Below are 57,671 nucleotides of genomic sequence, written 5' to 3' on the forward strand. Positions count from 1 at the left end.
AAAAAGTGTCTATTTATGGGCTTTATAAAGCTTTTATACATAAGAAATTGATGATTTTTTTATGTGCGAAAGTTGAGATTATAAAATAATAATTTGATATTCAAAGTAAAAGGAACAAAATGTTTGGCGCTATTTCAAATAAAGATTTAGAAAATATAAATAATTATTTTTCTCAATTTATTAAATTCATCTCTTATGATAAAAGTGAATTTGATTATACAGAATCGACAGGTAATTCAAAAGTTGATGCTTTATTCAAACAATGGAATGAAGAAATAAGAATGATTGATAAAAGAAACAAAGACGATATGAAAGTTTTAGGAGAAATTGTTTTAACTGCTGATAAAGTTGAACAAGGTATCTATAAAAATAGAATAAAATCATCAAGTGATAATCCAACTATTTCAACACTTAAAAGTACTTTGAATAAAATGTTAGATAGTGTACAAGATTCTAATGCAAGAATTCTTAGAGTTGTTAGTAGTTATACAAATGATGATTTTACAGATAGTATAAAAGTTGCCGATCACTATAAAGATGACATGAAACTGTTAATGGAAAGTATTAATGTATTGGGTAATGCATTATCAAAAAATGCAAAAACAAATTTTTCAAATGGTGAAACTTTAGAAAAAAACGCAAATATTATGACTTCGTCTATGAATAGTTTATCATCAAAAGCAAATAACCAAGCTGCTTCTTTAGAAGAAACAGCTGCTGCATTAGAAGAAATTACAAGTATCACAAGAAATAATGCTCAAAATGCGGCAAAAATGGCAGAATTAGGACAAACTGTAAAAAGATCTGTTTTTACAGGTGAAGAGTTAGCTTCAAGAACTGCCAGTTCAATGGATGAAATAAATCAAAAAGTAAATTCTATAAATGAAGCAATTACTGTAATTGATCAAATTGCATTCCAAACAAATATTCTTTCACTAAATGCAGCTGTTGAAGCAGCAACTGCTGGTGAGGCTGGAAAAGGATTTGCAGTAGTTGCAGCAGAAGTAAGAAATCTAGCATCAAGAAGTGCTGAAGCTGCACGTGAGATAAAACATCTTGTACAAGAAGCAACAGTAAAAGCAAATGATGGAAAAACTGTTTCATCAGATATGATAGATGGTTATAAAGAATTAAATAAAAATATTTCAGAAACAATTCATATAATCGAAGATGTTTCAAAAGCTTCTAAAGAGCAAATGACGGGTATAGAGCAAATAAATGATTCTGTTAACATGTTAGATAGAGTTACTCAAGAAAATGCTTCTGAAGCTAATAATGTAAAATCAATTGCAAACAATATTTCTTTATTAGCAAATGATTTATTGAATGATGCTAAAAGTAAAAAATTTAACTAAGGAGAATTAAAAATGTCAAGAGAAACAGTATTAGATAAAAATGCCTTCTTGGTTAGTGAAACTGATTCAAAAGGTATAATAAAATTTGCAAATGAAGATTTCTGTAAAGTTGCAGGATATTCATTGGAAGAATTAGTAGGTAAACCTCATAATGTTGTTAGACACCATGATATGCCTAAAAAAGCATTTAAAAGTTTATGGGAGACAGTTCAAAGAGATGAAATTTGGACAGGTTATGTTAAAAATGCAACAAAAGATGGTGGATATTATTGGGTATTTGCAACAGTATATCCATTTGAAAGTTCAGATGGTTCAAAAGGGTTTCTTTCATGTAGAAGAAAACCGACTAATGATGAGATAATGAATGCTGAAAGACTTTATGAACAATGGAATAAAGAAAGATATTAAGAGATAAAAACCAACAAATTCAGATTAATGATAAATATTTAGAATTCGAAGATGGTATAATTTTTTATTATTCTCCAGATTTAGAAAAAATTACAACATATGATAAAGATGATGAAAAATCTTTTATAATTGCATTAATGCAAATAATTAACTTGATTGAAGTTAGGAAATAATATCACTTATGGTAATATTATTTCTCAAATTTTTATTTATAATTTTATATTAATATAACATTTTGTTATAAAAAATATTTTTTATTTAACTAATTCCTTGTAACTAAGCATATTCGATTGTTTTTTGATGTATAATTGTTATACATAAATATAAGATTTAGTTCTAAAAGGATAAAAAAACAATATTCGGAAACAAGAAAAAAGACGAAGAGATAGAAAGACTTAAAAGAAGGATAGAAGAACTTGAAAGTCAGCAAAACAATGATAATTTACTATTAAATGAACTAAATGAAGTTGTACAAAAATTTGAAAAAGGTTTCTATGGAATTACAATAGAAAACAAATCTTCAAATCAAAAATTAAATGAAATAAAAGATAATTTTAACAAAGCGTTAGCAAACAACTCAAGACTTGCCGAAGCAGGTATTAAAACTTTAATTGAATATGGAAATGCAAAATTTGATTATGCTTTAGAAGCAGAGAATCTTTCAGGGAAAATGGGTTCTATACTTTTAGGTATTAGAGCATTGGGAAATACTATTTCTGAAATATTAGGATTGTTAGATAATTCATCTATTGAGTTACATCAACAAGTTGTAGAGTTATCTTCAGCTGCAAATAGTCTTGCAAGTGCTTCAAACCAACAAGCAGCTTCACTAGAAGAAACAGCTGCTGCAATTGAAGAAGTATCAAGTACAATAGCAAACACAAGTGAACACACTTTAAAAATGGCACAGCTTTCAAAAGAGGTAAATGAATCTGCTAAAAATGGTCAAAAACTTGCAAATGATACAGTTGAATCTATGACTAAAATAAATGATGAAGTTACTTCAATTCAAGAAGCAACAGCAATAATTGACCAAATTGCGTTTCAAACAAATATTCTTTCTTTAAATGCAGCTGTTGAAGCAGCAACTGCTGGTGAAGCTGGAAAAGGATTTGCAGTTGTTGCACAAGAGGTAAGAAATTTAGCATCTCGTTCAGCAGAAGCAGCTAAAGAGATAAATAGTATTGTTCAAAAAGCTAGACAACGAGCAATAGAAGGTAAAGAAATAGCTGGACATATGATTGATGGATATGAAACATTAAATAAAAATATAGAGAATCAATTAAATATAATAAATGAAGTTTCAAATGCAACAAAAGAACAACATGATGCAATGGAACAAATTAATGACGCAGTAAATGAATTGGATAAAACAACTCAACAAAATGCAGCAATGGCTTCTCAAATTAGTTCACAAGCTCATGCAATAGAACAATTATCAAATAAACTTGTTGATGTTGTAAAACATACTACTTATAAAAAAGATGCAAAAAGTAGAGTATGTGATATAGATATGATGTTTGTAATAAATAGATTAAAACTAGACCATATTAACTTTAAAAATAATAACTATAACCAATTAGATTCTAAAAAAGTTTGGACAGTAACAAAAGAAACAGAGTGTAATCTTGGAAAATGGATTATTCAACAAGAACAAGAAAATAAGAACTATACAAAAACTTCAAATTGGAAAAATTTAAAAGATGCTCATGAAAGAGTACATAAAGGTGTTCAAAGTGTAATTCATGATAATGCTAATGGAAATTTAAATGGTATGTTAGATACTACTATGCAAATAGATTTAGCTATTTATGAAGTATTTAAAACTATGCAAACAACAAAAGAGGAGAATTGTGGTAATTAAAAATTATCAATTTCTTTAGATGATAAACTATGACCTGTAAAAGCTATATTAATAGAGTTCAAAATGAACCACAAACCTTAGGTAATCTTTTTAGAGATTTAGAATGCCAGCTTGAAACTCTAGCAATTTCAATGGAACTATTTCTAAAAATCCTAGAACAAATAATAGAATCTCAAGAAATTGTCAAGAGAAATAAAGATTTAGAACAAATCATTCATATGCTCAGAGTTTACACTAAAAAACAATTAGGTTTTATGTGCGAAAGTTGAGTAAAAATATTTAATAAAATAATTATTAATCCTGCAATAAGCAAAAATAATTTCATAAAACTTATTGTTTCTTCAATTTCTAAAGATTTATCACTATTTTCTTTAAAATATACTTCTATCCAAGTTTCAAGTTTTTCTGTTAATTTTTCAGCATAAGGGTCAAGTTCTAACATTAATTTATTACCCTCTTCTGGACCAAACTCAACATATTTATTTGCCATTTTAAAACCAATGTTATAAAAGTTTTTGAAATCTTCTTTAAAATCTTCTAAATCTTTTACTAGTTTTTCTTCATTTTTACTTTTGTGAGATGAAATCATATTATCAAGCAAAGTATTCCCTGCATTAAAATACTCTTTTGCAATATCAAATCCATCATCAAAACCTTCATATGCCCTTGTTGCTGAAACATCTGTTAACCACTGTTGAACTTGAATAACATCTTTTTGTAACTCAAGAAAATTAAGAGCAGTAGGTAAGGTATTACGCTCTTTCTGTTTTATTTTTGTTTCAATTGAAGATAAACTAATACTAGTAATTGCAAAATTAATAGATGCAATTAATACGATAACAATACCTGAAAGAATAAGAATTTTCTTAATAGAAATATTTTTAAACATTTTTTTCCTTGAAATAAAACTAAATTTCAACAATTATATAATAAATTATTTAAAATTAGGTTTTTTATAAAATGATTATATTATCTAGGATATGAACAATTATTTATATCTAAACAGATTCCATTTATATACTCTGGACAATCAGTTGCTAACCAAACTATAGCTTTAGCAACTTCTTCAGCTTGAGCAAATCTTCCTGTTGCTACTGTTTTTTTAAATTCTGCTTTTCTTTCTTCTGAATTATCTTTTTGCATATCAGTTTCAGTTGGACTTGGAGCAACACAATTAACTGTAATTCCATGTGCACCTAAAAGTTTTCCATAAATTTTTGTAGCATTTATAAGACCTGCTTTAGCAATTCCATACCAAACATCAGGATGACCTATTTGCCCCGCTATTGATGCTGTATTTACAATTCTTCCATATCCTCTTTTTTTCATACCAACACAAAAAATATTCATTAGTTCAATAGGAGTGTATAAATCCACATTCATAATATGATCTCTTGCTTCTACTGGATAATTATCATAAGTGTATTTAGGTTGCATATAACCTGCATTATTTATTAGAATATCTATTTCACCAACCTCTTTTGCTAGAGCTAGTAAATCTTGTGTATTTGATAAATCATATTCAATTGCAGTTACATTTGCAACTCCAACTAAAGTACATGTATCAAAGTTTCTTGCTACAATTATTACTTCAAAACCAAGCTCTAACATTGCCCTTGAAACTGCCAGTCCAATTCCTTTATTTCCACCTGTAATTAATACTCTTTTTGACATATTGATTCTCCGTATTTATCTTTGAACCATTATATTAATTCATATATTTTAATCATCTTAATTCTTGCATTGAGATATTATTTATGTTAAAATGAAGAATATAACTAGATATAGGAATCTTATGATTTATAAAAATGACCAACAATTAATAAATATTATTAAATTTTCACCACCTATATTTATAATCATTATTTCTATAATTATTACTTTCTTTTTATATTTGGAAAAACAAATTAATCTCTCAAAAGAAATATATACAACTAAAAATGAATTTATTAAAAAAAATAAAGAATCAACAAAAAATGATGTTGATAATATCTATGATTTTATTATAAAAACTCAAAAAGATACAGAAAAAAAATTAAAAGAAAGTATAAAATCTAGAGTTTATGAAGCACATGATATTGCTTTAAAAATTTATACTGAAAATAAGAATATAAAAAATAAAAATGAAATAAAAAAAATGATTAAAGATGCATTAGTTAACATAAGGTTTAATAATGGAAGAGGATACTTCTTTATAACATCTTTAGATTATGAATGTATATTACTACCAACAGCAAGAGAATTAGAAGGAACAAGTTTTTATAATCTTAAAGATAGTGAAGGCGTTTACATAGCTAGAAAAATTGTATCTCTAATAAAAAAAGATAAAGAAGGATTTTTATCTTGGTCTTTTTCTAAACCTAATAATTTAGAAAATCAATATAAAAAAATCGGCTTTAATATGTATTTTGAGCCTTATGATTGGTATATTGGGACTGGGGAATATATTGAAGAATTTGAAGAAGATGTTAAAAAAGAAGTTTTAGAGTATATTTCAAGAATTATTCCTAATGATGATAAAGAATTTTTTATATTAGATCATAATCAAAAAACTCTATTTAATACATTAGAATCAAATATTTTAACTTTTGATAGTGAAAGAGTATTTGAAGATATGTTATTTATAGCCCAAAATACTGAAGCATTTCTTACATATAAAGAAAAAGATAAAAGCGATTTATTAACAAAAAGTAGTTATATAAGAGGTATACCAAAATGGAATTGGATTTTAGAAAAAAGTTTTTATCAAGATGATGTTAAAGATATTATAGAAGAAAAGACAGAAAAATTAAACAATGATTTTCATAAAAATATTATGAATATTATTTCAATAGCCATTGTTTTTACCATTATTTTACTTCTATGTTCTTTTTATCTTGCAAAAATAATAGATAAAAAATTTAAAAAACATAAAATACAAATACAAGAATATATTAATGAAAATACACAACAACAACATATTCTTTTTCAACAATCAAAAATGGCAGCAATGGGTGAAATGCTTGGTAATATTGCTCATCAATGGAGACAACCTCTTTCAGTTATTACAACAGCAGCAACCGGAATGAAATTACAAAAAGAACTAGAAATACTTGATGATGAATCATTTGGACAATCAATTACTAATATCACTGATTCAGCTTTATATTTATCAAAAACAATTGATGATTTTAGAAATTTCTTTAAAACGGATAAAATAGAAACTAACTTTGATATTGTAAATACATTTGAAAAAGTATTTAAACTAACAGATGGACAATTTACACATAATGACATTCTTTTTATCAAAAATATAGAGGATACAAAATTATATGGTTTAGAAAATGAACTTATTCAAGCATTAATAAATATATTAAATAATTCAAAAGATGCATTAATAGAGTTAGAAAAACCTATACCTAGAGTTATTTTTATAGATGCATATAAACAGAATGAAAAAGTAATTATTAAAATAAAAGATAATGCAGGAGGAGTTGATAAAAAAATTATCGATAAAGTTTGTGAACCTTATTTTACAACTAAACATCAATCAAAAGGTACAGGAATTGGTCTTTATATGACATCTGAAATTATCAAAAAACATATGAATGGAACTTTAAAGATTGCAAACGTGGAATTTAAATATGAAAATAAAATATATAAAGGTCTTGAAACTACAATAGAAGTAAGTTTCTAATACCTCTTCTTTTAATACTTAAATACTTAATTTAAAAGTAGTTAAGTATTAATTCTCTTTAATAACTAAATCTATACATATAATATAAGATTTATTTTCTAATTCAAACCTTTTTGCAAATGTTTTACAAATATTTCCAGTTGCATAAGAGACATAATTAGGACTCAAAAATATCCCTTGTTTAGACTCTAAAGTAATATAAAAATACTCTTTTAAATAGTGTTCATCACCATTCTTTGATGGAATAAATCTTTCGTTTTTATTATCAATAATTGTATCATGAATTTGTTTTGAAGAATCTACATCTATCAAATAAAATGCTTCTAAATCTTTATGGTTATTTAATTCTGTTTTTAAAACTTGCTCTGAATCATTTATATTAACAATTTGTTCAATGATTTTATTAGAAAGCAAATTATAATTATCTACTAAATCTCTTTTTTTACTTATAGAATCTAAAGTCATTCGTCTAAAGATACTTCCAATTTCATTCATACTTAAAATTATCTTATCAATTAAAAATGTATCTAATTCAAAAACTGGTTTAGAAAAATAATATCCTTGAAATAAGTTTACATTTGATTTTAAAGCAAGACAAATGGCATCTTCATCTTCAACACCTTCAGCTAATACCCTTATTCCTAAGTTATGTCCCATTCTAGCTATTGACTTTACAATTTCCCTATTAATATGATTATTTTTAGTGTTTTGAAATAAAGATTTATCAATTTTTATCAAGTCTGGTTTTATTACATTTATTCTATCAAAAGTAGAATTTCCCGTTCCAAAATCATCTAATGCAATTGAAAAACCCAATTCTTTATAATATGAACAAAACTCTTTAAGTGCATTAGTATTTGATATTTCATCCTCTTTAATTTCAAGAATAAAATTCTTATATGGAATTTCTACCTTATCAATAGCTTCTGTAAAACAGTAGTTTTGCTCTTTTGCATGAAAGTTATTTATTAAAGATGGTTCAAAGTTTAAAAACAATAATAATTCATTATTTTCTAAATAATACTTCTTGAATTTTTCAATTGATTTATTTCTTGTTAAAACATCTAATTCTAAATTTAAATTTGCATCAATAGCCATTTTAAATAGCTCATAAGGAGGAATAACCTCCTCTTTATATGTACATCTTGTTAATGCTTCAAATGCATATATTTTTTTTGATCTTATTGAAACTATTGGTTGAAAATGAATTTCAATTAGTTCTTTTTCTATTATTTCTTCTATCACTTTTACCTACAATTTTCATTATTAATGTATATTATAGACAAATTTTTCTATTTTACTCATCATCTTTTGCAAATTTCTTATACAAGAAGTCTAAAATTGCTTCTCTACATCTAATATACTCAGGATCACTTTGAAGCTCTACCCTATTTCTTGGTCTTGGAAGATTAACTTCTAAAATTTCTCCAATAGTAGCTTCTGGACCATTTGTCATCATAATTACTCTATCGCTCAATAAAACAGCTTCATCAATATCATGAGTAATAATAATTACAGTATTTTTTACACTCTCTTGTATTCTCATTAAGTGTTCTTGTAAGTTTGCACGAGTAAGTGAATCAAGTGCTCCAAAAGGCTCATCCATTAATAAAACATCAGGTTTAATAGATAAAGCTCTTGCAATTCCAACTCTTTGTTTCATTCCACCACTTATTCCAGCAGGAAATTTATCTTTTGCATGATCAAGATTTACCATAGAAATAAACTTTTCAACCCTTTGTCTTAGTTCAGAAGAGCTTAATTCTGGCATTACTTTTTTAACTGCCATTTCAATGTTTTGATAAACACTAAGCCAAGGTAAAAGAGAATGATTTTGAAAAACAACAGCTCTTTCTGGACCTGGTCCTGTGATTTCTTTATTATTTAAAATAATATTACCTTGTGTTTGAGAATCAAGTCCTGCAATCAAATTTAATAGAGTTGATTTACCACAACCACTATGTCCAATAATTGAAACAATTTCATCTTTTTTAATATTTACATTTATATCAACCACTGCCTTATACTCTTTTCCACCAGCAATTGGAAAAGATTTATGAATATTCTCTAGTTGTAAAAATTTATCTGTACTCATTTATTAACCTTTATTATATTTTTTTTCTATAATCAAAATAATCAGCTATTTTTCCCATTAAAATATCTAATATAAAACCGACAAGACCTACAATAATAATACCTATAATAATATTGTGATATGCAAGATTGTTATACTCATCCCAAATCCAAAATCCAATACCAACACCGCCTGTTAACATTTCAGCTGCAACAATTACAAGCCATGCAATACCTAATGATAATCTCATCCCCGTAAAAATATAAGGAACTGCAACAGGAAGAATGATTTGAAATACTTTTTCTAAAGCTGTAAATCTTAAAACTTTTGCAACATTTAAATAATCTTCACTAACGCTTTTTACACCTAAAGAAGTATTTATAATGATTGGCCAAATAGATGTTATAAAAATCGTTGACATAGCAGTATTATCAATATCTTTAAATGCAAATAACAATAAAGGTAACCAAGCAAGTGGAGAAACTGGCTTTAATATTTGAATAAAAGGATCAAGTGCATACTGAATATTTTTACTCATTCCAATCATTAAACCAACAGGAATACCTACAATAACTGCAAGAGCAAAACCACCAAATACTCTTTTTAATGACTCAAGAACTTGCCAAAAAAGACCTTTGCTATCTTGATTATATACATAAAAAGGATCACTTAAAACTCCTGTTAATTCTTCACCACTACTTGTTGTTCCTCCAAATGCATATACATAAGTATCACTAGGTGTTGGAAAACCATTTATATATGCAGCAATTCCTGACCAAATCTGAATTATTATTACCAATACAATAAGAGGTAAAAATATCTTTTTTAATGTTTCTTTATTCATCATTTTTCCTTTTTTTATTTTGCCTTTTCAAGTAATCATTTTTAAAGTAAATACTCAAAAAGGCAAAGGCTCATATCTAGAGCCTATTGCTTTTTTTTCAAATTTTAATATTTACTATTTTTTAGTAACAAATTTTGGATCTGCACAACCAGCTGGTCCATAAGGACAAACATATGAAGGTTGTTTTGTTTCAACTTTCCAGTTATTAACTTTCATTAACTCTTCTTTTGTAACAGCAGGTGTTGTAATATTAAATGTATCATAGATATATTCAACTGCTTTATTTGGGTCCCAAACTTTTCCATCAATAAATTTATTATATTCATCAACACCATCTTTTTTCCAAGGACTCTCAGGTAAAGAGTATCCTACTTCTTTTGCAACAGTTTCAAATAAATCAGGTCTATAAACTTTTTCAATAGTTGCTTTCATATCAACAGGAGTTGTTAATTGTCCCCATCTATACATCTGTGTTATAAACCACATACCATGAGAATAGAATGGATATGCTGCATAATAGTTAGCAAATGTATTAAACATAGGATTTGTAGAGTCTATACCTGGATTATAAAGAAATGTCCCAGACATTGATTTTCTTAAAACATCAACAGGTGCTTTCACATAGTTATCTTGTGCAAGAAATTTAATAGCTTCTTCTCTATTTTCCCAAGATTCATCTAACCACATTTGAGCTTTTAAAACAGCTCGCATAACTGCTTTTGTAGTTTCTGGATTTTTTTCTATAAAATCAGCTCTTGCTTGTAGAACTTTTTCTGGATTATTATTCCAAATATCGTAGTTAGTAACCAATGCACTTCCTGCATTTTTTTCAACAATTCTTGTATTCCATGGCTCACCAACACAATACCCATCAATATTTCCAGCAATTAAATTTTGAGGCATCGTTGGAGGTGGGAATGGTTTAATTGTAGTATCTTCATCTGGTTTAATTCCAGACCCAGCCATCCAATATCTTAATTCATAATTGTGAGTAGAAACAGGATGAACCATACCAAAATTTAATGGTTGATAAGAACTACCTTCAGCTGCATGTTTTGCATCAATATATTTTTTTAAACTTTCAGCAGAAACTGGTCTTTCATCTTTTTTAAGACCATATTTTTCCATTTCACCAATAATTTTATTTCCAAATGTAATTGCATTACCATTATAATCAAGTGATAATAATGCTTGTAAATTAGTATCTCCATTAATTCCTAATGTTGCTGCAATTGGCATACCTGCAAGAGCATGAGAGAAATCATATTCTCCAGATATTACTTTTTGTTGGATTCCAGGCCATCCTCCACCTTCTTTCGCTACTTGTACATCAAGACCTTCAGCTTCAAAAAATCCTTTTTCTTTTGCTATTACTAATGGTGCACAGTCAGTTAATGCAATGAAACCTATTTTTAACTTAGTTTTTTCAGGAGCTGCTAGTAAAGAACTTGCAACTAAAGAAAGACCCAATCCAATTTTTAATACCTGTTTAAACATTTTTTCTCCTTGAATATTTATTGATGGGAAAATGATAACACACATTTTAAAGTAATATACAAATTAATTGTATATTTTACATACAATTTAAACTTAATTTTTCATTATATATATATTTAATTGTTTTATAAAATAAGCTATGCTGATTATTTGATACTTTTAGCTTATAGTTACATTAAATATGATGATTGACTATTTTATATACAATAATTTTTATATTTTATTTAATAATCATTCTATAATTTGATTAGATTACACAAGGAGATTATATGTCTTTAAAAGAATTAAAAGGACAAGGACACTGGCCAACACTACTTGCTGCGTTTTTGTATTTTGACTTTAGTTTTATGGTTTGGACTATGTTAGGACCATTAGCAACAGAAATTAGTGAGTCTTTAAAATTGACTCAAAACTTTATTATGAGTGCAGATCAGAAGGCAACATTACTTGCTATTCCTATTTTAGCAGGTGCAATACTAAGAGTTGTTTTAGGATTTTTTGTTGATAGAGTAGGAGCTAAAAAAACTGCGTTAGCTTCTCAAAGTATAGTTGTTATTGGTCTTTTCTTCGCTTATTTCAGAGGAGAAAGTATCACTTATAATGAGTTATTAATTGTGGCACTTGGTTTAGGTTTTGCAGGGGCTTCATTTGCTGTTGCTCTTCCACAAGCTGGACAATGGTATCCACCAAAACTTCAAGGTGTTGTTTTAGGACTTGCAGGAGCTGGAAATATTGGAGTTGTTATTGACTTCTTATTTGCTCCAAAAATTGCTGAAATTTGGGGATGGCAATCAGTATTTTTAGTTGGAGCTGTTTTATCTGCATTTATTTTAGTAGTTTATATGTTTATGGCAAAAGATGCACCTGAACATATTTACAAAGCTAATCCAAAAAAATTAAAAGATTATGGAAAACTATTAAAAGATAAAGATACATGGTGGTTCTGTCTATTTTATGCTATTAGTTTTGGAGGATTCGTAGGATTTGCTGGATATATGAAAGTATATTTAATGAGCACATACAAAGAAGAGATGACAGCATTTGGACTTGGAATGTTAAGTGAACCAAACGTAATGGTAACAGCTGGATACTTTGGTGCATTATGTATTTTTGCAGGAGCTGTTTTAAGACCAGTTGGTGGAGCGATTGCAGATAAAATTGGTGGAATTAGATCTTTATACTTTTTCTATGGAACAGTTTGTTTATTAGCTATAATTAATGCAACTTATAACTTACCATTTGGTGTTGCAATTTTTGTACTATTTATAATCATGGCAAATCTTGGTATGGCAAATGGAGCTGTTTTCCAATTAGTTCCTCAAAGATTTGGAAAAGATATTGGTATTATGACAGGAATCATTGGTTGTGCAGGTGGATTAGGTGGAACTGCTTTAATCAAAACTTTTGGTTGGTCAAAAGGTGCATTTGATGGATATACAGCTGGATTTATGATTTTTGCAATCGTTGTATTTGTAGCTATAATGGGTATTTCATTAGTAAAAACTAGATGGAGAACTACATGGGGAGTTCAAGCAGGAGGAAGAATATAAAAAGAGAGAAATCTCTTTTTATATTTAAATTAAAATTTTTCAAGAAGATTTTAATTTGAATATAAAAAAGGCATTAATAATATGAGCAAAAACAATATCAAAACTTCAGGTTTTTCACTAGCTAAAAGAAAAGAGTTAACAGGTGATGATTTCTATGAAATAAAACAGTTTGAAGATATGACTATTGCTGTATTATGTGATGGTGTTGGTAGTGCTCAAGAAGGAGCAATGGCTGCTAAAAAAGTAACTCAACATATAATAAATAATTTTAAAAACATTCCAAGAGTTTGGAGTATTGAAAAAGCTATTAAAGAGTTTATTAAATCAATTAATTCAATACTTTATGCACAATCCATTCATGAATATGAAAGAGCTGAATATGTAACAACTGTTACAGTATGTGTAATCAAAGGAAATAGACTTTATGGTGCAAATGCAGGAGATAGTAGAATTTATCTACTAAGAGATAATAAATTAAATCAATTATCTTACGATCATAATGAAGAAGGAATGGTAAGTGTTTTATCAAATGCTGTAGGGATAAGTCCTGAAGTTGAAGTATATTATTTTGAAAATAATATACAAAAAGATGACAAAATTCTTATGTGTAGTGATGGATTATACTCTTTAATGAGTAGTGATACACTATTAAAAAATATTCCAAATGGTGCATATCATATTGTAAAAAAAGCAAGTTCTTTAGTTGAAGAAAATCTTCCTGATGATACAACAGCTATTATTTTAGAAGTATTACAAACAGATCAAGTTGAATTAATGAAAAACCTAAAATTAGATATTCCTGAGAAACTTAAAAAAGGTGATATTATAGATGGCTATGAATTAAGATTATCTTTAATACAAAATGATAGAACTTGGGTTTGTAAAAAAAACAATCAAGAATATGTGATAAAATTTGCACCTTATGAAGCATTAGAAAATGAAGAGATTTTAGATTTATATGTAAAAGAAGCTTGGAATGCAAAAAGATTAAAAGCTGGTTTTTTCCCAAAATCATTTATTCCTAAACATAGAAGTGCAAGATATTATCTAATGACAAAATTAGATGGGATAAATCTAAAACAATACCTAAAAAAAAGAAACTTATCAGTAGATGAAGCTATAAATTTAACAAGAACCTTAATATCAATGGAAGAGTATCTTTTAAAATTTAATTTAGTTCATGGAGATATAAAACCTGAAAATATTATAGTAATTCAAAGAGATGGAAAGAAAATCTTCAAAATCATTGATTTTGGATCAATAACTGAAATTTTTTCAATTACAAATAAAGCAGGAACCCCTTCTTATTTAGCACCTGAAAGATTTACAGGTGGAACAATAAATGAAAAAACTGAAATCTTTTCTATTGGAGTTACAATATATCAATCTTTAACAGGAGCTTATCCTTATGGAGAAATTGAACCCTTTCAAAATCCTACATTTAAAATGCCTAAAAAACCTCATAAATTAAATAATGCTATTCCACAATGGTTTGAAAGTTTAATTTTAAGAGCAATAAGCACAGATGAAAATTTAAGATACTCAAACTATTCTTATATGAAATTTGAATTAGAAAATCCTCAAAAAGTAAAGCCTTATTTTGATAAGAAAACTCCTTTACTAAATAGAGATCCTTTAAAATTCTATAAATTTGGTTTTTACACACTATTACTTATAAATTTTGCACTATTTATACAGTTTTTAAAATAATTGTATAAAAAATATATAAAATAAACTTATTTCTACATTAAATTAATGATATAATCTTATAAAATATATACAATAATTTATAAAAATGAGTAAAAATGATAAAATCAGTATGTGGATATTGTGGCGTTGGCTGCGGTTTAGAATTTGAAGAAAATAAATTAATAGGCGATGTTGTTTACCCAACTAATGAAGGAAAATTATGCTCAAAAGGTGTTTCAGAATTAATAAGTATTCAAACTCCTAGTAGATTATTAAGACCTCAAATAAGAGAAAGTATAGATGATGAATTTAAAGTCTCTTCTTGGGAAAGTACTATCAATAAAATTACAACAAAAATTGCAATATCTCCAAAAGAAAAAGTAGGCTTTTATCTATCAGGTCAGCTTTTAACTGAAGATTATTATATAGCTAATAAACTAATGAAAGGTTTTTTAGGGACTAATAACGTAGATACAAATAGTAGAACTTGTATGTCAAGTGCTGTTGTTGGATATAAAAAAGCTTTAGGAATTGATTATGTACCTGTTCGAATGAATGACGTACATGATGCAAATTTACTTATTTTAGTGGGTGCAAATACAGCTGAAGCACATGTTGTTTTTCATAATAGAATCAAAGTAGCAAAAAAAGAGGGTTTAAAAATAATTGTAATAGATCCAAGATTCACTGATACTGCAAAAGTAGCTGACTTACATTTACCTATAAAACCAGGAAGCGATATTGATTTTTTTAATCTTGTATCAAAAAGAATAATTGATGAGGGATTAGTTGATGAAAAATTTGTAGAAGAAAATGTAAATAACTTTGAACTTCTAAAAAACAAATTTAAAAGAGTTCCAGTAACTAAAATGCTAAAAAGAACAGGCTTAAATGCTGAACAGTTTGAAGAGTTTTGGCAGCTTTATAAAGAGAATAAAAATATTATTACAGCTTGGACAATGGGAATAAACCAATCAGTTCAAGGTGTTGATAAAAATCTATCTATCATAAATACTCATTTATTAACAGGAAAAATATTTACAAAAGGAAATGGACCTTTTTCATTAACAGGTCAACCAAATGCAATGGGGGGAAGAGAAGTTGGTGGACTTTCAACCATGCTAGCTGTTCATTTAGGTTTTGAAAAAGAATCAATAAAAAAAGTAAATGAGTTTTGGAATACAAAAAAAGTATCAAATAAGCCAGGATTAACAGCCACACAAATGCTTGAAGCCAATCTTGATGTCTTAATTATCTGCCATACAGATCCAATTTACCATCTTCCAAATAGAAATAAAATGGAAGAATTAATAAAAAAAATTCCATTAGTAGTAGAAATAAATGCCTATGAAAACTCAGAAACTTCAAAATTTGCCCATATAAAACTACCTGCTGCTCCTTGGGGAGAAAAAGAAGGAACTCAAACAAATCTTGATAGAACAATTACAAAACAAGAAAAACTAACAAGAACATCAATTGATTGTAAAGCCGATTGGGAAATATTTCAACTTATTGCTCAAAAATTAGGATATAAAGAAGCTTTTGATTTTCAATCTTCTAAAGAGATTTTCCAAGAATATCAAGAAATGACAAAATTAAATCCACATTTAAATATTTATGAAGCATCTTATGATGATCTTTCAAAAAAACCATTTATTTGGGGAGAAAAGATAAGAGAAGATAAAGAATTCTTTACAGAAAATAAAAAAGGAAATTTATTTTTTGTTGAAAATAAACTTCTTAGTGAAAAAACAAATCTAAAGTATCCATTTACACTTCTAACAGGAAGAACAAGAGATCAATGGCATAGTGGAACAAAAACAAATCTTCCAAGAACACTACTAAAATATAAAGAATTAGATTTTTGTGAAATCAATCCAACAAATGCAAAGCAATTAAATATTGAAGATGGAGATAATATCAAAATTTCTTCAAGTAGAGGTGAAATTTATTCAAAAGCTATTGTTACGCAAAGTATAAGAATTGATACTATTTTTGTTCCTATTAGTAATAGAAATATAAATTATCTAACAAATGATTTATATGATAAAGAGTCATTACAACCTGATTATAATCAATGTGCTGTAAAAATAGAAAAAGTTTAGTTTTTCTTAGGATTACATTAATTTTTATATAATCGGTTATAATTTAATATATTTTGTATATTAAATATGCATTTTATTTTTAATTTTACCTTATAAAACTGATAAAATAACTTCATAAGATAAAAACTTGGGAGTTATTAATATGAAAGTTTTAGAAGAAGCATATCAATTAAGAAATAAAAAAATCAATAAAATTGAAAAATTAAAAGAAGAGCAAAAAGCCTTAGATTTTTGGAATGATTTTGAAAATATTTGTAATGGTAAATATGAAGATTTAAAGGAAGTTCATGAAAAACACCTATTAAAATGTTTTGGTATTTATGACAAAGGTTCAAGTGATAGTTTTACAATTAGAATTAGAATTCCTTTAGGACAATTAACTCTAGAACAAGCTTCAAAATTTTCACAAGTTGCCCATAAATATGGTAAATCTACTATTGATTTAACAACAAGAGGTCAAGTTGAATTTAGACACCTAAATTTACATGAACTCCCAACTGTATTAAAAGAGCTTGAATCAGTGGGAATTACTACTTTTCAAACTGCAGGAGATAATTTCAGAGGAGTGATTACTTCACCTTTTGATGGATATTCAAAAACATCTTTAATCACATGTGAAAGTTTAGTACAAGATATTCAAGATGTATTTTTAAAAAATGAAGAGTATATAGGAACGCTTCCTAGAAAATTTAATACAGGAATTTTAGGGGATACTGTAAATGACTGTAATATTTTTGGACAAGATTGTGCTTTTGCATTAGCTTCAAAAGATGATGAACTTGGATTTAACTTATATCTTGGCGGTAAAGTTGGAGTTCAAGCAAGACCTTTAAACTTATTTATAAAACCTACTCAAGTAAAAGAAACATTTAAAACAATTGTTGATTTATTTAAAAAATATGGATTTAGAGATAATAGAAACAAAAATAGAATAACTTACTTTTTAGATGAAATTGGCATTGAAGAGTTTGAAAAAGCTATTATAGAAACTTCTGGTATTGCTTTAAAAACAGCAGGAAAACTTCTTGTAAAAGATGAGTATAAAATAAATAAAGATGCAACAATCAAATTAAAAGATGATAAAACAGCTGTTTATTTCCCAATTCCTTCTGGAATATTCAATAGTAAAGATTTACATTGTGTAACAAAACTTATGGAAGAAACAGAATCAGTTTTAAGATTAACTCATGAACAAAGCTTTTTTTTAATAAGCGATGATAAGTATGTTCAAAGAATAAAAGAGTTTCAAATATTTAAAAAATATGATTCTTACCATAATATTTACTTCAATAACCAAATTGCATGTGCAGGGGTAAATGAATGCTCTTTTGGTGTAATTCCTAATAAATCAGATGCTATAAATATGGCTGTATATCTAAATCAATATGTGCCAATAGAAGATGCGAAAATAAGAATGTACTGGTCAGCATGTCCAAAAGGATGTGGAGTTCATGGTGTTGCTGATATCGGATTTGAAGGTGCTAAAGCAAAAGATGAAAATGGTGAATTTTGTGATGGTGTAAAAATATTCATAGGAGGGAAAGCTACAACTTCAATCCTAGAAGCTAGACAATTAAGCAAAGCAATTCCAATTCCTAAAGCTCAAGAAGTAACAAGAGAATTATTAAGTATTTATAAAACACAAAGAATAAATAATGAATCATTTGAAAGCTTCGATTCAAGAGTTTTATCACTTCTATCAATAGAAGAGATACAAGAAAAAGTTGGATTATAAAATGAGTACAAATGAACAAACACCATTAGAGAGTTTTTTAGCACATAAAGCAGACACCTCTATGCAATGTGGAAACTACTCAATAGATATACCAAAACCCAAAGAAGGAGAACAATATAGATTTCACTTTGATGCGGTTGCTTGTATTGGATGTCATTGTTGTGAAGTTGCATGTAATGAGCAAAATGGAAATGATGCAGATATAAAATGGAGAAGAGTAGGAGAAACTCAAAGTGGAATTTTTCCTAATGTAAAAAATCACTTTAACTCAATGTCATGTAATCACTGTATCGAGCCTGAGTGTTTAATAGGATGCCCAACAAACTCATATATAAAATTTGATAATGGTATTGTTTTTCATGATGATGATTCTTGTATTGGATGTCAATACTGTACTTGGAACTGTCCATATGAAGTTCCAGTATTCAATGTTGATAGAGGAATAGTAACTAAGTGTCATATGTGCCATGAAAAACTAGATGTTGGTCAAACTCCTGCTTGTGTACAAGCCTGTCCATCAGGAGCAATTGCTATTGAAATAGTAAATGTAAAAGAATGGTTAGAAAAAGATATGGCAGAATTTGGAATCGCTCCAAATCTTCCTGATATTGATATCACAAAACCAACAACAAGATATACGATAAATGAAACACAAGATATGACACCTGCTGATGCTCATATAATAAAACCAAATCATAGTGAATGGCCTTTAGTATTTATGACAGTTTTAACTCAAATCTCATTTGGTGGTTTTGCAGCTTTAGTTTTAGGAGAATTTATAAATTTTCTTGGCTTTGATTTAGCAGCTCCATCATTAGCTATGATTATTGCAGTATTTTTACCAGCTGCCATTGGATTGCCTTTATCTGCACTTCATTTAGGTCGCCCTATTTTAGCCTATACTGCTATGAAAAATATCAAAACTTCATGGCTTAGTAGAGAAGCTTTAGCTTTAGGATTATATGCAGGAGGACTAACTTTTTTAATTGCCCTATTCTTCTTTGAAGTTTCGCAAGGGTTTAGATTTTTTATAGAACTAGGTGTTTTAGCTCTTGGTATTTATGGTATTTATGCCCAATCTATGATTTATAGAATCAAAGCGCGACCATCTTGGAATAAAGAAGAGACTACAAAAATATTTTTCTATGTTTCATATATTGGATTATTACTTATCTCTTTGATTTTAGTTTTAAATGAACAGTTTACAACAGCAGGTGTTGTTCTACCATTTGCTTTATTTATTGCATATTTTCAATATGAAGAGTTAAAAAAACAAACAGATTTTTATCTGAATCTAGATGATAAAACTAAAAACTTTTATCAACTAAATAAAACAAAAATCTTATATGAAAAACATTTTGCTAAACATACAGATTTTAGAGCTAGGTCTTTATATATAGGAGCGTTAGGATTACCATTACTTGCTATGTTATTACTTGCAAGTGGGAATTATTCTACAACAATATTAGTTTTAACTCTTTCACTTATTATTTCATTTTCAAGTGAAATTGTATCAAGACTTTTATTTTATAAAACAGCAGTTGCACTGGGACTTGCTGGAAATTTCTTCGCAGGGAATCAAAGAGGTAGTCATGATAAATAAATTAAAAAATTTCAATCTAAAAGATTTTTTAGGTGTAGATATAAAAAATGAAAAATATGCACTTACTGATGATAAAAAATTTGGAAAAGTAGCTCTTGCTAAAGCTCCTGATAAATGGGTTCGTTCAACTTGTGGATATTGTGGTGTTGGATGTGGACTTTATATTGGTGTAAAAGATGGAAAGCCAGTTTATACAAAAGGAGATCCTGCTCATCCTGTAAACAAAGGAACTCTTTGCCCAAAGGGTTTAAGTGAACATGAAATGGTTTTAAGTGACAATAGATACACAAGTCCAATGGTTCGTAAAAATGGACAATTAGTGTCTTCAACTTGGGATGAAGCATTTAAAACGACAAGTGATAAATTTAAAGAGATTCAAGCTAAATATGGAAATGGTGCTGTTTCAATAGTATCAACAGGACAACTTCTAACAGAAGAGTTTTATACACTTGGAAAGTTTATTCAACTAGGGCTTAAAACAAATAACTACTGTGGAAATACTACACTTTGTATGGCAAGTGCAGTTATGGGATATAAACAAACATTTGGAAGTGATGGTCCTGTTGGTGCTTATGAAGACTTTTCCCATGCTGATGTTATAATGCTAATTGGTGCTAATATTGCAGATAATCATCCTATTTTAAAACTTCATATTGCAAAAAACAAAAAAATCACTGGTAAAAAACCAACTATAATAGTAGTTGATCCGAGATTTTCAAAACTGCAAATATGGCTGATATGTATGTTCCTATAAATCCTAGAAGTGATTTGGCTCTTATGAATACCCTTTGTTACATTATTTTAGAGCAAGGTTGGGAAAATGAAAAATTTATTGCTGAGCGCACAAGTGGATATAAAGAGTTTAGAAAACATATTTTTGAGAACTATAAACCACAAGATGTAGCAAATATTACAGGTATTGATGTAAAAGATTTATATGAATTAGCAAGAGTTTATGCAAAGGCTGATAAAGCTATGAGTGCATGGACAATGGGAGTAAATCAAAGCTCAATAGGAACTGATACAGTAAGTGCAATTTGTAATTTAGCTTTAATTACTGGAAATCTTGGAAAGCAAGGTGCAACTGCGCTATCTATTACTGGACAATGTAATGCTATGGGTACAAGGGAAACTGGTTTTACCTCATCACTACCAGGATATAGAAATTTTGCAAGCTCTTATGATAGGCAAGAGTATGCAACACTTGTAAATGTTCCAGTTGAAGATGTTCCAACAAAAAGAGGATACTCATATCCACAAATTATAGATGCTATTGAAAGTGGAGAAATAAAAGCTTTATGGTTAGTTGCTACTAATCCATTGGTATCATTTCCTGATCAAAAAAGACTTAGACGTGCGCTAAATAAACTTGAACTTCTTGTAGTACAAGATGCCTTTAAAAGTGAATCATCACTAAAAGCAGATGTGGTATTTTCTGCTGCCACTTGGAGTGAAAAAGAAGGAACTTATACAAATAGTGAAAGAAGATGTAACTATGCAAGAAAAGCTGTTGAGCCACTTGCAGATACAAAAAGTGATTTTCATATTGTATTAGAGTTTTCAAAATATTTTGAAGGTGTAAATGAAAAGCTATTCCCAAATTGGGAACAACCAATAGATGCCTTTAATGAATGGAAAAAAGTTAGTTCTGGAAGACTTTGTGATTACTCAGGTATGAGTTATAAACTAATCGAAGAACTAGGAGGAATCCAATGGCCATGTAATGAAAAGTATCCAAAAGGAAAAGCAAGACTATATGATGAAGATATGCCTTGTCCTACGGATGATGGAAAAGCAAAACTTTTAGCTCTTGATTGGTTACCATTAAGTGAGCCTTGCAATATCTCTTTTCCACTTACACTAAATACAGGAAGAACCGTAGAACAATGGCACACGAGAACAAAAACAAAAACTATCTCAATACTAAATGATCTTGCACCTGAAGCTTGGATTGAGATCAATCCTCTTGATGCAAAAAAACTAGAAGTTTCAAGTGGAGATAGAATAGATATAAGTTCTATTAGAGGAAGAATAAGTGATATTATCGTAAGAGAATCACAAAATATAAGACAAGGAAGTATCTTCGTACCATTTCACTATAACGAGCAACTAATAAATACAATCACAAAAGCAGAGTTTGACCCAAAATCCTTTGAGCCAAATTTCAAACAATGTGCTGTTCAACTTCATAGTGCTAAAGTTCCAAATGGAATAAAACTAAAAGAACAAGAAATAAGTGGAGTATTGGAGCATATTGTTATAAAAAATGAATCAATTTTAGTTCAAAAAGCTTCAGAAAGTTCAAAATTAAAGATTAAAGATTAAGCATTATTGCTTAACCTTTTTTACTTAAAAACTCTCACTTATCTAAAAGGAGGCCCCGGTTTTATTATAATAGGAGCTGGTGCTACTACAGGAGGTGGAGCTGGTAAAAACCAAAAATGACAACATCCAGATAAAAGAATAGTTATTATAATTGAAAATATTAGTAATATTAACTTTTTCATTTAAACTCCATATAATTTATTTTATAAACAAATTATTTCATATAAAATTAAATGTATTTAAAATACAAAGTTAATGAAATTAAAATTTAGGAAGAATCATTTCAAGCGATACCCAACACCTGAAATATTCACAACATAATCCTGCCCTATTTTTTTTCTTAAGTCCCTAACTACACTTCGTATGGCAGATAAACTCATAGAGTCACTTCCCCATACTTGATACTCTATCTCTTCATAGGAAAAAGTTTTATTTATATCACTACATAAAAGTTTCATTAAAAGAGTTTCTTTTTTATTTAAGTGTAGTTCTTCACCTTCAAATATAATTTGATTTTTATTTAAATCAAAATACATATTTGTTTGAAGCTCTACACTTAAAGGAAGTAACTTATCTATCTTTTGAAAATATGCATTAAAAGCTTCAAAAAGTTCATCTTCTGTTATTGGTTTTATTATGTATCTATCTATTCCACTATGTAAAGCTTTTATTAGAAATTCCGTATCTGTATGCGCTGATACTATTATTGTATATGCATTACTAGCTCTTTTTTGAACTTCTGATAATAACTCAAAACCTCCCATATTTGGCATTTTTAAATCTGTCATTACAATATCAGGTAGATAGTTTTCATACTTATCTAAACCATCATATCCATCAATAGCTACATAAACTTCTTTAAAAAAAAATTTCAACATTGAAGCTATATTTTCTCTTATTACTTTTTCATCTTCAACTAATAAAATTGTTTTGTTTTTTAATCTTTCAAGTGTTTGCATTTTCATCCTTTTTTATAGGTAGACAAATTATAAAACTTGCTCCATTTTTTAAGTTTCTAACTTCTAAACTTCCTTGCATATGTTTTTGAATAATTTCCTTTGAAATATATAGACCAATCCCTGTTCCTTGATGCTGTTTTGTTGTGAAATATGGTTCAAAAATTCTATTTATATATTTTTCTTCTACTCCTCCACCATTATCATTTATTTCACAATATATGTATTCGTCATCTTGTGAAATATGAATTTCAATTCTTGGAATTTCAACCTTTCTTTCAATTAAAACATCTTTTGCATTTGATATTAGATTTAAAACAACCTGTGAAAACTCATTTGCATAACCATAAACTGTAATCATTCTTGAGCAAAATATTTGAAGGTTTATATTATTGTAAAGCAGAGATTCTTGGGAAATTTTATACGCTTTTTTAACTTCATTTTTTAAATTAAAATACTCTTTTTCTTTATTTGGTTTAAAAAAGTTTCTAAAGTCATCAATAGTTTGAGACATATATTTAAGCTGTTCATTTGCTTCACTCATTCTTTCATCTAAAAACTTTTTATCTACACCTTGAGAAATTGCTGTCCATTTGATATTCATCATTATGGCACTTACAGCACTGATAGGTTGACGCCATTGATGAGCTATATTTCCAATCATTTCTCCAAGGGCTGCTAGTTTTGATTGCTGTATTAAAAGATTCTCTTTTTCCCTTTGTTTTTCGATTTCTTCTTTTACTTTATTATGTAATGTTTGATTAAAATCATCAAGCTCTTTTACTTTTATTTCCAATGATTCATTTAGTTTTGAGATTTTTTGCTCATTTAATCTTTTTGTATATTCATGTATAAGTAGAGTAATAATTGCTCCAATTGCAGCAATTATTAGAAAAATTATAGTTTGTTCTTTATCTTTATTTATCTCATTTAGTTGTTCAAACTCTTTTTTTACATCAAAAGTTACACTAATTCCACCTCTTATATCACCCACTTTATAACCTTGTGCAGCATGACAAAGAAGACATTCTTGCTCAGTTTTAAGTGCACCCATAAATTTAAACTCATTATCTTTTATTTCCCACCAATATGGAATACTTGGATCTTTGTCAAACTGATCTAAAATCTTTCTTTCATCTTCATCTGGAGCATTGTTTTTATTTATTAATTTATTACTTGTTATTTTTAGTTTAAAGCCATCTCGTTTGCTTGCTATATCAGATATTTGTCTTGTCATAAATGCAGGATTTACCCAAACCATTGTTTCACCATTTTCAGATTTTATTGAGTTTGGATTTAAGTATGGATTTGGTTCTAGCTTTTCAGATTTTACATAAACACCATCGTATTGGGCATTCCAATGTCTCATATCTACTATTAAATCAAAAATTGCAATAGCTTTACTTTTTAAACTATCAGTTAAAAGTTGTTCTTGAACAGTATAAGAATTTTTTATGGTGTAACCTATTATAAAAAATAGTGACAGTAAAAAAAACATAAATAAATAGATGATTGATTTTTTAATTATTTTACCTTTTTATTTTTATTATAAATAAATATAAACAATTTATATTTTCTTGATTGTCTATAATTTATACAGAAAAATCTATTTTTCACATTTTTTTCCTCACTTTTCTTGTTTTAATTCTTTATGTAAAAAATAAGACTACAAGAAACAAAAAAGGAGATTATTATGGCATATATAGAACCATCTGAATTTGCTACTAAAATGGTAGATGCTGGTGAACAGAAGATTTACATGTCTACAAAAGATACATTAATTAGAGCGTATATGGCAGGAGCTATTTTAGCACTTGCTGCAGTTTTTGCAATTACGGTTGCCACACAAACGGCTAATCCTTTATTAGGAGCATTATTATTTCCAGTTGGATTTATTATGTTATACCTAATGAAATTTGATTTATTAACAGGTGTATTTACATTAGTTCCATTAGCATGGATTGATAAAAGACCAGGAGTTACAATTGGTCAAATTCTAAGAAATTGGGGATTAGTTGCACTTGGTAATTTTGGAGGTGCATTTACAGTGGCTGTTATGATGGCATTTGTATTTACTTATGGATTTAATACAGATGGTGGAGCAATTGCTGCAAAAGTTGCAACCATTGGTGAGTCAAGAACAGTTGGTTATGCTGCACATGGATTTGATGGATGGTTAACGGTATTTATTAGAGGAATGTTATGTAACTGGATGGTTTCTATGGGTGTTGTGGGAGCTATGATTTCAACTTCTGTTTCTGGTAAATGGTTAGCAATGTGGATGCCAATTATGCTGTTCTTCTACATGGGGTTTGAACACTCTATTGTAAATATGTTTTTATTTCCTTTCTCTTTAATTATGGGTGGTAACTTCACAATCTCTGATTATTTATTATGGAATGAATTACCAGTTGCTTTAGGTAACTTAGTTGGTGGTTTAGTGTTTGTTGGTTTAGCGATTTATTATACACACGTTAAAACAGGAACGAAAAGAACTTTAAGTAAATAATACTTAACTCATGGGCAAAGCCTATGAGTTATATATAAAAACTTATTTATGGTGATTTTTCAAGCCTTTACAAATATAAAGGCTTTATAAAATTACTAAAAAGTAGTGAAATGAATAATCAATTAAAAGTATCAATAGGTCAATATTCAACGAAAGGTCGAAAAGAAATAAATCAAGACTTCCATGATGTACATATTCCAAATGAACCTCAACTTACAAGTAAAGGTGTAGCAATTGCAATTGCCGATGGAATTAGTAGTAGTGAAGTAAGCCAAGAAGCTAGTAAGATTTCTGTAGTTTCATTTTTAGAAGATTATTTCTCAACTAGTGACTCATGGACTGTAAAAAAATCTGCACAAACAGTAATGGCTGCCACAAACTCATGGTTATATTCTCAAAATAGACAAGATAAATATCACTTAGATTTAAACAAAGGTTATGTATGCACATTTAGTGCAATGATTATAAAATCAACTACTGCACATATTTTTCATATGGGTGATGCTAGAATCTATAGAATAAGAAATGAAAATATTGAAATTCTTACAACAGATCATAGAGTTTGGATTTCAAAAGAAAAAAGTTATCTAAGTCGTGCTATGGGAATGGATACAAATCTAAATGTAGATTATGAAAAAATAGATGTTGAAGTAAATGATATTTTTCTTTTAATGACAGACGGAATTTATGAATATGTATCGAATGAAACACTAATCAAAATAGTAAATGAAAATATTGAAGATTTACAAGTTGCTGCAAAGATGATTTCTGATTTAGCCTATGTAAATCAAAGTGATGATAACTTAACAATTCAAATTTTAAAGGTTGATAATCTTGCTTTAAAAAATGTAGATGAAATTCAAAAGCAAGTGAATAAAAGAATTTTACCTCCTATTTTAGAAGCTCGAATGACATTTGATGGATATGAAATTATAAGAGAATTAAGTCATAGCAGTAGAAGTCATATTTACCTTGTAAAAGATATTCAAAGTCAAGACTTACTTGCATTAAAAATTCCATCAATTGATTTAAAAGATGATTTAGCATATCTTGAAAGATTTATGTTAGAAGAGTGGATAGCACGTAGAATCAATAATGAAAATGTAGTTAAATCCTATATTTCAACTAGGGAAAGTGATTATCTTTATAATATCACTGAATATATTCAAGGTCAAACACTAAGCCAATGGATGACTGATAATCCAAAAGCAAAAATAGAAATAGTAAGAGACATAGCACAGCAAATTGCAAAAGGCTTAAATGCTTTTCATAAGCTAGAAATGATACATCAAGATTTACGACCTCATAATATAATGATTGATTCAAATAACTGTGTGAAAATAATTGATTTTGGAGCAACAAGAGTTGAAGGATTAATTGAATCAAATATCAACTTAGAACAAGAAAATCTCCAAGGAACAGCACTTTATTCTGCACCTGAGTATTTTTTACAAGAAAATGGAACTTCTAAAAGTGATTTATTTTCATTGGGAGTTATTGTTTACCAAATGTTATCAGGTGAACTTCCATATGGAGTTCAAGTTGCAAGATGCCAAAATAAAACAGCTCAAAATAGATTGGTTTACAAATCTTTATATCCTAAATTTCCAGTATGGATTGATGAAACTTTAAAAAAAGCCTTACAAGTAAATCCAAATAAAAGATACGATCAAATATCAGAATTTATATATGATTTATACCATCCAAATAAAAAATATCTAAATAAAAAGAAAGCTGCAATAATAGAAAGAAATCCTGTGATTTTTTGGCAAGGAATATCTTTTGTACTATTTCTTATCATTTTATTACTCATCATTAAATAATAAAAATTTAATGTAAAACAAAGCATAAAAAAGCATTTTAAATATCAAACAATAAAATAATGCCTAATATTTAATTTAAATTTAAGTTAATTGATTATTTTATATACATATTTTTCTACAAAAACTTCAAGTAATTTGACATAATTATCATAGAAGAAAAAAAAGGAATACTTATGAAAGAGAAATTAGTAGTTATCGGAAATGGAATGAGTGGACTTCGAACCATCGAAGACCTTTTAGAATTAAAAAAAGATAAATATGATATTACAATTTATGGTGAAGAACCATATGTAAATTACAATAGAATTATGTTGTCATACATACTTTCAGAGGAAAAAACTTTTGAAGATACAATTATAAATCATCAATCTTGGTATGAACAAAATAATATCACTTTAAACAAAGGTGATAAAGTAATTTCTATTGATAAAACTAATAAAACAATCACTAGTGCAAGTGGAAAAATTGAATCTTATGACAAACTTCTAATAGCAACTGGTTCAAATGCTTTCGTTCCTAAAACAAAAGGAAGTGAACTTGAAAATGTAATTGCTTTTAGAACAAAAGCTGATGTTGATTCTATTATGGGAACAATATCAAAAGATAAAACAGCAGTTGTGGTAGGAGGTGGACTTCTTGGACTTGAAGCTGCTTATGGTATTGCAATGCATGGAATAAAAACTGTTTTAGTTCATAGAAGCTCTTCGATTTTATCACAACAACTTGACTCAACAGGAGGAAGACTTTTACAAAAAAACCTTGAATCTTATGGAATAGAGTTTAAATTGAACACAACTATTGAAGAAATAAGCGGTGAAAAAACTGTTGAAAAAGTAAGCTTTACTGATGGAACATCTGTTGATTCAAATTTAGTAGTTTTTGCAACTGGAATTATCCCAAATAAAGCTTTAGCTTTGGATGCTTCGCTTGAATGTAATAAAGGAATTGTTGTAGATGACTTCTTAAAAACAAGTGATGATTCAATTTTTGCTATTGGAGAATGTGTTGAACATAATGGAAATACATATGGATTAGTAGCGCCACTTTATGAGCAAGCAAAAGTTTTAGCAAAAGTACTTGCAGATAAAAAAACAGAAGCTTATGAAGGCTCAACTTTATCAACAAGACTCAAAATTTCAGGTGTTGATCTGTTTAGTGCTGGTGATTATTTAGGTGATGTTACAACTGAAGATTTAATCTTACTTGATGAAAAAGTGGGTGTTTATAAAAAACTTGTAATTTATGATAACAAAATCATTGGTGTAGTTTTATACGGAGATACAGCCGATGCTTCTTGGTATTTAAAACTATTAAAAGAGCATACTGATATTTCAGATTTACGAACTAAGATATTATTTGGAAAATCAGCACTTTCAGGGGATGCAGGTCATGGAGGAAATGATATAAATGCTATGAGTGATGATGAAGAAGTTTGTGGATGTAATGGTGTTTGCAAAGGTGATATCGTAAACGCTATTAAAGAAAAAGATTTAAAATCTCTTAGTGATGTAAAATCTTGTACAAAAGCTGGAGCTTCATGTGGTTCTTGTTTAGGCCTAGTTGAACAAATTTTAGTAAATACATTAGGTGATGAGTATAATGCAAGTGAAGAGGGAATTTGCTCTTGTACAACACTTGGACATAAAGATATTAAAAAAACTATTAATGATGGCGAATTTAAAACTGTTTATGATGTTTTTAAAGAACTTGAATGGAAAACACAAGATGGTTGTTCGAAATGCCGACCTGCTGTAAACTATTACTTATTAGTTAAATATAACGATGATAAATATAAAAATGATAGAAGATCTGCTTTAGTAAATGATAGAATGTATGCAAATATCCAAAAAGATGGTACTTATTCAGTAGTTCCAAGAATTTGGGGAGGACTTACTTCACCTCAAGAATTAAAAGATATTGCGGATATTGCAGTTAAATATGATGTACCAACTGTTAAATTTACAGGTGGTCAAAGACTTGATATGCTTGGAGTTAAAAAAGAACAACTAGAGCCTATGTGGAAAGATTTAAATGATTGTGGCTTTGTATCAGGGCAAGCTTATGCAAAAGGGTTAAGAACAGTTAAAACTTGCGTTGGTAATACTTTTTGTAGATTTGGAACACAAGACTCTATGAATATGGGTATTAAACTAGAAAAATTAACTTGGGGTTCATGGACACCACATAAATATAAAATTGCAGTATCAGGATGTCCAAGAAATTGCGCTGAAGCTACTATCAAAGACTTCGGTATTATTGGTGTTGATTCTGGTTGGGAAATTCATGTTGCTGGTAATGGTGGTATCAAAGTTAGAGTTACTGATTTCTTATGTAAAGTAGAAACAGATGAAGAGTTATTTGAATATACAAAGGCTTATATGCAATTTTATAGAGAAGATGCATATTATTTAGAAAGAACTGCTCATTGGATTGAAAGAGTTGGATTACAATATGTAAAAGATGTTATGTTTGATAAAGAAAAAAGAGAATATTACGCAAAAAGATTTGAAATATCACAAAAATCAGCACAAGTAGACCCTTGGGCAAAAGCTATTGAAGATGGAACTACAAAAGAGTTTACATCAATAGTAATTAATCCAGAAGAATCTCATAGTTTTGAAGCAAAGGAAATATAAATGTCAAAATGGTACAAAATTACAGAAGTTGAGAATATACCTTTAATGGGTTCAAGAAAAGTAGAAATTGGTGATATTGAGATTGCAATTTTTAAAACAAGAGATGGTTCTATTTTTGCAATAAATAATATTTGTCCCCACAAAAAAGGAAAATTAAGTGAAGGATTAGTTCATGAAAAAATAGTAACTTGTCCTTTACATAACTGGGAAATAGACCTAGCAAGTGGTGAAGCTTTAGGAAATGATACTGGTTGTACGAATGTTTATGAAAATAAAATTGAAGAGGGATTCATTTTTCTTAACATTTAAAAAGATTATTTAATGTATAATATATCCCTTAAATTTACTTAACGGGAGGTTATTTTTGAAAAATAAATCTATTTTTTTATTTTTAATATTGTCAGTTTTGGTTTTAATTGCTTGTTTTTTAGCAAATAATATTGCTTTATGGATTGTATCAATAGTTGTTATTGGAATATGTTCTTTTTTATTATTTGATTTAAATAAAAATTTTTCAAAAATTAAAACAGAATTAGAAGAATTAGAGAAGAGATGCGAAGTAAAAGATATAAGTGCTAATGAAGACAATGAAATAAGAAATGAAATAATAGATGTTTTAGAAAAACTAAAAATAGGTTTTCTAGGTTATAAAATACAAAAAATGCCGAATGATCCTAAAGTTGCAAAAGTTGCAAAACTTATAAATGAAAGTATGGATAAATTTAATCAAGATATTGATTATTCACTTGAAATATTAACAGAATATGGAAATGCAAATTTTGCATATGAAGTAAAAACTTCTAATCTAAGTGGGAAGACAGGTTCTTTATTATTGGGGATTAGAGCATTAGGAAGTTCTGTTTCTGAGTTTATTGCATTGATTAACATAACTGCAAATGCATTAAATGAAAATGTTGAAACTCTAACAGTTGCTTCAAATAATTTATCTGTTTCTTCAAATCAACAAGCAGCATCACTTGAAGAAACAGCTGCTGCACTAGAAGAAATTACAAGTACAATAATAAACAATACAGAAAATACAAACAAAATGGCTATTTTTGCAAAAGAAGTTAACATAGCAACAAATGAAGGAAGAAAACTAGCAGATGAAACTGCATTATCAATGGAAGAGATTAATGTTCATGTAAATGAAATTAATAATGCTATTGTTTTAATCGATCAAATTGCTTTCCAAACAAATATCCTTTCATTAAATGCAGCTGTTGAAGCTGCAACTGCTGGAGAAGCTGGACGTGGATTTGCAGTTGTTGCAGGAGAAGTACGTAATCTTGCAGCAAGAAGCGCTGATGTTGCAAAAGAGATTAAAAACTTAGTTATAAATGCAACATCAAAAGCAAATCATGGAAAAGAAATAGCATCTCAAATGATTGAAGGTTATTCAAAATTAAACAATAATATAAATAATACAATTGATTTAATAAACAGTATAACAGAAGCTAGTAAAGAACAACAAGCAGGAATTGAACAAATTAATGATGCAGTAACTGAACTTGACCAAGCAACACAACAAAATGCCCAAGCAGCATCTGATATAAATATTATGGCAAAAGAGATACAATCATTGTCTTATAAACTATTAGAAACAGCAAATCATGCAAAATTTGATAAAAAAGCACTTGAACAAGTTTGTGATATGGACTTAACTATGTTTTTAAATAGATTGAAATTAAATCACGTAAATTTTAAAAATAACAATTGTGTTAAATTAGGTTCAAAAACAACGTGGACTGTTGTAAAAGAAACAGAGTGTGAACTAGGGAAATGGATTATACAATCAGAAGAAAAAAATGAAGAATTCACAAAAACACAAAATTGGCAACATTTAAAAGAAGTTCACTTAAATGTGCATAAAGGGATGCAAGATATTATTATAGAAAATGCAAATAATTCTAATAATGAAGTTTTAGCAAAACAAGCCCATGCACTTGATGAATCAATCTCAGATGTATTTTGGATGATTCAACAAGTAAAAAGAGATAACTGCGTTTAGAAGAGTAAGAACACTCTTCTAAACACTCCTACTATTCCTCACTATTTTTCCAATAAATGCTCATATTTTTTATCTGTTAAAAGTTTCATAAAAGCCACCAAAGCTTCATTTTTTCTATCACTTTGCGCTTTTGCTTTTAACTCTTTTAAAGATATTGTTTCTTTAACTTCAGGTTCATCCCAAGCTTTATTTGTTTCAGGATTAATATTTCTATCTTTATTGTTATATTTATCATAAAACTCTACTACAGTTTTTAAATCAGAAAATACACCATTATGCATATAAGGTGCTGTAACTGCTACATTCCTAAGTGTTGGAACTTTATGCTTTCCTTTTTCATTTATATCATTTACAAGGGTATTTGCAAGTAATCCATCATCTATAACTTTTACACCATTTTTAGTTCTTAAACTATTATTTGCAGGTGTTCCAATATTATGAAATTCATAGTTTGTAAATGTTTCACCCTCTTTATCTTCACCTTTTAAAACATGGCAAGTAGCGCATGAGTTATTGTTATTTGAAAAGAATATTGATTTTCCTAAGTCCTCAAGAGCTGTTAAATCATATTCACCTTTTAAATATCTATCATATTTTGAATCAAATGGTGAAAAAGTATCAGTTCTTTCAAATGAAGCTATAACTTGAGTTAAAGCATCATAGGCTTTTTCATCATCATTTAAAATATCATTTCCAAAAAGACTTTTAAATGAACTTACATAAAACTCATTTTCTTTGATTCTATCAACTACATCTTTTTTACTAGCCATTCCCATTTCAATTGGATTTAATGGTGGGCCACCTGCTTGCTCTTCTAAAGTAGAGGCTCTACCATCCCAAAACTGTCCACCTATATATTTTTGTTTCTTTTCATCAAAATGAAACTTAGGGGAAAACTTAGCATATGAAGCTGTTGGAGCTTGTCTATCACCTAGTGATTTATTATCATCTCCAAGTGATGCCATTTTTGAGATTCCATTGTCTCTATCATCTGCAAATCCTGCATTTGGATTGTGACATGTGGCACATGATTGTGTTCTATTAAATGATAAATTTTTATCAAAAAACAAGACCTCTCCCAAAGTCTCTTTTGATATATCCTCATTTGCACTTAAGCTTATACTTGTTCCTAGAAAAAATATAAACATAAATTGTTTTAAATTTTTCATTAATCCTCCTTTTTTTTATTAAATTTATAAATGGTCTTAAAATTAAATCTTTTAACGAAAGATAATCTTTCATTTGATCAACTCTTAATCCAAATTTCATAACTTTTACACTATTTGATAAACAAAGTGTTCCAAAAACTCTGTCCCAAATAGCAATATATCCACCATAATTTTTATTAAAATGTTTTTTACTGTGGTGTATTTGATGCTGTTTTGGTGAAATAAACCACTTTTCTATAAATCTTCCATAAGAAATAGGAACATGTGAATGTCTCAAGTTTGAACCTATTAATGAAAAGAAAAACAAAAAAGCATTAACACCTAAAACCATGTAAATATCAATCAATGCACCAAATAAATAGATAAAGATCCCTGTAACTATTCCAATACTAAAAGAATATCTCAATCCAAAAAGAAAGTTTTCAACAGGATGAACCCTATAAAAAGTAATAGGAGTTAGAACTTTTGCACTGTGATGAACTTTGTGAAATTCCCATAAAAATGGAATCGTATGTAAAAATCGGTGAAGCCAATATCTTGTAAAATCGCTTACTAAAAAAAGTGTTATGGTATATAATAATATTATTTCTCCATAAGAAAAAAAGCTATTTTCAAAATAATCAAACTGTTTATACAAAAATCTATTTACCTCTAAGGCGATTGTTTTTGCACTTATAATAAAAGGTATCAATAAAAACAGATTTATAAAATAAGATAAGAAAAAATAGTAATAATCTAGCTTTGCACTTGGATGTAACCAAAGTTTTGAAGATGTGATTAATCTATTATTTTTTTTCGTAATATAAAAATAAATTATTGCTATAAGTATTGAACTTAATAAATACCCCCAATACAGTCTTTTATCAGGATTTATTAAATATTCAAATGCAAAAAAATCAACAGTTGTAAAGTTCAATTTTTAATCTCCATCAGCGTCTAAAATTTTTCCAACAATACTTAATTGTTCAATCAAAGATACATAATATGCGTTATGTAAATCTTTTGCCATAGTAAATAATTTATTTGCTTTTGTGAAATCATCTTTCGGAAGAATTTTTAACTCTGCTTTCATCTCAGCAATTTTATCAATAACAAATAATAATTGAATTGCAGCACCTTTATCCATAGCAAATCCTGCAAAATCATCATACTTATGTTTTAAAACAACTTCATTGTGTGCATCTAAAATAGCATCAATAGCAGCAAAAGAGTTTTGACTTAAAAAGTACTCTGCTCTATCATTTTTTGCATCATTTTTATACTTACTTGAATTTCCACTTGCATTTCCAATTCTCCACTCTTTCAATCTATAAGAACTTGCAATTAATGAATTAAGAATTAAAGCATTTTCCCATTTTTCATCTTTTGGTTTTACTGTTAAATAGTTTTTATAAACTTCATTTATATTTTCTAAATGAGAAATAATAGAATCTAAAATCACAACACTAATCTCTTTTTGTCTTTGTGAAATTTCTTTATTAGAAAAAAGTACATATTCTAAAGCATTTATAGTTTTAAATGAGTTTTTAAATAAAGCTGTTTTTGGCTCATCTTTTGATTCTATTACCCTTTGCATTTGAGAACTCAAATCTTCCTTTAGATTATTGAAAACATCAATATATCTTGGAGTATCAAGATAATCTTCATCTAAATCACCTGCTAAATATAAGGCTTCTACTTTTTTCCATGATTTTAGAAAATTTGTAAAATTCTTTTCATTTAATTCATTTTTCAAAATATTTGCATCATCTATTGTTTTTTGAACATTTGGGATTGATACATTATTTATCACATTTATCAGTACTCTTTCATTTGCAAAAACCATACTTGTAAGTGCTACAAGTAAAAACAGTACTCTTTTTATTAATCTATTCATTATAATTCCTCTAAAAATTTAATTAATTTTTCTCTTTTTTCTTTTGGTAAATTCATATAGTTTTCTTTACTATTAGAGGCTTCACCACCATGCCATAAGATAGCTTCCTGAAAAGTTCTAGCTCTTCCATCATGTAAAAGTCTAGGCTTTTCTTTATTTATTTTTTCATGTAAAGCCAAGCCCCATAAAGGTGCTGTTCGCCATTCATTTTTATCTGCTTTAAACTCAACTCTTCCATCTGCTAATTCTTCACCCATATTATGTAATAAAAAATCTGAAAAAGGAGAGATTTTAAAACCTTTGTTTGTATCAAAACTACTTATATGACACTTTGCACAAGAAATTTGCTCAAATATTTCTAAACCTTCATTATACTCTTTTGTCTTTTTTGCATCATATGTTTTAATATTTTTTAAATAATATGTAACTGCATCTAATCTTTCATCAGGTAAATCAATTGCATCTTTTGCCTTATCAGCTTCATTACATGCTTTCTGGAATTCAGTACAATTTTCATTTGGAAAAATTGAAGTTGTTAAGCCCATATCATTTGAAGCTGCACCTGCAACTTGCTCTTTTAGAAAAGCAACACTAGCTTTCCAAGTATATTTTCCTAATTCTTCTTTTTTCGTAATATTTGAATATACATAATTTGCACGTCCAGATATTCCATCAGCATCTTTATCATTTTCATCTACATTTGCCAAAATATCTTTTTGCGAAATTAATTCGATTAAACCAATGCCATTTAGAGTTGGTGCAATTCTATATGAGACATTTGCATTGTTATTTAAAGGACCATAGTTTAAATTTTCTAAACTATATTTTGGTTTTAATAAAATTTGTTTTTCTCCATCAGGAAAATGCACATTTACTTCTTCAAAATCAATTCTTATTTTTCCTTCAAAATCAACACCATGTATACCATTCATTGCTAATTGATTCCCATAAGTAGGTTCAGGAATAAAACCTTTTTTTTCTAATAAGCTTTTATGTAAATCGCTCTTAATTAAACTATCTGAATCAATAGATAATCTTGCAATTAAAGATCTAGAAGTCAAACCATCATTTAAAAGTGTTCCTCTTCCATTTGCTGGATGACAAGAAACACAAGTATTTGCGTTAAATAGTGGTCCTAATCCATCTCTTGCAGTCGTAATACTTGGAGCTTCAACCCATGGAATTACAAAAAAACTTCTTCCCAAAATAAACTCATCATACTGTTCATCATTTAAACTAGGAAAAGGTTTTAATAATAAAGAACTATCTTTATCACTTGATAAAAATTTACTATGACTATCAACTGCAAAAAGCCCTGTAGCAAAAAATGCTACAAGGCTTTTTAGAAAAATAGTTTTTATAAATAAATTAAATTTTTGTTTCTTCAGGGTCAGTAACATCATCAGTACTTAAATCAATTTTATTAGCTTTAGCAACATGAACCATTTCATCACCTAATTTTCTAAGCTCATTTTTAAGTTTTACAATCACTTTTGATTGAGCACTTTCAGGTCTTATTTGATAATCAAAATGCTCTTTAGTACGTGCAACTTCATCAATACTTGTAATTTTTGCTTCAATTGAAGCCATTAACTTCTCAATTCTAGCTTTTGATTCTTTATCAAGTGAATCTAAAAGTGATTTACCAAATTTCTCTCCGTTGTAAGAAGCTGTTAAAATATTTTTAAATCCTAAATAATTATTTGCAATATCTCTGTGTGTATTATCAGAAAAACAAGAATGTTCATCTTCTTCACTTGGAGTTAAAACAGCAACTGCAATTCTTTCATTTGCAAGTTCAGATTTAACAAATACACCCATTCCTGCAATGATTTGTTTTAAAGCATCATTTGAATTTATATTTTTTGAAGCATCATCACCTTTTAGTTGACCTTTTAAAGCTGCTTGATATAAACCTGCATTTCCTTTAATCTCTTTTTGCCAAGCACTTGCGATTACTTCTAAATCATTTACAACTTTTTGACTTGCTGCTTGTAAATAAGCTAATCTTCTATCTGCATTTTTTTCACTTGTAAAATCACTTAAAGCTCTATTTCCAGCACTCATAGCTCCAGGAGTTACACTATCTTTTAAGAAGTTAGAATAATCTTGATCTTGTCCCCATAATAAAAACTCAATAGCATGATAACCAGATGCAACATTCGCATCTCCACCATTTTCATTTAATGCAGCTATAGCATCAGGAGTAATAGTACTTACATCAATAGCACTTGCACCCTCTCCTCCTGGATTAAATACACCAACAGTATCAATAATATTTCCAGATGTTTTAGCACCATTTGCATCAATTGTATAATCAATCATATTTTCATCAAGTGGCCAAGCATTTAATTGCCCTTCTAAAGCACCATAAGATTCAGCAACCCATCCTTCTTCTGCATCAACAGGACCATTTGCAAGTCTAAAAATCTCTGTTTGACCATAAGATTCTCTTGAAGTTAACCAAGCTTTTTTTGCATTATCAAGATTTGCTTGTGTTGGACTTTTTGCAAAAGTATCAATAGCCATTTTTAAAGATTTTGCATCTTTTAATGCATCATTATAATTTGCTAATGCAATATTTGAATATGCATCTAAAATAGAAGCAGTTTTTGAAGTCTTTTCATTTGAAGCTGCGTTAGAACCTATTGCAAGAGCAGTTACAATAGAAAAAGAAACTAAAGCCTTTTTAGTAAAATTTATCATATATTTCCTTTTTGTTTTTATATTAATACTAATATTAATTATCATTAAAGTATTAAACCGAAATTAAACTTTTATTTTTCTTAAAATGATAATAATTATCATAACAATATTTAAATTTGTAAATTAATCTCATTTTTAAGCTTTTATTTCTATACTTACTTATTAAACATAAGGAAATCAAAATGAAAAAACTACTACTTTTAATTTTTATTATTATTTATGCAAATGCAGCGAATCCTATCTCATTACAATATATGGATATTGATGTTGAACATATATATTTAAATGGAGAAAAAGAAAAGTTTAAAATACAAAGAGTTGTAGATAAAAACTGCATAAATATACCTATGAGTCCAGAAAGTTTTAATGATGAAAATATAGAAAAAAATATTGCAAAAGAGTGTAAAAGAACTTTTATAACAACAAAAGGAGTTATACAGCCACTTTATATAAATGATAAAATCAAAACTCTAGCAGAAATAGAAGTATTAGACTTCATTCATAATAAGTCTTCAAAAGAACCTAAAAAATATGCTTTAATAGATACAAGAAAATCTGCATGGTTTAAAGATGAAACTATTCCATCAGCACTAAATGTTCCATTTGAAGACTTAGCTTATGATGAGGATTTTAAAGAAGAATTTAATAAAGCATATTCAAATTTAGGAATAAAAGTAGTAGATTTAGAAAAAAATATATTTGATTTTACAAATGCAAAAACTGTGGTATTTTTTTGTAATGGCCCATGGTGCCCTATTTCTGGAAAAACTATTAATTACCTTTTAGAGTTAGGTTATCCAGCTGATAAAATAATGTGGTATAGAGGGGGAATGTTAGATTGGAGTGCTATGTCTTTAAGTACTACAAAAAAATGAAATAGAGAGAAACTCTATTTCATAATATAAAATATATCTAAAATATTGATTTTAGATTTTTAAAAAGCTCTTTTGCTTTACCCTCTTCTAATTTCCCACCTAAAGCTTTATTTATTTTTTCTTCAATTTTATCTTGATTTTTCTCTAATTGTTTATCAATTTCATTTTTTAATAAATCTTTTGTATCAAATGAGATTTTAGGATTTGAAGTATTTCCATTTATATTAACATTAAATACAATATCTTTTATATTAGCTTCTAGTTTTGCATCAATTGTATTATTTTGAGTATCAAAAACTGAATTATTAATATTAATTTGAGTGTTAGCACTTTTCATATTTACAGTTGAAGTTAATATCGTATCATTAATATCACTATTAATAGCAACTGTTTCATAAATCTCTTTTGTTAAATCGAATTTTGCTAACTGATTAATCAAAGTTGAAAAATCATTCTCTAAAAAATGCCCATTTGTAAGATTTCCACTTAAAGTACCTTTTTTAACTAATAAATTATAATCAACTTTGAAACTTCCTTTTGAATCAAAAATTTCGGGTTGATATAGCATATAAGTTAATTCTTTTATTCCAATATTATTAAGAGTTGCACTTAAATCATCGTTATTTAAATTAAAATTTAAAGCTCCTCCTAAAATACTTGAATTTCCATCTATAATTAAAGAGTTTTCTTTGCTTTGAATATTTCCATTAATATCCATAGCTCCTCTTAATTTAGTTTTTGTAAAATCTATCAACCTTGTTAATGATGCTATTTTTACTAAATAATCACTGTTAAAAGAAGCTTCATTAAAATCAAAAAGAGCTTTACTTATATCTATTTCAAACAAAGTTGAATTTAAATTAGCTTTTGAAATAGCTTGATTAGGAACCAATGAAGTATCAACATTTAAATCAAAATTTACTGTATCTTTTATCTCTTGTTTAAATACAGTATTTACAACCTCATTTATAATTTTACCTTCACTTATTTTTGTAGTGATTAAACCATCTAAATTCTCAACTTTTGCATTTTTAATATCTCCATCAATATTTAAATTTCCTGTTGCATATACGGGTTCATTTAACATATGAAAAAGCTTTTCAATCTTTGCATCTTCAATTTTAAAATTTACATTTTCCAGATTTGAATCTTTTAATTTCAAATTATAAGTACTTGTACTTTCAAAAATATTTGTATTACCTGCAATTGAAATATTCGAGTTTTCTACAAAAATATTTCCAGATGTAAAAAAATCTCCATTAAGTTTTTTACCAATAACACCTTCTAATTTATTTAAATTCTTAACATCAATTCTATAATCACTAAAAGTTTTATTTTTTTCTAAATCAATAACAGTTTTATCTAAGAATATATCAGCAATTGAAGATATTAATTCTGATTTTATTTCTACTTTCTTTCCTAAAAGAGATGCGTTTATGTTTGTTTCTAAATTTATTGATGAAGTAATTGTTTGTTTAAACTCTTTATTTACAATATCATTATTTATTTTAGCTTTTGAAATACTAGCTGTTACAGTTCCATCTAAGTTTGTAACATTTATATTTTTTATATCTGCTGCAATATTTAAAGTACCATTTGCAAAATTTGGTTTATTTAATAAAGTTAGTAACTCCTCAATTTTTGCATCTTTTAAATCTACATTTATATTTTTAGGTTCAAAATTAACTAAATTTATGTGATAGTTAGTTTCACTAAGTGCAATATTCGTAAAACCTTGAATTACAGCATTATTTTCATCTCCAATAACTGTACCATTTGTTGAAAACGGTCCTTTTAATTCTTGCCTTGTTAAGTTTTTTAAAGTTGCTAAATCATTTATTTTAATATCATATTTTAAATCAAAACTTTTTTTGAAAATTGCCAAATCTCCTGAAATTAATATTTGAGAATCATCATTTATTTTTGCATCAAAATTAATTGTATTAAATGTTAATTTAAAATCATTTACTTTTAATTTAACATCTTCTTGTCCATTATTTACCTTTCCTTCTATATAAGAAGCAATAATTCCATTCCCATATTTTGTAAATAAAGTCCCATAAACTGAACCTATAATAAGTATAATTATAATTGTTAAAAATAAAAATAGTTTTTTCATTTGTATCCTTTTTTAATAATTGAGATGATTATAACAGAATTTCGTAAAAAATTAAATTATAAATTTTAGCTTTTTTTTAGCTTAAAAAATATATAATCACGTCCAACAAAGTGTTAAGTAGGGATACGCAAGCCGAACGGACTTTGAAACTAATAAAATATAAGGATCTAGAATGAAAAAAATCGTTCTTTTAATGTTAGCTATTGCTGCTGTTGCATTCGCTGCTGATGGTGAAGTTGCTAACCAAACTTTAAAAGCTTACTCTGTAGTAGCTGCTGGAATTGGATTAGGTCTTGCTGCACTTGGTGGTGCTATTGGTATGGGTAATACTGCTGCTGCAACTATTGCTGGTACTGCTAGAAACCCAGGTTTAGGTGGAAAATTAATGACAACTATGTTCATTGCTTTAGCGATGATCGAAGCACAAGTTATTTATGCACTTGTTGTTGCTATGATTGCATTATATGCAAATCCATTTTTAGGGTAATCTTTAAATCTACAGATTTAATAATATCTTTAAAGGGTCAAGAAGTTTCTTCTTGACCCTTTTTTTATGTCATTTTTATACCAATTGTTCATAAATAACTTTTTTTACACACTAAAAAAACTCTTTTTAATACTACTATACAATCAATAGTAAATTTTAAAAAGGACACCCCATGAATCAAACTGCAATAAAAAGCAAGATTCTTATATTATTATTTGTTAGTATATCTGTTTCATTTATTATATTAGGATTTTATAATGCCTATAATAATTATACTTCAGAATATAATTTAATAAAACAAACAGAACTAAACTTAGCAAAAGAAACATCAAAATCAATTAATAATTATTTACAATCAAAAATAGATACTGTGGAAGCAGTTGCGCAAGAAATTTCAAATTTACCACTTGATGTAAAAAATAAAGAAATAGTTGATAAATTAAGATTAGGTAATTTATCAGGTAAATTTTCTGGACTGTATTTAGGAATTGCAGAGAATGGTAATTTCTTACAATTTGATGCAACATTTAGAACACCTCAAACACATGATTATGATGCTCGTGCAAGACCTTGGTATAAAAAAGCAATTGAATCAGATAAAGCTGGAATTACTGAACCATATATTGATTTTTCTACAAAAAAATTAGTTATATCAGTTTCAGCAGCTATAAAAAGAGATGGAAAAGTAATAGGAGTTATAGGTTCAGATATTACACTTGATACAGTTGTAAAAACTGTATTAAATGTTAATATTGAAGAAGAAGGATTTGCTTATTTAATTGATGAATTAGGTAAAACAATAGTTCATAAAGATGAAAAACTATTTAATGTCCAAAATGAAATTTATGAACAAATAAAAAGTGAAAATTCAATACATTTTTCAGAAGCAATAGATGCAGGGAATTCTCAATTAATTGCATATAGTGAAATTCCTCTTACAAAATGGAAAGTAATGATTCAATTGGATAAAAAAGCTATTTCAGATAATATAAATACAAATATTATCAAAGAAGTGATTTTATATATTATTCTACTTGTTATTATCTTAGCTATTCTATTTTTTGCACTTGTAAAAATTTTAGCTCCATTAAAAACTTTTGAAAATGGCTTAAATTTCTTTTTTAAATACTTAAAAGGTGAAGAAAAAGATATCAATAAACTTAATATTCAAACAAATGATGAATTTGGAAAAATGGCAGAAGAGATTGATAAGCAAATGGAATTAATCTCTTTTAATCTTAATGAAGATAAAAAGCTAATCGAAGAAGTAAAAATTGTTGTTAATAGGGTTAAAGAAGGATATCTTGATTTAGAAATTAAAAATAAAACATCTAATACATCATTAAATGAATTAAAAGGTATGCTAAATGAGATGATTAAAACAATAAAAGAAAATGTAAATGAAGATATCAATGTAATCTTATCATCACTTGATAATTATTCTAAGTTAAACTTTGTAAATAATATTTTAAATCCAAAGGGTGATGTAGCAAAGGGATTAAATAATTTATCAAACATAATAAATCAAATGTTACAAGAAAATAAAACAAATGGTTTATCATTAGATGAAAGCTCAAAAACACTATTAGATAATGTTAATATTTTAAATAAAGCATCAAATGAAACTGCTGCTTCACTTGAAGAAACAGCAGCTGCGCTAGAAGAAATTACTAGTACTGTTATAAATAATACAGAAAGAATATCTGTAATGACTAGTCATTCAAAAGAATTAACATCTTCAATAGAAGAAGGTCAAAAATTAGCGAATGTAACTGTGGAATCAATGGATTCAATAAATGAACAAACGCAAGCTATTGCAGATGCTATTACTGTAATTGATCAAATTGCATTTCAAACAAATATCTTATCTTTAAATGCAGCTGTTGAAGCGGCAACTGCTGATGAAGCAGGACGCGGATTTGCTGTTGTTGCACAAGAAGTAAGAAACTTAGCATCTCGTTCAGCAGAAGCAGCAAAGGAGATAAAATCATTAGTTGAAAATGCAACAAATAAAACAAACAATGGTAAACAAATTGCTGATGACATGATAAAAGGTTATATAAAACTAAAAGAAAGTATCGATAAAACGACAAGTGTAATACAAGATATTTCAATATCATCAAATGAACAAAGAACAAGTATTGAACAAATAAATGATGTTATAAATAAACTAGATAGACAAACACAAAGCAATGCATCTGTTGCAACACAAACACATGACATTGCAATAAACACATCTAGAATAGCTAAAAGAATTCTTGATGCAGTAAATGAAAAAGAGTTTAGAAAATAAATAAACTTCAATTCTTTTGCAAAAAAAACTCATCATAATACTTAATCTTAGATGAAGTATTATGATAGTAGTATTTCATCCTTATTTTCAAAGCCTTAGAAGTAAATGCTTATAAATAATGTGCGGATATGGTGGAACGGTAGACACGCTACCTTGAGGTGGTAGTGCCCCACGGGTGTGCGAGTTCAAATCTCGCTATCCGCACCATTTTTAATCAATTAATTTCAAAATAACAATATACTTACTCTTCTATCTTTACAATATTACGGCCAATTTCCTTTGCTTTATATAAAGCATCATCAGCTCGTTTGATTATACTATTTTCGTCATCACCTTTTTTATAATAAGCAAGACCAAAACTTGCTGTCATTTTTCCAGCTATTGTAAATTGGTGATTTTCAATTTCTTTTCGTAGTTTTTCTGCTAGTATTTTTGCACCATCAATATCTATTTTTGGTAATATAATTAAAAACTCTTCTCCACCCCATCTTCCTAATGTATCAGAAGCTCTAATATTATCTTTTAAAATATTTGATATTTCTTTTAAAACTAAATCCCCAACATCATGGCCATATGTATCATTTACATTTTTGAATAAATCTAAATCTAATAATATAACGCCAAATACTTCTTCAAATCGATTACTACGATTTATTTCAGATGTAAATACCTGATGTAATTTATGTCGATTATATAATCCTGTTAATTGATCAGTTTGAGAAAGATGTTCTAGTTTTTTTTCATTTTCTAAAGTTTGAATATAGTGTTGTAAAATTTGCCAAGCCATTATCCATAGTGTTATTAATATTAAAATAGAAACGACAACTTGTTTTCTCCATCTTTCTTGCCAATCTTCATCAGCTTCACCTACGATAACAACAAAAGGTGAATTATCAACTTTTCTTAAACTATAAATACTATTTTCTTTATCTAAAACAATGTTTTTACCACTATACAGGCTTTGTGTTGTATTTGATGCAATAAAATCTTTTATTATAGAATTATCAATTTCTTTCCCAAGCATATTATCTAAAGCTGGTTGTCTTGCTAAAAGATTCATTTTACTATCAACAATAGCAATCATTCCATGAGGGGTAGTTTTTACCTTTTCTAACCATTTTGAAAAGAAATTTAAATTAACTCCTAGACCTGCAAGTCCTGTAAAAGTTTCACCTGGAAACTTACGTACTTGAACTACCATAAGTTCACCTATATTGCTTTCAAACATATTTGAAATATATGTTTGAATTTTTGGATTATTTTTAGGAACACTACACCATTCACGATCAATTGCATTAAAACCAACAATAGCTGGAGTATGTGTCAAAATACAGTTTTTATCATTTAATCCCACTCCATTTGCATTTGGTAAAGTTTTACGTTTATCATTTATATATTTTGTAATTTTTCTATAAGAATCTATATTTTTTGCAGGATACTGCAATTCTGAACTAGGCACAGTATAAATCATATCTTGTAAAATATAATCTGAACTAATAAATGCACTTTTTATCCATTCACTAATAAGTAAACTACTATTTGATGTACGATTAAGAGTAAGAGTCTTTTCATGGGTATATGAAACATAGTTATCAATACAAAAAAGAATAAGAATAGAAATACTAAATAAATAGTAATATAATTTAATTTTTTGTATCATTTTGCCTACTTTTAAGGAAGTATGTCTTTAATTGTCTAAATCTTATTTATTTTAAAAAAGTTAGCTAAAAGCCTACTAAACTGTAATTTTATACTTAATATACGAACTATACTAGCAAAATTTCCATAAATAAGCTTTTAAGAATTGAATTATTATTAAGCTAAAATAGGCTTTCTGGGATTGTTAGTATAATTGAAATGAAATTTATTTCCAATAATTTATATATATAAATATATACAAGTATATAGAATAATATGTGTAATTTTCTACATTACTTACCTAAAGTAATGTAATAAACTTTTAAGTTTATTACATATATAATTTCCTTTTAAAATAAAGGATAATAATTGAATGAATATTTAGAATCTCGTAATCCTGTTAATAAAAAACTCATAGGAAAAGTTTTAATAACAAATGTTGAAGATATAAACACAATAATAGAAAAATCAAAAATTGCTCAAAAAAAATGGAAAAAAATTCCAATAGAGGAAAGAATACAATATTTAGTAAAAGCAGCTGAGCAATTAATTCCTGAAATAAATAGATTAGCCGTACTTTTAAGTAAAGAAATGGGAAAAGACTTAAATAGATCTATTGGTGAAGTATCAGGATGTGCCTACGATGTTTCATATAGAGCACGTGATATAAAAGATGCAGTTAAAACACAAATATTTGAAAATTCAGGTATGAAAACACAAATGCAATATAATCCATTGGGGGTTTGCGCTGTTATTTCTCCATGGAATTACCCTTTGGCTATGGCTCATTGGTTGATTATTCCTTCATTAATTACTGGAAATAGTGTTGTTTTTAAGCCCTCAGAAGAAACACCTTTAATAGCTCAAGAATATGTTGATTTATTTAATAAAGTATTACCTAAAGATCTTCTTCAAATTATTCATGGTAATGAGAAACAAGGAAAAGCACTTGTAAACTCAGATGTAAATTTAATAGCATTTACAGGATCTAAAGATGCCGGAATTGATATTATGAAAAATGCATCATCAGGACTAAAAAGATTGATTATGGAATTGGGTGGGAAAGATTCATTAATAGTACTAAAAGATGCGAATATTGATGGTGCAGCTAGATTTGCAGTTGCAAGTAGTTTTGAAAATGCTGGGCAAATGTGTACCTCAACAGAAAGAGTTTTTGTTCATAGATCTATTGCAGATATTTTTGAAAGCAAAGTTATTCAATATGCAAGAAACTATAAGGTTGGACCTTGGGATGAAGAGTCAGATATTGGTCCAATAATCAATGATAAACAAAGAAATAATATATTAGCTCAAATAGAAGATGCTTGCCAAAAAGGTGCAAAAATCATATTTGGAGAAAAACAAGATAAAGAAGGGTTTATTTTACCAACAATTCTTACAAACGTAAACAATAAAATGAAAGTATTTCAAGATGAAACATTTGGTCCAATAGTTAGTATTTCTTATTTTGATACAAATGAAGAAGCAATTGAAAAAGCAAATGATAGTGAATTTGGATTGGGAGCTGTTATTTATGGAAAAGATGGTGTTGAGCAAGTAGCCCAAGAATTAGAAGCTGGAATGCTTGGAATAAATCAAGGTTTAGGATCAGCAGGAGATACTCCATGGGTCGGATCTAAACAAAGTGGTTTTGGTTATCATGGTTCTCCTGATGGTCACAGACAATTTACACAAGTTAAAATAATTACACAAAGAGCATAATATGAATAATAGTTTTTATATAGTAGCAAGGGAAGCAGGAGCCCAAAATCCCTCTTTACCAACGTGGGCAAATAGTAAAGAAAATGAAATTAATTTAGATGAAAATTTAAAACCTCATATTACAAGAATAGATTTAGATGATGTACCAGGTGCTTTTCAATTATTAAATGTTTTTACACAACAAGAGTGTGAAAACTTTATTAAACAAACAGAAGAGTTAGGATACCTAGAAGATGCAGCTGTTTCATTACCAAGAAGTGTAAGACACAATGATAATATAACATGGGTAGTTGATGATTTAACCCATGATATTATTTGGGATAGATGTAAAAATTTTATGTATGATGACAAAGAAATTTTTTATGGGAAAAAAACTTTAGGAATAAATAAACGATTTAGATTTTATAAATATGCAAAAGGAGACTTTTTTAAACTTCATTCAGATGGTTCTTGGCCAGGAAGTCGTGTAGTAAATAAAGAATTAATAAGTGATTTTTACAAAGACAGATATAGTCAAATGACTTTTTTAATTTTACTAAGCGAAGATTTCCAAGGTGGAGAAACACAATTTGTTGTAAATAAGAATGGTGAAAAAGAATTAGTGAATATAAGAACACCTAAAGGTGGAGTATTATGTTTTCCCCATGGTTTACATCCACTACATTGCTTACATAGCTCAAATACAATTAGTTCTGGAATAAAATATATTATTAGAACTGATGTCTTATTTGAGGTTTAAACTTTATTAAATAACAATAAGAGTTTTATTAAAACTCTTATGTTAAAATAACTTTATATTTTTCCATAAAAGGCCATCTATGAAGTATCGAATTTTAATAGCTGAAGATGAACTAATAAGTCTTGAAATGTTATCAGAAATTTTAAAAGAAGATTACAATGTACTTACAGCTGAAAATGGGAAAAAAGCTTTTGAACTCTATAAAAAATTTAATCCTCATATAATTATTAGTGATTTAAACATGCCTATTATGAATGGAATAGAACTTATAAAAAAAATAAGACAATTAGATCAAAACTCAAAAATAATAATCACAACATGTAAAGATGATATAGAAACTCTTCTTCAAGCAACAGAACTTAAACTTTTTAAGTATCTTGTAAAACCTATTGATTTTACAGCTTTAAAAAATATTATTGAAGAATCTATTGAAGAGCTAAATAGATTTCATACAGTTGAATTAGATATTATAAATATCTCTCCTACTCTTATATGGAAAACAAGTGAATTTGAACTTTTCTCTAATAATAAAATAATAAAGATGACTCCAAAAGAGAAAAGAGTTTTAAATTTTCTTTTAAAAAAACCAAATCAAGTTTTCACTTATAATGAAATTATTTATGAAGTTTGGGAAAAAAATAATGAAGCTGGAGATAGAAAGAGCCTGAAAACCATGATTACAGGGCTAAGAAAAAAACTTGAGGGTATTGAAATTAATAATGTCTATGGTTATGGATATAAGATAGTTATTGATTTAAATAACTAATTAAGATAAAAATTATATCTTTTACATTTTCCCTTACCACTTCCTAACAATTTAAAAGTAGAATTACCTTAGAAATATAAGGTAATAATTATGAAATTAAAAAATAAACAAAATAACAAACGAATACTATTAATTTTCTTGGCTTTTTCTGTGATTATTTCATTATCACATTTACTAATAGAAAATTTCTTCCATTCAGTAAGTTCAGAAGAAATTATTTTAAAAAATGCAAAAGATCTTTCAAGAAAAAAAGAAGAAATAGTTAAAAATTTTATAAAAGATTCTAAAAGTATAATATCAGCAACAAGCGATTCTAAAATTTTTAATGATTTTATAACTTCAAATAATAATGAATATCAGTATGAAAAAAATGAATTAAAAGATCTATTTTTAACATTAATGAGTTCTAATAATAACTTTATGCAATTTAGATATATAAATGAAGATGGTCAAGAAATCATAAAAGTTGAAAGAAAAACCAGATCAAATAAAGCACAAATTATTCCTGAATCTCTTTTACAAAATAAATCAAATAAGTATTACTTTAATGAATCAAAATATGCAAATAAAAATGAAGTATGGTTTTCAAGATTAGAGTTAAATATGGAAAATGGTGAAATAGAGCTTCCTTATAAACCAACAATAAGAGCAATCCAACCTATTTATACTAATGATAAATTCAAAGGAATAATAATTATAAATTATTTTACTGATAATCTAATTGAAGAACTAAGTCATGAACCTATGTTTAAAATCACATTAACAGATAACTTAGGATTTATTATTGCAAGTCATGATAAATCAAAAAATTGGGGATTTTATCAAGAGGACAAATACAATATTGGAAGTGAATATGAAAAAGAGTATCAAAATATTTTAGCAAATGATTTGTATACATCAGAAAATATTTTATCAAGACGTTTAAAATTGGATCTTTTTGAAGATCTTTTCATAGTTTTTGAAGTTGACGAAAAAAAGTTAGAAGAACAAAAACTATCTAAACTTATACAAGAAATTTATTTGACTTTAACCCTATTAATATTTTCATTGATTTTAAGTTTTATTATAATCAAAATTTTTGGAAGACTTTTCTCAAATTTAAATGAACAAAAAAATATTGTAGATAGATTAGATCTTGCTTCAAATATTGCGAATATTGCAATTTGGGAATTTCATTCTAAAGATAAAGAGGTTATATGGACTAAAAATATTAAATCTATTTTAGAAACAAATGAAAAGATTTCTTATGATGAATTTTTAAATATGATTCCATTAAAAGAAAGAGAAGCTATTGATAAAGAGTTTATGGATTCTATTGAAGAAAAAAGAGATTATGCTATTTCCCATGAAATAATATTAAAAAATAATAAAATAAAAGTCTTAGAAGAAAAAGGGAAACATTTTTATGATAATTCGGGAACTCATATAAAAAGCGTGGGCTATTGTTATGATATTACTGAAAAACATGAAGCTGACAAATTAAAAGACAAAATAATAAAACAAAATAAAAAGTTTGAAAAATTATTCAATAAATTTGATGAAAATGTTATTGCCTCCACAACAAATCTAAAAGGAGTTATTACTTACACAAGTAAAGCTTTTTGTGAAATAAGTGGTTATTCTAAAGAAGAATTAATTGGCTCACCTCAAAGTATAGTAAGACATCCAGATACTTCTCCTGAAACATTTAAAGAGTTGTGGAACACTATTCAAAATGGAAATACATGGCAAGGTGAAATTAAAAATAAAAATAAAGATGGTAGCTACTATTGGGTTTATGCAATTGTTTCTCCTGAATATGATGATGATAATTTCATTATTGGATATAGTGCAATTAGACAAGATATTACAGCTCAAAAAGAGATTGAAGAATTAAATAAAAATACAAAATCTTCTATAGAAGTAGCTTCATTTATTCAAGAATCAATTTTGCCTACAAATAATTTTATAAACTCTTGCTTTTCTGATAAATTTATCATTTGGGAACCTAAAGATATAGTTGGAGGAGATGTTTATTTTTTAGAAAAACTAAGAAATGAAGAAGAGTGTTTATTAATGGTAATTGACTGTACAGGTCATGGTGTACCTGGAGCATTTGTTTCTATGCTTATTAAAGCAATTGAGAAACAAATTACTCAAAAATTGATTAACAATCCTAATCAAGAAATAAATCCAGGTGAGATTTTACAATCTTTTAATAGAGAACTAAAAGATATATTAAACCAAAAAGAAAGAAATCTAGCTTCAAATGTAGGCTTTGATGGTGGAATCATTTATTACAATAAAAAGAAACAAATACTCAGATATGCAGGTGCTGCTAATTATCTTATTTATTATGATAATAAAGAAATACAAACTATAAAAGGAGATAGACACTCTATTGGTTATAAAAATTCAGATGTAAATTATGAGTTTGTAAATCATGAGATTAAAGTTGAAAAAGGTATGAAATTTTATCTATTTAGTGATGGATATATTGACCAAATTGGTGGAGAAAAAAATCAATCCTTTTCAAAAAAACGTACTATTAATATCATCAATGAAAATAAAGATAAACCCATGGAAGAACAAAAAGAAATATTATTAAAAGAATTAAAAGATTATCAAGGTGAAATGGAACGAATAGATGATGTTACATTTTTAGCAGTAGAAATTTAAGGAGAAAAAATGCCAATAAAACACATAAAAAAATTAATAGAAGATGATGGAATAGTTTTTATGACTTATGTGGGAGTTATGTCCCAAACCCTACTTTCAGGGATGATTGAAGCCTTAGAACAAGAACAAAATATAGAAGGTATTCCTAAAAAAATTAGTCATAATGTTTTTACTGTATTGATTGAAATGACTCAAAACATAATCAAATACTCTAAGAGTGAATCTGATGATATCAATCTCTTTAAATCAAATGGCTTAATTTTAGTTGGTAAAAATGAAGAAGGCGATTTTTATGTTCATTCTCAAAATATTGTTTCATTAGCTGATAAAAATAAAATCACCAAAAGAATTGAAGAAATAAAAAAACTAAATGAAGATGAAATAAAACAAAGATACAAAGAGCTAAGAAGAAGTGCTGCTAATTCACATGAAATAGGTGCAGGTATTGGTTTTTATGAAATTGCGAAACGTGCAAAAAATATTACATACGAATTTGAAGAAATAAACAATGATAAATCAAATTTTTATCTAACAATAAATATAAAATAAGGAATATATTATGGAAAATTTAATTATAAAAGAGACTAAATATACACCAGAAGTAAAATTTAATACAAATGAAGGAGTATTAAATATAAAAGGAAACTCTTATCCTGAGAATACCTTAGAATTTTATGACCCAATACTTAATTTAATGGAGAATTTCTTTAGCAAAACAAAAAATAAAGATATTACATTAAACATAGAGATAGTTTATTTTAATTCAAGTAGCTCAAGGGTTTTCTTTGAAATATTTGATCTTATAGAAGACTTTAGTTCTAAACTAAATTTTACGATTAACTGGATTTATGGAAGTGATAATGAGGGTGTATTAGAAATAGGTGAAGACTTTAAAGAAGATTTTCAAAAACTAAATTTTAATATTATTGTAAAAGAATGAGAACAAGAAAAGAAGATAGAATTATTCAAAATAGTTCTGAAGTAACTAAAGAATTAAATCGAATATATCAAGAAGGTATTTGCATTGATGAATATGAAAAACTTTTAGATGAGTATAAAAAACTTTATAAAAGATATGAAAAAACTATAAAAGTTTCAGACAATATTGAAAATTCTATTATAAATAAAAATGAATCATTAAGTGATAATCTTGACTATACAATCAAAATAGCAAGAAATAAACTGTTTGAAAATATAAGTGAACATAAAAAAACAAAAAATGTACTTTCAAAATATAAAGAAGAAATAGATCAATATAAAAATATATTAAATGAATTAACCCTTGAAAGAACAATAATACAAAAAAAACTAAATGGTTATATAAAGCATTTTGGAGAAATAAAACATCAGTTTGCTGTAAGTATTGATGATGATAAAAAATTGAATAATAGCAAAAATAAAGAACTTCAAAATATTAGTTTGGAAAAAGTTTTATCTTTAGCTTTTATTGATAATGAAAAAGATTTTATTTTGATTAAATTAAAATTAAAAAATTTTAGAAAAATTACAGAAGTTATCAAGCTAAATACTTCTATAAAAAAATTTATTGAAAAAACTCATATGTTTATAGGATATAACATTAGTAAAGATTCAATAATTTACTATGAAGAAGATGGCGTATTTTATATAGTTTTAATAAATAAAAAAATTGAAGAAGCTAAATCTTTAGAAAATAAATTAAATAGTAAAAGAGATATTTATAATTTTGAAATTAGCTTTAATTTTGCAATTTCTAAATTTGAAAAAGAGAAAGACTCCATTGCTAGATTAATTAATAGATGTGATATGGGATTAAAAGAAACAATAAAAAAAGACAATGATCTTATAATAGTTTAAAGGATATAAAATGAATTGCACAATGGAAGATAAGCTTTTAGAAGAAGTTGAAAAACTAAAAGAAGAATTTAATAAAACAACTGAAAAAATCATCAAAGACATAAAACGTAAAGACAAAATCATGATAAGAAGTGATAAAAGACAACAATACGAATATGATGAACTTCAACTTAAAATTAATGAAGTAGAAAAATTAAATAAAGAGATAGAAGAAACACAAAGAGAGGTAGTTTTTACAATGGGTGCGATTGCAGAAAGTAGAAGTAAAGAAACAGGAAATCATGTAAAAAGAGTTGCTGAATATTCAAAACTATTTGCACTTGAATATGGATTATCAGAAGAAGATGCAGAACTTTTAAAACAAGCAAGTCCTATGCATGATATTGGGAAAGTTGGTATTCCAGATTTAATATTAAATAAGCCAGGACGATTGAATGATGAAGAAAGAGAAATAATGAATACTCATGCCAAACTAGGATATGACATGCTTAAATATTCAAATAGAGAACTTCTTAAATGTGCTGCTATTGTTGCTTATGAGCACCATGAAAAATGGGATGGAACAGGATATCCACGAAATTTAAAAGGTGATAAAATTCATATTTACGGTAGAATCACAGCTCTTGCAGATGTTTTTGATGCATTGGGAAGCTCTAGATGTTATAAAGAAGCTTGGGAAGATGAAGAAATCTTCCAATTTTTTAAAGAACAAAAAGGTAAGCATTTTGAACCTAAACTAATTGATATATTTTTTGAAAACTTAGATGAATTCCTAAAAATAAGAAAAAATTTAAAAGATAATTTTTAGAGGTTCTAAACATTTTTAGAGCTTTAATATGACTATATTAAAGAGCTTTTTACACGTTCTAAAAGTTCTTTTTGGTTTTTTAATTTATTTTGCATTATCAAAATCTTTTCATTAAAAAGTTCAGTTGTTTTTAGATTTTCCTTTATTCGTTCATCGTTATATTTAAAATTTGTTTCTCTATTTTGAAAAAATTTTTCATTTATAGCTGTATTTTTATTAGCAGTAACAAGCTCATAACTTAATTTCTCAATTTGTTCATTTAAAATCAATTGTTGATAATATAATTCAATTTGATTCTTTGATGTTTTTATATGAGCTTTTAATCTTATTTTAAGCTCTTGAGGATTTACAGGTTTTGTAATATAATCAGAAGCACCATTTTCAAAACCTTGTTCTATTTTTTCTACCTCATCTAAAATTGTCACAAATAGAACAGGAGTATAAATATACTGTTTATAGTTTTTAACAACTTTACAAAGTTCTAAACCATCCATTTCGTCCATATTTATATCAAATATAAATGCATCATAAATATTTTGATCTATTAATTTTAAAGCTTCTTTAATACTAATTGTTGTATCAACAAGATAATCTGTTTCAAGATTTATTTGTACTATTTGAAGATTTATTTCCTCATCATCAACAACTAATATTTTATATTTATCTTCGCTCATACTACAACTTTAATTTTTATTTATTTATTCTTAGTATACTACAATTAATTTTATATTTAAAGAAAGTTTATAAATTATTTTATTTATAATTCTACTTTTCAATTTCTAATAAAATTTCTTCTAAGATTACAATAGCCTTTTCATATTCTAAAGAGTCTAAATAATCTTTTATTTCATTTGCAATAAATTTATTTTTTAACTGTATAACTTGATTGCATAATTTATTTATATTTTCACTATTTAAAAATCTACTTTCTTTTAGCATCTGTATTATTTCTTTTAAATCTATTATTATTGTTGATAAATCATATAATGGTATTTCATCTTCCTTTGGATTTTCTATTTCATTAATCATAAGCATAACTTCTTTTAACTCAATTATTAATTGATTTAAAAGCTCTCTTTTTTTATTAATAATATTTTCTTGTTCAATTTCACTTGTTATTTTATATAAAGTTTTTAAAGCAAGATTTCCACTTACACCTTTTAACTTATGAATACTTTTTGAAAATTCTTCTGTTTGAAAATTTTCATTTAGCTCTTTATCATAATCTTTATATGTTGATTCAAATTTTTTAAGTAATTCATTTGCTAATTTTTCATTTCCTATTCTTTTTAAAAGTTCATCAAAATCTATATGATTGTTTGAAATATAGTTTTTCCCATTTATTGAAGTATCAATTGAAATTAAATTTGGAAGATATTTATTAATAACTTTGAATAATTCATCAAAATCTATAGGTTTTGCTAAATGCTCTTGCATTCCTGCTTCTTTTGATAAAATTTTATCTTCATTCATAACAGCTGCTGTTAATGCAATAATTGGAGTTTTATCATTAAAAGTTCTTATACTTTTGCTAGCATCAAAACCATTCATTCGTGGCATATGAATATCCATCAAGATAATATCAAAATTGTTTTCTTTACATATTTCAACAGCTTCTATCCCATCCTTAGCTAAAACAACTTGCACCCCTATTCTTTTTAACATTTCTTCACAAACAGTTTGATTTATTTCATTATCTTCAACAAGTAAAATCTTAGCATTTATAGAATAATTATCTTGATTTTCTGTATCTTTTGTAAAGTTACTTTTATTTGATTTTTCTAAGCTTATTAGTACATCATAAATTGATGATGGAGTAAAGGGCTTTCTTAAAATATTGTTTATAGAAACATCTTTTTCTTTTAATTTTCGTTTTAGATTATCTTCTTCATATGCTGTAACCATGATAATTTTTGGGCATTTTTGTAAATCTTTTTCTTTTAATTCTTTAACAAAATCAACCCCATCAAGTTCAGGCATAATCCAGTCGACTAAAATATAATCAAAATCTGAATCACTTTTAATTTTTTCTAATGCATTTTTTGTACTTAAACAACTATATGATTGAACTTGCCATGAGCTTAAAATATTTTCGATCAGTCTTATATCTATTTCATTATCATCTATTATTAAAAATCTCTTATTTTTAAAATGCTTGTTATCTAATTGCGAAGAACTTTCATAATTTAAAACTAATGTAAATGAAAATATTGTTCCCATATCTTTTTTACTACTTACTTCAATACTACCATTCATTAATTCAATTAATTCTTTAGTAATAGTAAGACCTAATCCTGTTCCTCCATAAACTCTAGTAGTGGAATTATCTACTTGTGAAAAAGATTTAAATAGTTTTTTCTGTTCTTCTTCATCCATTCCAATACCACTATCTTTTACACTACATTTTAATGTTAATTGATTGCTCTTTTTTTCTATTAAAGTAGTTTTTATTTCTATGTAACCAGAGTTTGTAAACTTAACAGCATTTCCAACAAGATTGTTAAATATTTGTGTTATTCTAAGTGGATCTGCAAGTAAGATTTTAGGTATTTTATCATCATAATCAATATGTAAATCTATTTTCTTTTCATGTGCTTGATAATCAAAAAGATTGGTTACATTTAAAAGTAATTTATCAAGATTAAAACTTGTTTTTTCAAGGGTTAGTTTATTTGCTTCAATTTTAGAATAATCTAAAATATCATTAATTACATTTAAAAGTGCCATTGATGAAGTTTCAGATTTTTGTAAAAACTCTTTGATTTTTAAACTAGGATTTGATTGTAAGGCAAGTCTATTTAAACCAATAATACCATTTAAAGGTGTTCTAATTTCATGGCTCATGTTTGCAAGAAATTTACTTTTTGCTTGATTTGCTTTTTCAGCTTCTATTTTTGCTTCTTCAAGAGATTGCATCAATCTCTTTCCTTCTGTAATATCTTGAAAGATTCCTTCTATTTCAATCATCTTAGCATTTTCATAAATAGCTCTAAATTTTGTAAAAAAGTTTAATGTTTTATTATTTTTTGTAAAATTTTCAAATTCAAAAAAAGCTTCATCTTTTATATTAGAAATTTTTGTTTTAAATTCATTTAAAAATACTTCACTAAAAAAATTTCCTAGTTCATCTAATTTATAAGATTTTTTTTCAACATTCTCATAACCCAAAAGATTAAAAAAGTTTTCATCAAAAGTAATTAACTCATCTTTAATATTATATTTATAGTAACTAAGCTTTACTAACGCTGTAGTCTCTTTTAATCTATCATCAGTTTTAGAAATTGTTCTTGACATTGAATTAAAAAGTTTTGATAAAAAG

45 protein-coding genes, 1 tRNA gene and 1 pseudogene (1 of these 47 running past the window's edge) are annotated in these 57,671 nt (G+C 27.2%); 29 read left to right on the top strand and 18 right to left on the bottom strand.

Translation table 11 applies throughout. The features are described from left to right. Positions 1-119: 119 nt before the first annotated feature. The 4 genes from ABVS04_RS11240 (at position 120) to ABVS04_RS11255 (ending at position 3,896) form a co-directional block, all read left to right on the top strand. Complete coding sequence (locus ABVS04_RS11240; RefSeq protein ID WP_368030824.1) at positions 120-1,355, top strand: methyl-accepting chemotaxis protein; 1,236 nt, start codon at positions 120-122, stop codon at positions 1,353-1,355. 12 nt (positions 1,356-1,367) lie between these two features. Beyond that, positions 1,368-1,763 carry a PAS domain-containing protein gene (locus ABVS04_RS11245; protein ID WP_368030825.1) on the top strand — a complete coding sequence of 132 codons (396 nt, stop codon included), beginning with the start codon at positions 1,368-1,370 and terminating at the stop codon, positions 1,761-1,763. 670 nt (positions 1,764-2,433) lie between these two features. Beyond that, entirely contained in the window at positions 2,434-3,627 is a 1,194-nt protein-coding gene (locus ABVS04_RS11250; RefSeq protein ID WP_368030826.1) for a methyl-accepting chemotaxis protein, read from the top strand. 29 nt (positions 3,628-3,656) lie between these two features. Continuing rightward, a complete protein-coding gene (locus tag ABVS04_RS11255) occupies positions 3,657-3,896 on the top strand; it encodes a hypothetical protein (protein ID WP_368030827.1) in 240 nt (79 codons plus the stop codon). On the opposite strand, the gene ABVS04_RS11260 is transcribed toward ABVS04_RS11255, so the two are convergent. Both ABVS04_RS11260 and ABVS04_RS11265 read right to left on the bottom strand, forming a co-directional pair. Further along, the gene (locus tag ABVS04_RS11260) at positions 3,857-4,516 is read right to left on the bottom strand and encodes a hypothetical protein (RefSeq protein WP_368030828.1); all 660 of its coding nucleotides are present in this window, start codon (positions 4,514-4,516) and stop codon (positions 3,857-3,859) included. The genes ABVS04_RS11255 and ABVS04_RS11260 overlap by 40 nt on opposite strands. Before the next feature lie 80 nt (positions 4,517-4,596). Next, positions 4,597-5,301, bottom strand: coding sequence for an SDR family NAD(P)-dependent oxidoreductase (locus ABVS04_RS11265; RefSeq protein WP_368030829.1), 705 nt, complete (start codon positions 5,299-5,301; stop codon positions 4,597-4,599). A gap of 121 nt (positions 5,302-5,422) precedes the next feature. Here ABVS04_RS11265 and ABVS04_RS11270 point away from each other — a divergent pair, with 121 nt between their 5' ends. After that, on the top strand, positions 5,423-7,303 hold the full coding sequence (locus tag ABVS04_RS11270; RefSeq protein ID WP_368030830.1) for a cache domain-containing protein: 1,881 nt from the start codon (positions 5,423-5,425) through the stop codon (positions 7,301-7,303). Between the two features lie 48 nt (positions 7,304-7,351). Here ABVS04_RS11270 and ABVS04_RS11275 read toward each other — a convergent pair whose 3' ends face one another. The 4 genes from ABVS04_RS11275 to ABVS04_RS11290 all read right to left on the bottom strand — a co-directional run bounded on the left by ABVS04_RS11275 (position 7,352) and on the right by ABVS04_RS11290 (position 11,718). Next, the gene (locus ABVS04_RS11275) at positions 7,352-8,548 is read right to left on the bottom strand and encodes an EAL domain-containing protein (RefSeq protein WP_368030831.1); all 1,197 of its coding nucleotides are present in this window, start codon (positions 8,546-8,548) and stop codon (positions 7,352-7,354) included. Positions 8,549-8,600: 52 nt separating this feature from the next. Further along, positions 8,601-9,398, bottom strand: a complete 798-nt coding sequence (locus ABVS04_RS11280; RefSeq protein WP_368030832.1) for an ABC transporter ATP-binding protein — start codon at positions 9,396-9,398, stop codon at positions 8,601-8,603. A gap of 13 nt (positions 9,399-9,411) precedes the next feature. After that, positions 9,412-10,221 (bottom strand): nitrate ABC transporter permease, encoded by an 810-nt coding sequence (gene ntrB / locus ABVS04_RS11285; RefSeq protein WP_368030833.1) that lies wholly within the window; start codon positions 10,219-10,221, stop codon positions 9,412-9,414. 114 nt (positions 10,222-10,335) lie between these two features. Continuing rightward, positions 10,336-11,718, bottom strand: a complete 1,383-nt coding sequence (locus ABVS04_RS11290; protein ID WP_368030834.1) for a CmpA/NrtA family ABC transporter substrate-binding protein — start codon at positions 11,716-11,718, stop codon at positions 10,336-10,338. Positions 11,719-11,987: 269 nt separating this feature from the next. Between ABVS04_RS11290 and ABVS04_RS11295 the strand changes: the two genes are divergently transcribed. From ABVS04_RS11295 to ABVS04_RS11325, 7 genes are all read left to right on the top strand, one after another. Then, a complete protein-coding gene (locus ABVS04_RS11295) occupies positions 11,988-13,268 on the top strand; it encodes a nitrate/nitrite transporter (protein WP_368030835.1) in 1,281 nt (426 codons plus the stop codon). A gap of 81 nt (positions 13,269-13,349) precedes the next feature. Continuing rightward, entirely contained in the window at positions 13,350-14,978 is a 1,629-nt protein-coding gene (locus tag ABVS04_RS11300; RefSeq protein WP_368030836.1) for a bifunctional protein-serine/threonine kinase/phosphatase, read from the top strand. A gap of 95 nt (positions 14,979-15,073) precedes the next feature. Then, positions 15,074-17,062 (top strand): molybdopterin oxidoreductase family protein, encoded by a 1,989-nt coding sequence (locus ABVS04_RS11305; protein ID WP_368030837.1) that lies wholly within the window; start codon positions 15,074-15,076, stop codon positions 17,060-17,062. Between the two features lie 142 nt (positions 17,063-17,204). Continuing rightward, on the top strand, positions 17,205-18,797 hold the full coding sequence (locus ABVS04_RS11310) for a ferredoxin--nitrite reductase (protein ID WP_368030838.1): 1,593 nt from the start codon (positions 17,205-17,207) through the stop codon (positions 18,795-18,797). Between the two features lies 1 nt (position 18,798). Beyond that, the gene (locus ABVS04_RS11315; RefSeq protein ID WP_368030839.1) at positions 18,799-20,400 is read left to right on the top strand and encodes a DmsC/YnfH family molybdoenzyme membrane anchor subunit; all 1,602 of its coding nucleotides are present in this window, start codon (positions 18,799-18,801) and stop codon (positions 20,398-20,400) included. Next, positions 20,390-21,154: a molybdopterin-dependent oxidoreductase gene (locus ABVS04_RS11320; protein ID WP_368030840.1), complete on the top strand. Its 765-nt coding sequence runs from the start codon at positions 20,390-20,392 to the stop codon at positions 21,152-21,154. Before ABVS04_RS11315 ends, ABVS04_RS11320 begins: the two co-directional genes overlap by 11 nt. Continuing rightward, on the top strand, positions 21,130-22,725 hold the full coding sequence (locus tag ABVS04_RS11325) for a molybdopterin oxidoreductase family protein (RefSeq protein WP_368030841.1): 1,596 nt from the start codon (positions 21,130-21,132) through the stop codon (positions 22,723-22,725). The genes ABVS04_RS11320 and ABVS04_RS11325 overlap by 25 nt, the downstream gene beginning before the upstream one ends. 38 nt (positions 22,726-22,763) lie before the next feature. Here the strand turns inward: ABVS04_RS11325 and ABVS04_RS11330 are convergent, their stop codons facing one another. The 3 genes from ABVS04_RS11330 to ABVS04_RS11340 form a co-directional block, all read right to left on the bottom strand. Beyond that, positions 22,764-22,907, bottom strand: a complete 144-nt coding sequence (locus ABVS04_RS11330) for a hypothetical protein (RefSeq protein WP_368030842.1) — start codon at positions 22,905-22,907, stop codon at positions 22,764-22,766. A 96-nt stretch (positions 22,908-23,003) separates the two neighbouring features. Beyond that, positions 23,004-23,684 carry a response regulator transcription factor gene (locus ABVS04_RS11335; RefSeq protein ID WP_368030843.1) on the bottom strand — a complete coding sequence of 227 codons (681 nt, stop codon included), beginning with the start codon at positions 23,682-23,684 and terminating at the stop codon, positions 23,004-23,006. After that, positions 23,671-25,179: a DUF3365 domain-containing protein gene (locus ABVS04_RS11340; RefSeq protein ID WP_368030844.1), complete on the bottom strand. Its 1,509-nt coding sequence runs from the start codon at positions 25,177-25,179 to the stop codon at positions 23,671-23,673. Before ABVS04_RS11340 ends, ABVS04_RS11335 begins: the two co-directional genes overlap by 14 nt. 195 nt (positions 25,180-25,374) lie before the next feature. Here ABVS04_RS11340 and ABVS04_RS11345 point away from each other — a divergent pair, with 195 nt between their 5' ends. The 5 genes from ABVS04_RS11345 to ABVS04_RS11365 all read left to right on the top strand — a co-directional run bounded on the left by ABVS04_RS11345 (position 25,375) and on the right by ABVS04_RS11365 (position 32,660). Next, positions 25,375-26,190 (top strand): formate/nitrite transporter family protein, encoded by an 816-nt coding sequence (locus ABVS04_RS11345; protein ID WP_368030845.1) that lies wholly within the window; start codon positions 25,375-25,377, stop codon positions 26,188-26,190. A gap of 110 nt (positions 26,191-26,300) precedes the next feature. Next, entirely contained in the window at positions 26,301-28,013 is a 1,713-nt protein-coding gene (locus ABVS04_RS11350) for a protein kinase (RefSeq protein WP_368030846.1), read from the top strand. A gap of 173 nt (positions 28,014-28,186) precedes the next feature. Then, on the top strand, positions 28,187-30,649 hold the full coding sequence (gene nirB / locus ABVS04_RS11355; protein ID WP_368030847.1) for a nitrite reductase large subunit NirB: 2,463 nt from the start codon (positions 28,187-28,189) through the stop codon (positions 30,647-30,649). Next, positions 30,650-30,958, top strand: coding sequence for a nitrite reductase small subunit NirD (gene nirD, locus ABVS04_RS11360; protein WP_368030848.1), 309 nt, complete (start codon positions 30,650-30,652; stop codon positions 30,956-30,958). 55 nt (positions 30,959-31,013) lie between these two features. Further along, complete coding sequence (locus ABVS04_RS11365; protein WP_368030849.1) at positions 31,014-32,660, top strand: methyl-accepting chemotaxis protein; 1,647 nt, start codon at positions 31,014-31,016, stop codon at positions 32,658-32,660. A gap of 41 nt (positions 32,661-32,701) precedes the next feature. Here the strand turns inward: ABVS04_RS11365 and ABVS04_RS11370 are convergent, their stop codons facing one another. From ABVS04_RS11370 to ABVS04_RS11390, 5 genes are read right to left on the bottom strand one after another with little or no spacing between them, the layout of a single operon-like run. Beyond that, entirely contained in the window at positions 32,702-33,829 is a 1,128-nt protein-coding gene (locus tag ABVS04_RS11370; protein WP_368030850.1) for a cytochrome-c peroxidase, read from the bottom strand. Further along, entirely contained in the window at positions 33,762-34,745 is a 984-nt protein-coding gene (locus ABVS04_RS11375; RefSeq protein WP_368030851.1) for a sterol desaturase family protein, read from the bottom strand. Before ABVS04_RS11375 ends, ABVS04_RS11370 begins: the two co-directional genes overlap by 68 nt. Positions 34,746-34,748: 3 nt before the next feature. After that, positions 34,749-35,705 (bottom strand): imelysin family protein, encoded by a 957-nt coding sequence (locus ABVS04_RS11380; RefSeq protein ID WP_368030853.1) that lies wholly within the window; start codon positions 35,703-35,705, stop codon positions 34,749-34,751. Continuing rightward, positions 35,705-37,105, bottom strand: coding sequence for a di-heme oxidoredictase family protein (locus tag ABVS04_RS11385; RefSeq protein ID WP_368030854.1), 1,401 nt, complete (start codon positions 37,103-37,105; stop codon positions 35,705-35,707). The genes ABVS04_RS11380 and ABVS04_RS11385 overlap by 1 nt, the downstream gene beginning before the upstream one ends. Next, on the bottom strand, positions 37,074-38,411 hold the full coding sequence (locus ABVS04_RS11390; protein WP_368030855.1) for an imelysin family protein: 1,338 nt from the start codon (positions 38,409-38,411) through the stop codon (positions 37,074-37,076). Before ABVS04_RS11390 ends, ABVS04_RS11385 begins: the two co-directional genes overlap by 32 nt. Positions 38,412-38,593: 182 nt before the next feature. Between ABVS04_RS11390 and ABVS04_RS11395 the strand changes: the two genes are divergently transcribed. Beyond that, positions 38,594-39,286, top strand: coding sequence for a rhodanese-like domain-containing protein (locus ABVS04_RS11395; RefSeq protein ID WP_368030856.1), 693 nt, complete (start codon positions 38,594-38,596; stop codon positions 39,284-39,286). A 37-nt stretch (positions 39,287-39,323) separates the two neighbouring features. Here ABVS04_RS11395 and ABVS04_RS11400 read toward each other — a convergent pair whose 3' ends face one another. After that, complete coding sequence (locus ABVS04_RS11400) at positions 39,324-41,405, bottom strand: hypothetical protein (protein ID WP_368030857.1); 2,082 nt, start codon at positions 41,403-41,405, stop codon at positions 39,324-39,326. Positions 41,406-41,577: 172 nt separating this feature from the next. On the opposite strand from ABVS04_RS11400, the gene ABVS04_RS11405 reads away from it, so the two are divergent. The 3 genes from ABVS04_RS11405 to ABVS04_RS11415 all read left to right on the top strand — a co-directional run bounded on the left by ABVS04_RS11405 (position 41,578) and on the right by ABVS04_RS11415 (position 44,392). Then, positions 41,578-41,892, top strand: coding sequence for a F0F1 ATP synthase subunit C (locus ABVS04_RS11405; RefSeq protein ID WP_108558306.1), 315 nt, complete (start codon positions 41,578-41,580; stop codon positions 41,890-41,892). Between the two features lie 172 nt (positions 41,893-42,064). Further along, positions 42,065-44,185 (top strand): methyl-accepting chemotaxis protein, encoded by a 2,121-nt coding sequence (locus ABVS04_RS11410; RefSeq protein ID WP_368030858.1) that lies wholly within the window; start codon positions 42,065-42,067, stop codon positions 44,183-44,185. A gap of 122 nt (positions 44,186-44,307) precedes the next feature. Next, positions 44,308-44,392 (top strand) — tRNA-Leu (locus ABVS04_RS11415). Positions 44,393-44,426: 34 nt separating this feature from the next. Here the strand turns inward: ABVS04_RS11415 and ABVS04_RS11420 are convergent. Then, positions 44,427-45,845: a diguanylate cyclase gene (locus ABVS04_RS11420; protein ID WP_368030859.1), complete on the bottom strand. Its 1,419-nt coding sequence runs from the start codon at positions 45,843-45,845 to the stop codon at positions 44,427-44,429. Positions 45,846-46,192: 347 nt separating this feature from the next. Between ABVS04_RS11420 and ABVS04_RS11425 the strand changes: the two genes are divergently transcribed. From ABVS04_RS11425 to ABVS04_RS11460, 8 genes and pseudogenes are all read left to right on the top strand, one after another. Continuing rightward, complete coding sequence (locus tag ABVS04_RS11425) at positions 46,193-47,545, top strand: aldehyde dehydrogenase (protein WP_368030860.1); 1,353 nt, start codon at positions 46,193-46,195, stop codon at positions 47,543-47,545. 1 nt (position 47,546) lies between these two features. After that, positions 47,547-48,284: an oxidoreductase gene (locus tag ABVS04_RS11430; RefSeq protein ID WP_368030861.1), complete on the top strand. Its 738-nt coding sequence runs from the start codon at positions 47,547-47,549 to the stop codon at positions 48,282-48,284. A gap of 79 nt (positions 48,285-48,363) precedes the next feature. Further along, positions 48,364-49,050 carry a response regulator transcription factor gene (locus tag ABVS04_RS11435; protein WP_368030862.1) on the top strand — a complete coding sequence of 229 codons (687 nt, stop codon included), beginning with the start codon at positions 48,364-48,366 and terminating at the stop codon, positions 49,048-49,050. 90 nt (positions 49,051-49,140) lie between these two features. Further along, the gene (locus tag ABVS04_RS11440; protein ID WP_368030863.1) at positions 49,141-51,708 is read left to right on the top strand and encodes a PAS domain S-box protein; all 2,568 of its coding nucleotides are present in this window, start codon (positions 49,141-49,143) and stop codon (positions 51,706-51,708) included. 9 nt (positions 51,709-51,717) lie between these two features. Then, a complete protein-coding gene (locus tag ABVS04_RS11445) occupies positions 51,718-52,257 on the top strand; it encodes a SiaB family protein kinase (RefSeq protein WP_368030864.1) in 540 nt (179 codons plus the stop codon). 10 nt (positions 52,258-52,267) lie between these two features. Next, positions 52,268-52,648, top strand: coding sequence for a DUF1987 domain-containing protein (locus tag ABVS04_RS11450; protein ID WP_368030865.1), 381 nt, complete (start codon positions 52,268-52,270; stop codon positions 52,646-52,648). Next, the gene (locus ABVS04_RS11455; RefSeq protein ID WP_368030866.1) at positions 52,645-53,544 is read left to right on the top strand and encodes a hypothetical protein; all 900 of its coding nucleotides are present in this window, start codon (positions 52,645-52,647) and stop codon (positions 53,542-53,544) included. Before ABVS04_RS11450 ends, ABVS04_RS11455 begins: the two co-directional genes overlap by 4 nt. A 151-nt stretch (positions 53,545-53,695) precedes the next feature. Continuing rightward, positions 53,696-54,352: pseudogene (locus ABVS04_RS11460) on the top strand (HD-GYP domain-containing protein); the annotation flags it as partial. A 32-nt stretch (positions 54,353-54,384) separates the two neighbouring features. Here ABVS04_RS11460 and ABVS04_RS11465 read toward each other — a convergent pair. Continuing rightward, complete coding sequence (locus tag ABVS04_RS11465; protein WP_368030867.1) at positions 54,385-55,026, bottom strand: PleD family two-component system response regulator; 642 nt, start codon at positions 55,024-55,026, stop codon at positions 54,385-54,387. A 91-nt stretch (positions 55,027-55,117) separates the two neighbouring features. Then, positions 55,118-57,671: the 3' portion of a response regulator gene (locus tag ABVS04_RS11470; protein WP_368030868.1), read on the bottom strand. Its footprint extends 950 nt past the window's final position; 2,554 of the gene's 3,504 nt are visible here — the last part of the coding sequence; its start codon lies off the right edge, out of view; it ends in the stop codon at positions 55,118-55,120.

The organism is Arcobacter sp. s6 (genome assembly GCF_040884245.1).
GTDB lineage: Bacteria > Campylobacterota > Campylobacteria > Campylobacterales > Arcobacteraceae > Aliarcobacter.

Excerpts from the sequence above, each read along its gene's own strand:
- ABVS04_RS11240 (WP_368030824.1), top strand. The coding sequence starts at position 120 with ATGTTTGGCGCTATTTCAAATAAAGATTTAGAAAATATAAATAATTAT.
- ABVS04_RS11245 (WP_368030825.1), top strand. The coding sequence starts at position 1,368 with ATGTCAAGAGAAACAGTATTAGATAAAAATGCCTTCTTGGTTAGTGAA.
- ABVS04_RS11250 (WP_368030826.1), top strand. The coding sequence starts at position 2,434 with ATGGGTTCTATACTTTTAGGTATTAGAGCATTGGGAAATACTATTTCT.
- ABVS04_RS11255 (WP_368030827.1), top strand. The coding sequence starts at position 3,657 with ATGACCTGTAAAAGCTATATTAATAGAGTTCAAAATGAACCACAAACC.
- ABVS04_RS11260 (WP_368030828.1), bottom strand. The coding sequence starts at position 4,516 with ATGTTTAAAAATATTTCTATTAAGAAAATTCTTATTCTTTCAGGTATT.
- ABVS04_RS11265 (WP_368030829.1), bottom strand. The coding sequence starts at position 5,301 with ATGTCAAAAAGAGTATTAATTACAGGTGGAAATAAAGGAATTGGACTG.
- ABVS04_RS11270 (WP_368030830.1), top strand. The coding sequence starts at position 5,423 with ATGATTTATAAAAATGACCAACAATTAATAAATATTATTAAATTTTCA.
- ABVS04_RS11280 (WP_368030832.1), bottom strand. The coding sequence starts at position 9,398 with ATGAGTACAGATAAATTTTTACAACTAGAGAATATTCATAAATCTTTT.
- ntrB (WP_368030833.1), bottom strand. The coding sequence starts at position 10,221 with ATGAATAAAGAAACATTAAAAAAGATATTTTTACCTCTTATTGTATTG.
- ABVS04_RS11290 (WP_368030834.1), bottom strand. The coding sequence starts at position 11,718 with ATGTTTAAACAGGTATTAAAAATTGGATTGGGTCTTTCTTTAGTTGCA.
- ABVS04_RS11295 (WP_368030835.1), top strand. The coding sequence starts at position 11,988 with ATGTCTTTAAAAGAATTAAAAGGACAAGGACACTGGCCAACACTACTT.
- ABVS04_RS11300 (WP_368030836.1), top strand. The coding sequence starts at position 13,350 with ATGAGCAAAAACAATATCAAAACTTCAGGTTTTTCACTAGCTAAAAGA.
- ABVS04_RS11305 (WP_368030837.1), top strand. The coding sequence starts at position 15,074 with ATGATAAAATCAGTATGTGGATATTGTGGCGTTGGCTGCGGTTTAGAA.
- ABVS04_RS11310 (WP_368030838.1), top strand. The coding sequence starts at position 17,205 with ATGAAAGTTTTAGAAGAAGCATATCAATTAAGAAATAAAAAAATCAAT.
- ABVS04_RS11315 (WP_368030839.1), top strand. The coding sequence starts at position 18,799 with ATGAGTACAAATGAACAAACACCATTAGAGAGTTTTTTAGCACATAAA.
- ABVS04_RS11320 (WP_368030840.1), top strand. The coding sequence starts at position 20,390 with ATGATAAATAAATTAAAAAATTTCAATCTAAAAGATTTTTTAGGTGTA.
- ABVS04_RS11325 (WP_368030841.1), top strand. The coding sequence starts at position 21,130 with ATGGCTGATATGTATGTTCCTATAAATCCTAGAAGTGATTTGGCTCTT.
- ABVS04_RS11330 (WP_368030842.1), bottom strand. The coding sequence starts at position 22,907 with ATGAAAAAGTTAATATTACTAATATTTTCAATTATAATAACTATTCTT.
- ABVS04_RS11335 (WP_368030843.1), bottom strand. The coding sequence starts at position 23,684 with ATGCAAACACTTGAAAGATTAAAAAACAAAACAATTTTATTAGTTGAA.
- ABVS04_RS11340 (WP_368030844.1), bottom strand. The coding sequence starts at position 25,179 with ATGTTTTTTTTACTGTCACTATTTTTTATAATAGGTTACACCATAAAA.
- ABVS04_RS11345 (WP_368030845.1), top strand. The coding sequence starts at position 25,375 with ATGGCATATATAGAACCATCTGAATTTGCTACTAAAATGGTAGATGCT.
- ABVS04_RS11350 (WP_368030846.1), top strand. The coding sequence starts at position 26,301 with ATGAATAATCAATTAAAAGTATCAATAGGTCAATATTCAACGAAAGGT.
- nirB (WP_368030847.1), top strand. The coding sequence starts at position 28,187 with ATGAAAGAGAAATTAGTAGTTATCGGAAATGGAATGAGTGGACTTCGA.
- nirD (WP_368030848.1), top strand. The coding sequence starts at position 30,650 with ATGTCAAAATGGTACAAAATTACAGAAGTTGAGAATATACCTTTAATG.
- ABVS04_RS11370 (WP_368030850.1), bottom strand. The coding sequence starts at position 33,829 with ATGAAAAATTTAAAACAATTTATGTTTATATTTTTTCTAGGAACAAGT.
- ABVS04_RS11380 (WP_368030853.1), bottom strand. The coding sequence starts at position 35,705 with ATGAATAGATTAATAAAAAGAGTACTGTTTTTACTTGTAGCACTTACA.
- ABVS04_RS11385 (WP_368030854.1), bottom strand. The coding sequence starts at position 37,105 with ATGTTACTGACCCTGAAGAAACAAAAATTTAATTTATTTATAAAAACT.
- ABVS04_RS11390 (WP_368030855.1), bottom strand. The coding sequence starts at position 38,411 with ATGATAAATTTTACTAAAAAGGCTTTAGTTTCTTTTTCTATTGTAACT.
- ABVS04_RS11395 (WP_368030856.1), top strand. The coding sequence starts at position 38,594 with ATGAAAAAACTACTACTTTTAATTTTTATTATTATTTATGCAAATGCA.
- ABVS04_RS11400 (WP_368030857.1), bottom strand. The coding sequence starts at position 41,405 with ATGAAAAAACTATTTTTATTTTTAACAATTATAATTATACTTATTATA.
- ABVS04_RS11405 (WP_108558306.1), top strand. The coding sequence starts at position 41,578 with ATGAAAAAAATCGTTCTTTTAATGTTAGCTATTGCTGCTGTTGCATTC.
- ABVS04_RS11410 (WP_368030858.1), top strand. The coding sequence starts at position 42,065 with ATGAATCAAACTGCAATAAAAAGCAAGATTCTTATATTATTATTTGTT.
- ABVS04_RS11420 (WP_368030859.1), bottom strand. The coding sequence starts at position 45,845 with ATGATACAAAAAATTAAATTATATTACTATTTATTTAGTATTTCTATT.
- ABVS04_RS11430 (WP_368030861.1), top strand. The coding sequence starts at position 47,547 with ATGAATAATAGTTTTTATATAGTAGCAAGGGAAGCAGGAGCCCAAAAT.
- ABVS04_RS11435 (WP_368030862.1), top strand. The coding sequence starts at position 48,364 with ATGAAGTATCGAATTTTAATAGCTGAAGATGAACTAATAAGTCTTGAA.
- ABVS04_RS11440 (WP_368030863.1), top strand. The coding sequence starts at position 49,141 with ATGAAATTAAAAAATAAACAAAATAACAAACGAATACTATTAATTTTC.
- ABVS04_RS11445 (WP_368030864.1), top strand. The coding sequence starts at position 51,718 with ATGCCAATAAAACACATAAAAAAATTAATAGAAGATGATGGAATAGTT.
- ABVS04_RS11450 (WP_368030865.1), top strand. The coding sequence starts at position 52,268 with ATGGAAAATTTAATTATAAAAGAGACTAAATATACACCAGAAGTAAAA.
- ABVS04_RS11455 (WP_368030866.1), top strand. The coding sequence starts at position 52,645 with ATGAGAACAAGAAAAGAAGATAGAATTATTCAAAATAGTTCTGAAGTA.
- ABVS04_RS11465 (WP_368030867.1), bottom strand. The coding sequence starts at position 55,026 with ATGAGCGAAGATAAATATAAAATATTAGTTGTTGATGATGAGGAAATA.